This is a genomic window from Tamlana crocina (assembly GCA_040429635.1).
Classification (GTDB): domain Bacteria; phylum Bacteroidota; class Bacteroidia; order Flavobacteriales; family Flavobacteriaceae; genus Flavisericum; species Flavisericum crocinum.
Genome location: CP158972.1, coordinates 1 through 57,671, shown reverse-complemented (window position 1 = coordinate 57,671; position 57,671 = coordinate 1). Strand labels below are relative to the sequence as shown.

Here is a 57,671-nt window from a genome sequence, read left to right as displayed (position 1 = left end):
CATCCCACATTTGGGCCGGCCGTAATTGGGCGGTTGTTGGAAAGCTTTGGGCTTAAAGTGGCTATTGTGCCGCAGCCTAATGTGAACGATAATCTTCAGGATTTTGTTAAGTTGGGCAAGCCCCGACTGTTTTTTGGGGTTACGGGAGGTTGCATGGATCCCATGATCAGTAACTATAACGCCAATAAAAAACGTCGAGATAAAGATGCTTACACGCCCAACGGCGATATTGGTTTCCGTCCCGATTATGCATCAACCGTTTACAGTAAAATCTTAAAGGAAAAATGGCCAGATACCCCTGTTTTAATTGGCGGGATTGAAGGCTCGTTACGACGGGTTACGCACTACGATTATTGGAGCGACCAACTGATGCCAACCATTTTGGAAACCTCGAAAGCCGATATGTTGGTGTACGGCATGGGCGAACAACCACTTCGTGAAATTGTGCGCTTGCTCGAAAAAGGGGTGCCTTTTGAAAGTATAAACACTGTAAACCAAACGGCGGTACTTTTAAATGATGAAGCCGATATTCCGAAGAACAAAAATTGGGAAGATGTAGAAATTGCTTCACACGAAACCTGTTTAAAAGATAAAAAGGCCTATGCCTCAAACTTTAAGGTAATTGAGCAGGAATCCAATAAATTGGCGGCGCGACGCATTTTTCAGAAAGTAGGGAATAAGATGTTGATGATTAATCCGCCATATCCAACCATGACCGAAGAGGAAATCGATGCCTCTTTCGATTTGCCGTACACGCGTTTGCCGCACCCAAAATACAATAAACGAGGCCCTATCCCGGCCTTCGAAATGATTAAATTTTCCATCAACATCCATCGCGGGTGTTTTGGCGGTTGCAGTTTTTGTACCATTTCGGCGCACCAAGGCAAATTTATCGCATCGCGTAGCAAAGAATCCATTTTAAAGGAAGTCGATACGGTGGCTAATATGCCCGATTTCAAAGGGTATTTATCTGATATTGGTGGCCCAAGTGCGAATATGTATAAAATGAAAGGAAAAATACAATCAATTTGCGACAAGTGTGTCGCACCGAGTTGTATTTCACCAGTTATATGTAGCAATTTAGATACTTCGCACAAACCGCTAACAGAATTATATCAGGCCGTTGATAGCCATCCGAAAGTAAAAAAATCATTTATCGGAAGCGGAATACGCCACGATATGTTGGTGCCGGAATTCAATAAAAATGCCGACCCTAAAGAGTTAGACGATTATACCGAAGAGGTGATGACCAAACACGTGTCGGGCAGGTTAAAAGTAGCGCCCGAACACACCAGTGATCCTGTTTTAAAATTGATGCGGAAACCATCGTTCAGTTATTTCCATAAGTTTAAAGACCGTTTCGATAAAATCAACAACAAGCATAAGTTGAAGCTTCAGTTGATTCCGTATTTTATTTCCAACCACCCGGCTTGCGAAGCTGAAGATATGGCCAATCTTGCTGCCGAAACCAAAGATATGGGCTTCCAATTGGAGCAAGTACAAGGCTTTACGCCAACACCCATGACTGTGGCTACGGTAATTTATTATAGTGGATACCACCCGTACACGCTTCAAAAAGTAAATACGCCGAAAACCCGAAAGGAGAAGGACGAACAGCATCGATTTTTCTTTTGGTACAAAGACGAAAACAAAGCGTGGATTAAAAAAACACTGAACAAACTTGGACGGCAGGATTTGCTTAAAAAACTTCTTCCAGAAAACGATAATTGGCGTAAAAATAAACCGGGTAAACCCAAGCATACTTTTGACGATGCCGTGCCTTTTAACCAAAGGAAAAACAAGATTCAATACAAGAAAAGAAATAAACGAAAGTAAAAAGGGGTTTTAAGGAATTATAATCTACGGACGTCATTGCAGGAATGGCAAATTACAAACTATACTTTACAGCCAAAATAAAATTACGTCCTGCCGCAGCAATACCCGAAGAATAGGTTTTATACCGCTGATCGGTAATATTTTCCAAACTGGCCGTAATGGTAGTTGAGGATGCCAATTGATATTGCGCCCTAAAGTTTAAGGTGTACCACGACGGACTGTACGGATTACCGTTGCCATCGAGCGCATAGATGTAATCCTTTTCGGTTTCTGATGGTGCCATTTCGTTATAGGCCAAATCGCCATTGTAATTGGCAAATAAATCCATTTTCAGTCTACCGAATCGTCCAACCAAATGGGTGTTCCCAAAAGCAGGCGCTACGTGCCTAACGGGCACTTCAATATTTCCTGCGGTTTCTGTTCCGCCAATAATATTGTACTGCGATGCCAAATGCACGTTGTTCGAAAAATTCATTTTCAATCCCACTTCAAAACCATGAATCCACGCTTTTGATGCATTTTGAATGGCCTGTACATCGCTCAATTCGCCATCATAAACCATTTCGGTTTCACCGTTCAAACTGAAATCGCGACGCACCAAAGCATTATCCAAATAGGTGTAGTAGGTGCTTAAATCGAGTAATAACTTATTGTTAAAATTCAACTTCAAACCCAATTCGCCGCCGTAAGCATATTCGGGTTTCAGACTATTATTGGGTACCACCACCGACCCTGGCTCAGAATCGAACACCTTCCCGACATCATCAATGTTGGGCGCTCTAAACGCCGATGAGGCATTTAATCGCCATTGCAATATATTACTTGGCGACCAACTGATGCCGGCAGTTCCGGTAAGTGCAGAAGATTCGTTTTTTGATGAATCAAAAGGAAGGTTCAAATAAGCGTTGTTTTCCGTAAAATCAGCTTCAGAAATCACATGGTTGAACCGCAGCCCCGATTGCAACACAAATTTGGGATTGGGCTTGTATTTAATACTGGAATAAACGGCTGCCGATTGCCAACTGGCCCCATTGGGGTATCTGGAAACCGTGGGGATGATGGTATTCGTTGAGATGTTTTCTTCTTCTCCTTCAGACCAAACTTTGTTGAAAACATATTCCACACCATAAAACATTTCGGTTTTAAGGCTAAGCCTTTTTTCAAAATCTAAATTGAAGGAATAGGCATCAACAGCTTCTTCGCGAACATTACGGGCTGAAGATTGAAAATCGCGGTCCATTCGGCTTTCCTGAAAATTTTGGTAGGCCAAGGTGGCTTTTATTTTATCGTACAAATTTGAACTGCTGCTCAACTTGGTAATCTGCAAGTTGGACATGAGCCAGTTTTGCGGACCGTAATTCCATTCGGCCGAACGTAAAGTGCCACTTCGGTATCGAATCAATCGGTCGTAACGCGGAAAATGGGATGTGGTGCTATAAAACAACCCCAAATCGAAACTTAAATTTTCATAGGGTTGATAGCTTACTTTTTGCATCAGGTTAAGTTGATTGTAGCCTGAAAACCTCTGCACCAAAGGGTTGCTGTTTGTTACAACCTGATCGCCTTCGTTAGTAGTCGAAACAAATTCTGGTCTTAAATACTCGTTTGGGCCGTGGCTTCCCATCCTTAAATCACCAAAATCGGAATAAGTGGCACTGGTAACAAAAGCCCATTTTTTGTAGCTGAGATTAAAATCGAAATGCCCCGTTTTTTCATCGTTTGCCGAGCTGTATCGCACCACAGCATTCGACTGAAACAATAAAGAATCCGACAAACTTAACTTTGGCTTTTGGCTGTAAAACCCCATAACGCCGCCAATGGCGTCGCTGCCGTAAATCACTGAACCGGCACCAAGCGTTACTTCGGTATGTTCAATGGAAAAGGGGTCTATGGAAATGATATTCTGCAAATTTCCACCGCGAAATATCGCGTTGTTCATCCGAACACCATCCACCGTAATGAGCAAACGATTGGTTGAAAACCCGCGTATCATGGGGCTTCCGCCACCCAACTGACTTTTCTGAATATATACCTGCCCCGTATTACCTAATAGATCGGCGCTGGTTTGTGGGTTGGCAAATTGGATGTCGCTCAACGTTTCGGTATTTATTTTCTGTGGAATATCCCTTTTACTCTGTTCGAACTTTGAAGCTGAAATCACTATTTCTCTCAAACCTTGCGTATTCGAAACTAAATATATCCGGTTGGTTTTATCGATATCCTTTTTGGTGAGCATTTTTAAAAGGTGCGACAAATGCTTAAAATAAATCACTTCGTTTTCTGAAAAAATATTGATATCGGCTTCCCCTCGGAAATTAGTTACGACACTTTTCGACTTATCGATATTGTAAATGGCTACTCCCAAAACGGGTTCGTTGGTATCACTGTTCAGGACTTTTATATTTTGGGCATAGCATGATAATGAAACCAGTAAAAAGAAAAGAAATGTAAATTTAAAATTCATGTTCAACTGAAAACTTGGTTCAATATCTGTAGGGATTTTGGCGATCTAAAACTACCTAAATGCAACTCATAATACAATAAAATCTTGCCCAAAAAAGACTGCCTTTGTTTGGCGTTGATTTTTATATCTGATAATGCATCAAATGTTGTGCCCAAGAGGGTTTTTAGCAAAGTTAAATCCTCTCCGTAAATACTGTGCTTGCCACTGGGCTTTAACTCGAACTCGCCTTCCAACAAATTAAAATATTGAAACTCAATGTTAGTTAAGTCTGGGTAAAACCCTAAATATTTGGTAAGCTTCACTAAAAACAATAAATGAAAATTGGAATATTCGGCCTGAGAGTCTAGCCACAACAGTGTATTTTCCAAATAATGGTACAGATTTTCGTTTTGTTCTTCTTCCTGCAACGTACTGGCCAGCACTTCGGAAAGAAACATAACAATAGCGCTTTTTAACACATGGGTATGCAAACTGGAGTAAATACAGTGTGGTTTTGTCTCTTTTATGGATTGCAAACCCCTATTGTTTTTATATGTCGTTACAATTTGTAATTGTGATAACAACTGAAAATAGGCCGCTTTGGAGTTTCCTTTTTTGCTCTTTAAAACACCTCGGAGCAAAAAACTCATCACCCCCAACTTTTGGGTATAACATTTAACGATAAGATCGTTGTCTTTATACCTTAATTTAGAGAGTACAATAGCGTTTGTGGTTACCAACATTAGCGCACCACCATTAGTTTTAAGACTTTGGTTTCAAAGGTATCCAAATCGGAAAGCATGACCAAATAGACCCCAGAGGCCACCAAATTGTTGGCTAGGTTTTTTCCGTTCCAATAAGCCGTTCCGCCATCAATTTCCAAATTGAAACCTTCATAGCGTTGATTGGTTCTAGATTGGGCTTCGGCGACTAAATTACCTTCAATATCAGTAATTTTAATGTTTACATTTTCTGAAATGTCTTTTATTTTCACTTTGTCTTCCACCATATCGAAACCGGGCCTAACGGGATTGGGATAAACATAGGCGCTTTCCAGATCTTCGGTAGTTGAAGAACTTCCCGATTGAAACGACACCAAGCCTCTGGTAGTAGCGATGTACACCATACCGTTATTTTCATCTAAGGCGATATCGCGAACACTATTTGATGGCATCGGTGAGTTTTCTTTTGTAAAATGAAAAATGGTGTTTTGTCCGTTGGGCGAAAACAAATACACCCCGGAATCTACAGTGCCAATCCATTTATTATTAGCGCCATCCACTTTTATATCGGTAATATATTGCTGGAACAGCAGCTCTTTGGCCACGCCATCTTCTTCAATAATGATTTCATCCACCTCTGCCGAATCATCGTCAAAAAAGTTTGAGGTATTGTACAATACACGAATACCTTTTTCCGTGCCAATCCATAGCTGATTTCTATTATCAAGCGCTAGTGCAGTAACAAAAGTAGTGGGCATATTTTCGTCTTCTCTATAAATGGCTTTTATCCCATTTGTTCCATAATTTTCATTGAAGGCCAAAACACCATAGCTATAGCCTGCAGCCATCCATTTTGTGTTATTATTGTCGATTAGTATATCGGCAAAACCATTATTATCAAAAGCTTTAGGAATTATTTCTTTTAAAGGATATGACCGCCATTGGTTGTTTGAGGGGTTGTAAGATTTTAGTTGATTTTCTATCAGTCCATTAGTCAACCATAATAAACCATTGTTATCAAAGGTCGAGGCTCCTACCCGAACATCTATGTGGTTCGGGTCGTTAGGCAAAACCAAAGATTCCAAACCACTGTTTGATTCATTATACAGTACGGTAGGCACATCCTCATTAACCTCCAACAACCCACTAAAAAAAGAACTTATAAACACTTGATTGTTATCCAAAGGGTTTACGGCAATACTATTTAAACATTTGGCTTCTAAAACTTCAGAATACCTATTATTTATCCATCCTCCGTTTTTTAAATGACTAAAACCACGGTTATTCAACGGATAGGGATTGTAATACAAATCGTATTCGCCGTAGGTAACCCACAGTCCGTTGGGTTCAATTTGTAAGGAAAACGGGATATTTAACAACGGCCCATCTGGATGAACTTCTTCAATAGTATCTGGGTTTGCAACGGGCACTTTAAGTATTCCAAAATCGGTTGTACCAATGTAAACATAACCTTCACCAAGCATGGCGCCCGTGTAATTGGTTTCGAAAGATTCGTTGACGGGGATTTCTGCCTGTACACTAAACCCAGAATCATAAACAAAAACCCTATTTGTTGTAGCAACCAGCAAATTCTCGTTCGCAGCTCTTAAATCTCTAGGTACAGCAGAATAAGCTGCCACCTCTGTAATGGCTCCTTGTGAAACTTGATACATTCGGTTATTGGTTCTTGTGGCATACAAATTTTCCTGAAAAGCTTCAACCGCATACCAACTTCCTGAAGTAACCAATTGCCAATTTTGAAAATCAATTAAATTAGCACTATCTACCAAAGCCCGCCTAATACCGTTGCCATCAATACATGATGCATAAACATAATTGCCCAAAATAGCGGTTTGACTCACCTGCACTTGTGCGCCTCCGTCGCCAATAAAATAAGTGTCTCCAAATTCCAAACGCTCTAAATCGAAAACAGAAACACCAAAATTGGTTGAAACATATATTTTGTTTTGATACGCATTGAAATGGTTGATTTTTTTATTTTGGGCCGGAATCGTGGCTTTTTCAATAATATCGACAACCGACAAAACATTATCATCATTATCAAAAACAATTTCAATGAGTCCGTTTTCATAGCCAACCACCAATAATTGATAATCTTCACTGTAATAAATAGTTGAGATGGTTTCGCCCGAAAGCCCGTTAATAGTTGTTATTTCTTCTATCTCGTTGGTATTTGCATCTAAGCTGAAAATCGCATTGGTTGATGCCGCATAAACTTTATTGCCGCCATACGACAAATCTTTAATTTCGTTAAACGAAAAATGACCTTGCCAAAGCGCCGAAAAATCTTGGCAAAACGATAGCAGCGGTAAGGCTATTATAGCAAAAAACAATATTCTTTTAACCATGAGGACTTTTGAAAACTCAAATATATTTATAACTAACGAGTTTTGCTTCAAAATCATATATTTATAACAAAAAAGCTTCCCTTAAGGAAGCTTTCATTGGTTTAATTTAGTTTAGTTGGTTTTGCTTTACACAATACCTTGGGCTAGCATGGCATCGGCCACTTTTACAAATCCGGCTATGTTAGCACCTCTAACGTAATCTACATAGCCATCTTCGTCTTTACCGTATTCCAGGCATGATTTATGGATGTCGGACATAATATCTTTCAACTTATTGTCTACCTCTTCGCGGGTCCATTTATACCTTAGAGAGTTTTGGGTCATTTCCAACCCAGAGGTGGCTACACCACCCGCATTTGAGGCCTTACCGGGCGCAAACAGTATTTTAGCTTTATGGAAAGCCGCAATGGCACCTTTGGTTGAAGGCATATTAGCACCTTCACTCACACAAATACATCCGTTTTTCAACAAAGTTTCTGCATCATTTTTATCGAGTTCGTTTTGGGTTGCACAGGGTAATGCCACATCGCACTTTACGCCCCAAGGCGTCTTCCCTTCGTGGTATTCGGCATTAGGATATTTGTCTAAATACTCACTAATGCGCCCTCTTTTTTCATTTTTTAAATGCATAACGAATTTGAGTTTATCTTCATCGATGCCTTCGGAATCATAAATATAACCCCCTGAATCTGAAAGCGTCAATACGGTTCCGCCCAACTGAAGCACCTTTTCGGCTGCATACTGCGCCACATTACCAGAACCAGACACCACAACTTTTTTTCCTTCGAAATTATCATTTTTGGTCTCCAACATTTTTTGGGCAAAATACACCGTACCGTAGCCCGTGGCCTCTGGACGGATTAACGAACCGCCCCACGACATACCTTTTCCCGTAAGTACTCCCGTAAACTCATTGTTCAATTTTTTATACATCCCGAACAAAAAGCCAATCTCTCTGGCGCCTACGCCAATATCGCCGGCAGGAATATCGGTATTGGGGCCAATGTGCCTAAAAAGTTCACTCATAAAGGCATGGCAAAACCTCATAATCTCATTGTCACTTTTTCCTTTGGGGTCGAAATCGCTTCCGCCTTTCCCACCGCCCATAGGCAGCGTAGTCAAACTGTTTTTAAATACCTGCTCGAAAGCCAAAAATTTCAAAATACTAGCATTTACAGAAGGATGGAACCTTAAACCGCCTTTATATGGCCCTATGGCCGAATTCATTTGAATCCTGTACCCACGATTTACTTGAATTTCGCCATCATCATCAACCCAACACACCCTAAAGGAAATCAACCGCTCTGGCTCAACCATTCTTAGCAGAATGTTTTTGCCATAATATATATCGTGCTTTACTATGTAAGGTATTACCGTTTCGGCAACCTCTTCTACTGCTTGTAAAAATTCGGGCTCATGGCCATTTCTCTTTTTTACGAGTTCCAAAAATTCGTCAACACTTTGTTTCATATATTCTAAATGATATAAAAATTTAATAAAACGTAATTTATTTAAGCAAATATACGTTTTATTCAAAAAAAATGCATTATTTTTTAGAATTTCACAATAAATATTTTTAGGAATTTTCGCGTTATCTATTAATGTTTGTTTCTTTAACTTCTTTTTTTATATTTGTCTGTAGTAACGCCCTCTATAAAAATTAATCCTCTTTATGCTTAACTTAAAATATTTGGCTTGTGGGTTACTATTCTTTGTAAGTTTTCAAACCGTTTTTGCACAATTAGGCTTTTCTCACGAATTAGGTGTTATTGCTGGACCTTTACAATTTAGGTCTGACTTTGGAGTTAGCGACAACTCTGAAACAAACTTTGGAAATTCGGGCTTTGGAGTGGGTGTCGTCCATTACTTAAACTTTGCTTACCGGGCCGATTGTAATTGCTACACTACCGACACCTATTTTAACGACCATTTTAAGTTGAGAAACGAACTCTCGTACAACAAAACCAATCTGGAACATATAGGAAGATGGGTAGACCCCAGTAAAACTAGTGTTGAAGCTCAGCAATTAAGAGGGCACAAAGGCATTGCTGAAAATTTAGACATTGGTACGCAATTGGAATTTTTCCCTTTAAGCATCCGTTCATTCCAAGCCTTTGGATATCGATTTGCACCTTTTGCCAGTTTAGGGGTACATTATACTTATTTTACTCCAGAAGTTAGTACCACCTATGCCAATCCAGACCCTACAGCGGTTGGCGACGTTACCGACCCCAGTAATTTTTATTCAGCCTGGGAGCCCGGTTCGGTGGATGCATCGCCGGGCAGTACATTTTCTGTTGTAACGGGTGCGGGTGTTCGCTATAAATTGGACAGGCTTTCGGATTTAATGCTCGATTTCAGATTTCAATACTACTTTAGCGATTGGGTTGACGGCCTTAATCATCAACTGGAAAGCAATAAGCATAACGATTGGCTAGTTTGGGTTAACATTGGCTACATTTATTATTTAGATTAACCAATGCACGGCATTTCCCTAATATTTGTCCGCTATTGAATTAGCATAATTTTAATATTCCATTTAAACACAATTGTTACCTTTATAGTATAGAACTCGTTTAAACTTTTTCAATTGGCTAAAAAAATTGTCCTTTTTCACCCACTTTTTGCCTTTTTTTCTTTCCGTAGCGATGCTATGCAACTCAAAAAAAGCCTTCAATTGGGCAAAAAACGTCTAATTTCCGCTTCAATCCAAAAAGCTTAAACGAGTTCATAAACAAATCTTTTTATGCTTCAAAAACAACGCTACTTTTATATTCTTATTTTTCTACTCGTTTTATCCTGTAACAAAGAAGTAAAAACAAGCTTTTCAGAAATCAATATCACTACCGAAAACAACACTATTGTTGAAGTTAACATTCCTGAAGCCAAAGGTAAAAAAACTATAACTGAGCAGATAAATTCTGAAATTAGAAAAACCATAACCACGGCATTGCACATTGGTGACCCTGATGATGTACCTTCCATTTCAATTGAAGAAAGTATAAAACGCTTCAATGAGGAATATCAAGGTTTTAAACGTGATTTCCCTGAAACCGAATTACCTTGGGAAGCACAAATAGACGGTGAAGTGGTTTACCAAACACCCGAAATTATTTGTGCGGCCATTACCACTTACACCAATACGGGCGGTGCGCATGGGCTATCAAATATTTCCTTTTTAAATTTTAACGCCACTACCGGAAACAGAATCAGTAACGAAAAATTAATTACTGATCTTGAAGCGTTCAAAAAAATGGCAAAACCGTATTTTGATAAAGCCATAGCCGAAAAAGAGCATGCTATTTTCGATACGGAAGCATTCCAATTACCAGCCAATATCGGTTACACCGAAGACGGACTTGTATTGCTTTATAATACTTATGAAATTGCCCCTTATTCCACTGGAATTATTGAATTCAAAATTCCCTATGAAGAAGCCGAACCTTTTTTAGCGTTTAACCACCTTTAAAAGTGCCAACACATAACCATAGTGGATACCTTCGTGCGTTAATATAAATTGCAAGGCTTCGTCAATATTATTTAACGTGTTGCCCGTTGTAGATACCGTATAAGCATTATAATTGCTAAACGCTCCGTTTTTGTAGTCTTGTTCGGTTTGCTTTACAGTAGAGGACAGCAAACCTTTAATTTCATCGACCTCAGCTTGGCTAACATCGCCTTCTGGCTTGGTGTCTTTTCGGTATTTATTAATTAAATCCGCCGAAATTGATGGTTCCAAACCCGACAGCTTATAAGCCAGTAACTGTTCAGTCACTACAATATGCCCAATGTTCCAAATAATATTATTGTTGAAACCTGCAGGTATTTTGTTTAAGTCTTCTAAAGTATTGGCTTCAATTATTTTTGTAAAAATCTGGCGTGTATTGTGTAAAACCTGAAATGTAAAATCCATCTTAATTTAAATTTTTCGATAAATATAGTTTTAATTTGTTTTTATAAACATAACATGCCATGAAAAAAGTATACTACCTAAAAACCTGCAACACCTGCACACGCATTATCAAAGAGTTGAATTTGCCTTCAGACTTCATCTTACAAGATATAAAAGGCGAAGAAATAACGGCAAAACAGTTGGAAGAGATGCAAACATTGGCCGGAAGCTACGAAAAGCTATTCAGTAAACGCGCTAAACTTTACAAAGAAATGGACTTGAAAAACCAAGATCTTACCGAGCGTGATTTTAAAAATTACATTTTGCAACACTACACGTTTTTGAGCCGCCCGGTAATAATTGTAAACGACCAAATTTTTATTGGAAGTTCCAAAAAAACGGTTGAAGCCGTTAAAGTAACTATCGCCAGCCTATAGTGATTCCGTAGTTTTCCAATATTTTGATATAAGGCAACAATTAAATGTTTTACGTTAAATTAAACCGTTCATTTTGCGTAATTTAGTGATAATCAAGTTTAACACTAAAAAAAATAAATACTATGAACAATAACGGAAGTACATTTTTAGGAATTGTTGCCGGCACCGCATTAGGAGCCGCATTGGGAATTTTATTCGCACCAGACAAGGGCAGTAAAACCAGACAACGAATCGCTGATGAGGCACAAGCCACAAAGGATAAGTTAGCTGAAAAAGCCGACGCCCTAAAAGAGCAAATTGCCAGCACGGCTAGCAGCAAAAAGCGAGATATCAATGAAGAAATTGAATCTATCGTTTCAGATGCTAGTTATAAAGCCGAAGACGTTATTACCGCTTTGGAAAGTAAACTTAAAGCCCTAAAGGAAAAGAACAAAAGACTGCAGAAAACATCGTAATACATGAGTTTACTAGATTCAGTTAGCGAAACAAATGCCCATGCCACAAAAGTTGGCGAAAAGTACCTAAAGACTTCTTACGAGTACTACAAGCTTAAAATTTTTGAGCAATTAACCATCTCCATTGGCATGGTCATGAAAATCATTCTAATAGGTGGGTTTACGCTTATTGGAGTGAGTTTTCTTGCCGTGGCATTGGCACTATCTATTGGCGAGGCGCTCAACAATACAGCTTTGGGTTTTGTTTCGGTTGGATTACTGTTTTTTATCCTTTCGGTAATCTTGTTCCAATTGCGAAAGCACCTCAACAATTTTATCATTAAAAAGCTATCAAAAAAATTCTTTAATTGATTATGAAAATTTATCGAGATTCGGAAAGCATAGAGCGCGATTTAAAGATTTTAAATCTTGAAAGGCAAATTGCTTGGGAAGAAATGAAAAACATAAAAGAGGAATACAAAGATAGCTTGAAGCCTTTAAACTGGATTCAGTCAGGTCTCAAATTGATGGGCAAGTACGGTGGTTTTATGCTATTGAAAAAATTAATGAAATAGAAAAATTAGCAATGTATTAAACAAAAATCCCAACCAGTACTGGTTGGGATTTTTTCATTCATTGAGCTAAAATGAAAACTGTAATTTATAGTTTTACAAAACGCTTAACACCGTGGTTTTCGGTTTTTAAAATATAAACACCCGATGTTAAATCTGAAACCGGAATAGCAGTTTCATTGGTAAACCTTTTTACTTCCTGTCCGTTTATATTAAAAATAGCACCAGATAGGCTTTTGTTGAATTTTAACTGTGAATTCACCACAGGGTTGGGGTAAATTTTAAAATTGTTTTCGGCCACTTCTTGGCTTACGCTTAAAGCTTCATTACCAATTTCAATAATTCCTAAAGAACCACTAACCTCATAACCCACCAAAAGTAAATTTTTGGAATTGGGGCTATCGGCTGCTGGCACAAATTTTATGATTTCAGGAGCCACATCGCCAGAAACTCTATTGTGCTTGTAATAAGTGATAAACTCTACATCTTTTGGGTCGGTAATATCGAACATTAAGATAGCGCTTTGTCTTTCCAACCCAATAAACGCATAAGTGGTCCCTTCAATTTCGGCTACGGCAACAGCTTCGGGCTCGCCACCCTTATCGTCAGATCGGTCATCAAACTCTTCTTCGTCTTCGTTAAACAGTGTTGGTTCTTCAGAAGCAATTTTTTGTCCGAATTGGTCGCCACTATCAAACACAATGTTTCCGTATTGATCAAAAATTGAGAACGATCTTCCGCCGTACGAATAAATTTGCTCGTAAGTACCATCGTTATCGTAATCGCCATTGGCAATGGTGGTTTTTAACCTTCCCAGGTTTTCATTTTCTTGAAGTGATGCAGCATTAGGATAATAGGCTGGATTCAGTGTTAAATCCTTTACGCGCACTTCTTCAGAATAACCATCGTAGTCTCTCGAGTCGCCCTCGTTGGCCGTTACTATATAATTTATTCCGCCAACAGCGTACGAAGTAATAGCATCTGGCATAAACATGCCCAAAGTTGGATGTTGTTTTATATCGATGGCGTCATCTTTGTTCGAAGCATCAAAACCATAATCGTTTGCAAAAGAAATGATACCCAAAACGCTGTTGTCAGTTATTCCTGCACCAGCCAAACCAAAATCGTTATCGTTAATTACTGCAATTTCGTTGTTTGGCAATAACGCGATGCCTTCGGCCTTATCGGAGGATACATAACCGATTGACGGCAAATTAACCACTTTGTTTTTGTGTACGGGAAAAATGTTTTGAGCAGCTATTTCGTCAGCACTCATTTCTTCCAATTCCTTTCCGCCGGAAAGCGATACATTAAGAATATTTGTAGCCTGATTGATGTCGATTTCAAAAACATACTTTTTTCCATAATCGGCATCTGGGCCTTCAGAATCTCTTTCTATCACCAAGAATTTTCCATTTCCGGTATAAACGGCGTCACCAATTTTATCCACTCTTGAAGAAGCATAACCTGCATCTTTGTTTCTTTCCAAAAGGTAAACGTATTCCTCAACAGGCACACCGGTATCGGCATTGATTCCTAAAATCCTGATGACATCCGAATTGTTTCTAACCGCATTCGATGGGTTTTCAATGGGCGATTGTATAAACGCGTAAACCACGTGGTTGGCTTCATTGTAAGCAATAGCCTCAAAACCTCTATTGGCTCTTCTTTTGGAATACACCTCGGGTAAAGTTTCAGCCCCGTAAGTACCTTCGGTTTGTGGTGTGTCGCCTAATAACGATGTGCCTGTTGGTACGTATCGTTCAACTAATGTGCCATTGGCTTGAAATTTATAAATGGCCGGTCTGTACTCATCGCACATCCAGAAATAACCATCTTTGTCAATAAGAATACCTTCAAAATCCCCACCGTAGGCATCGTAAGGTAGCGCATGGTATTCTTCTGAATCGGCCCCTACATAATCAACATTGGCGTAATCTGTAGACGCATCGGTATAGGTTACGGGCACTTCATCAAATCCGGGAATATTTCCCTTTCCAGTAATGGGCGTAGTGCCGTCTTGTCTGGTCAATAAAATTTGCTCGTTCAAAGTAATATCGCCAGTAGTTTTGTTTAAGGTGAATTTGGCAATTCTTCCTTGGTAGTTTGGCAATTTAAAAGGGCGTAAATTTTGTGTCGTTGCCGGTGTTACAGCACTTTTGCTTGTAGTAGCATCATTCGGGCCTCTATCGGGAACAGCGTAAAACACATATTCATTAGCCGTTGAGTTTGCTGCATCGTAAAACAAACCAGAAAAACCGCCCAACATTACAGTAGGCTGGCCTCCATCGTAAACTGGCGTTCCTAAAGTTGGCCAATTTTCTTCCAATTCGTTAACAATGTAACTGCTAACGGTTGGCGTGCCTAAAAGGTGGTTTTTATAACCTAAAGGCAAAATATCTAAAATTGCATTGGTTGTTAAATCCAATACCAACAAAGCATTATTTTCTTGGCAGCTTACAAAGGCTTTAGTACCATCTTCGGTAACGGTAATGTATTCTGGCTCTAAATCTTGTGAAACACTAGCGGTTCCATTATTTCCGAAAATACGAATGCCTTTATTCTTTAACGATTCCTTTTTATCATCGTAATTATTAAAATTGATATGTGATGCAGTTGCCGAAGCTATTCCAGAAGTTAAATCGATAACGGTAATTGAACCTTCTGGGTCTACGGTATAATCATCTGAAGGCTCTCCTTCGTTGGCCACCAAAAGCTTAGAGCAATCTGGTGTAAAGGTTAGCATATCGGGCAAAGCTCCCGCTGTAATTTGCTTGATGAAATTCCCATCCAAATCAAAAAAAACTACCACACCAGGATTTTGCTTTACAGCAGCCTCAACGGCTACGGCTACAAGGTCTTCATGCACGGCAATTGAGTTGGGCCCAGCTCCATAAGTAGATAAATCTACCGATTTCACCAAAACAGGACTGGTTGGCGTGCTGATATCTACAATAGTAAACGTATTTGTAGATGAGTTGGTGAAAAACGCATGCTTGTTAATAGCATCATAGGCTACGGTTTCAGCCGAACCCTCTTCATTGGTCTGGTAAGAAGCCAAGTGCTGCAAAGGGCTCTGAGCCAAACCAGTTGTTGTAATCGCCAGCGCCAATAGGCCAGCCAAAAAAGTAATTTTTTTCATTTTATTTATGTTGGATTAATTGTCCAGTAAATAAAAGTATTACAACACGTTAGGCTATTAACTCAGTTTTATTTTAATATGAAATAATGGGAATAAACTTTAAAAAATTGCAATCTAAAGTTTAATAACATTAAGAAAATGTAAACATCGTCTATCCGATGTTTATTAAAACAAAAAAGTCTTTACATTTTATTGTAAAGACTTCTTGAAAATTTGTTGGCCTACTAGGGCTCGAACCTAGACTCTTCTGGACCAAAACCAGACGTGTTGCCAGTTACACCATAGGCCAATGCCATTTGAGGGTGCAAATTTAGTACAAAGTTTTATTTGTACAAGTATTTTTTGAAAAAAATATTCGTTAGAATCTGTTTAGGAATTTGTGATTGGAATTGTTATGGACTATTTTTGATGAAGTTCGAGGCGGAATTTTTAAGCATAGCCGTAGCTACGGTTAAAAATTGTAACGAAGAAACGCGCAAAAAGAGGCGTAAGAAAACAGTTGACAAATTCCTAAACAGGTTCTAAAACTTAACGTTTACTTAAAAACATTTGCGGTAACGTATTTATTGTTAAATTCGCCTTGCAAATAAACAAGGATATTCATGGCACATTTCAACTTTAAAAAATGGAACACGCTTTTAGGTTGGTTCTCTTTTTTAATAGCTCTTATCACATATAGTTTAACGGTTGAACCTACGGTAAGTTTTTGGGATGCCGGCGAATACATTTTAACCTCCGCAAAATTGCAAGTGGGCCACCCGCCAGGAGCACCGCTATTTCAAATGTTGGGGGCTTTTTTTTCCATTTTCACCTTCGGAAATACCGAATTGGTGGGCTGGATGATGAACATGATGAGTGCCGTTGCCAGTGCTTTTACCATACTGTTTATGTTTTGGACCATCACCCTACTTCTTAAAAAAATAGTGGTTGGCAAAAACGAGATGTCACAAAACAAAGCCATGGCTATTTTAGGCAGTGGTTTAGTTGGGAGTTTGGCATTTACCTTTACCGATTCCTTTTGGTTTAATGCCGTTGAAACCGAAGTATATGCCATGGCCACATTAATTATGGCCGTTCTGTTTTGGCTCGGATTGCGTTGGGAACAAGATATGGATAAACCCCGAGGCAACCGCTGGCTTATTTTAATAGCCTTTATCATTGGGCTGTCGTTTGGTGTTCACTTTATGGGATTACTTACCATTCCTGCTATCGGACTCATTTATTACTTCAAAAATTATAAAACCATAACGGTTAAAAACTTCATTATTGCCAACGCTGTTTCGGTGGGTATTTTATTGTTCGTTTTTAAACTGTTGGCTCCCAACATCCTTAAAATTTTTAGTGCTACCGAAATCTTTTTTGTAAACACCATTGGCCTTCCTTTTAATTCGGGCTCCATTATCGCTGGTATTTTATTGGTGCTTTTAATCAATTACGGACTACGATTAACCCGCAAAAAAGGTTATGTGCACCTCAACACGGCCATTTTGTGTATTGCCTTTATTATTGTTGGGTTTTCATCGTGGCTTATGCTGCCCATCCGTGCCAATGCCAATGTGGTTATTAATGAAAATAACCCTTCTAGTGCCAGAGAACTTTTGGCGTATTACAACTTGGAGCAGTACCCCGAAACGCACTTGTTTTACGGGCCTCAGTTCACCGACCAGTATGCTTATTTAGATGAAAACAATCCGTATATAGACGATAAACCGAAATACGAAAAAGACGAAGAAAAAGGCAAATATGTTGTAGTGAACGACTATAAAAATGCCAAACAAAATTACAATTCCAAGCACGCCTCTATTCTTCCGCGCATGTGGAGCACCGAACACGCTGAAAATTACATGATGTTTTCTGGGTTTCTGGATTTTAAGTTAAAACCAGAATACCAAATGGAAAACCAGTTGCGTACAGCGGTTAATAACTTTAGAAAGGATGTTAACCAGGGCAACATTGATTATGAAGATTACCATAATTTTTTAAAGCAATTTAAAGAGTATATTGATATTGAAAAACCCTCGTTGGCCAGCAATATCCGTTATTTATTCGAATACCAATTGGGCTACATGTACTGGCGTTATTTTATGTGGAATTTTGCTGGGCGCCAAGACGATATTCAAGGCAGGTACGATAACCATGGCAACTGGATTTCTGGCATAAAACCACTGGACGAATGGCATTTGGGACTATCGCAAGACAACCTTCCTAGCGATGTAAAAAACAACAAGGCTCGAAACACCTATTATTTACTTCCCCTTATTTTAGGGTTGCTCGGCTTTTTCTTTTTATTCAACAAAGACAAAAAACTGTTTTGGGTGATGTTGGTATTTTTCCTGTTTACGGGCATCGCCATTCAGGTTTACACCAATGTTCGTCCGTTTGAACCTCGCGAACGCGATTACTCGGTAGTGGGCTCTTTTTATGTATTTGCTCTTTGGGTCGGGTTTGGGGTTTACGGCCTTTACGACACTTTAAAAAATTATATTCCAAAAAAACTGGCAGCTCCAATAATTACAGTGGTTTGCTTGATTTTGGTTCCGGGTATTTTGGTAGCCAATAACTGGGATGACCATGACCGATCGGATAAATATACCGCTAGATCGATGGCTCATAAATACCTCGATTCGTGTGCTGAAAACGCCATTTTGTTTACCATTGGCGACAACGACACCTTTGCATTATGGTACGCCCAAGAAATTGAAGGCTACCGTACCGACGTTAGGGTAGTGAACACCAGCTTGTTCCAAACCGATTGGTACATCGACCAAATGAAACGCAAAGCTTACGAAAGCGACCCGATTCCGTCGCAGCTTACTCACGATTTATACAAGTATGGTACTAACGATTATATTGTAATCCAACAGGTTATTCAGGATACCTTGCCTGTAAAACAATTTTTGGATTTTGTGGGCAGCGACAACCCAAAAACAAAGTACAAATTTGTATTGCAGCAACGCGGTATCGATATTTCGCAAGTGCGTTCTCAAGACCTTAATGCCACGTATTTGCCAACTCCGCATTTGCGTATTCCGGTAAATAAAGAAAACGTATTGAACTCGGGTATTGTTAAGCCTGAAAATGCGAATGACATTGTACCATATATCGATATTACCATAAAAGGTGGAGCGCTTTACAAAAACCGCTTACTCATGCTAGATATTGTTGCCAATAACGAATGGAAACGCCCCATTTATTTTACCGGCGGAAGTTTTGGTGATGACGATTATATCTGGATGAAGGACTATTTACAGCTCGACGGACTGTGCTACAAACTAGTCCCTATAAAAACACCTGTTGATCGCGCCAATCCGTTTGATATGGGACGCGTGGACAGCGATTTAATGTATGAAAAAGTAAAGCAATGGGATTGGGGCAACAGTGGCAGTCCAGATATTTACCACGACCCTGAAACCCGCAAAAACTCCATAACGTACCGAGGTAATTTAGCCCGATTGATTCAGCAGTTGATTAACGAACGTAAATTTGACAAAGCCGAAGAAATTGCAGATATCGCCATGGAAAACATGCCTGTGGAATATTTTGGATTTTACACTTTGCTGGAGCCTTACATTAAGGCTTATTATGAAGTGGGCAACAAAGAGAAAGCCCGAACACTGTTCAAACAAGTAGCTCAAAAATATCAGGAAAACCTATCGTATTATAGCAGCCTTAAAACCAAAAATCAAGAGCGTTTGTTTGAAGAAATCTATACAGACATCAGCCGATATAAAGCGTTGATAGATGTATTGATTCAACATGACGCCGAGTTTGCTGAAGAAGAAGGCAATATCTTTAATAATTATTTAAGGTCTTTCAAACATTTTTACGGTGGTGATGAGCCAGAACCACAAAATAGGGATTTACCTGTTGATAGCGGTTTACCTATAGAAACAGATAGCGCAAGTTAATTTCAGACTATGGATTTTATCCCCATAAAAACGCCTCGGGTCGCCAAAAAAATGTTCCCGAATTACGTTTGGGATATTCCAACAAATGAAAAGGTTATCTATTTAACTTTTGATGATGGCCCAACACCCGAAATTACGAATTGGACTTTGGCAACGTTAAAACAATACCAAGCTAAAGCGACGTTTTTCTGTATTGGCAATAATATTGAAAAGCATCCCGATATTTTTCAAAATATCATTAAAGAAGGTCATGCTGTTGGCAACCACACCCATAACCATATTAAGGGCTGGAAAACCAAAACCTGGGACTATTTAGAGAATATTAAGCAATGTGAAAAAGTATTCAAAGCGCAAGCCCCTCAATCGTCAATCGTCAATCGCCAATCGTTAACAACGAATCTGTTCCGGCCACCATACGGGCAAATTACTCTGAAACAAGGCAAAAATCTAATTGAAAGCGGTTATAAAATCATCATGTGGGATGTGCTTTCCTTCGATTGGGATAAAAACATTTCACCTGAAACCTGTTTAAAAAATGTAACCACTAAAGCTGTAGAAGGGAGTATTATTGTGTTTCACGATAGTGTAAAAGCTTCAAAAAACATGCAATATACCTTACCAAAAGTATTGGATTACTTTAGTGGAAAAGGCTTTGTATTTAAGAGTTTGGGAATTTAAAGATACTCCTGGACAATGGTAATTAACGTAGCGGCATCCTGCTCACCACTTTGGCGCCATTTCATCTCGCCATTTTTGTAGATAATTAGGGTTGGCAAGGTTTTAACACGCAAAGCTTCGGCCAGCTCCCGGTTTTTTTCAACCTCTATTTTTATAACTTTGGCTTTATCGCCCAAAGCTGCTGCAACATCTCTTAGGGCCAGATGCATCTCGCTTGTTTTTTCGTCCAATTCAGAATGAAAATCGAACAAAACTGGAATATTAACATCAATAAGTTCACCGAATTTAGACATACACTGTGGTTTATTAATCAAATGCATTTTTACAAACCTACATAAATTTGATGTACTTTAATAACATCATTTAGTAGAGTAACCGTTGTATTTATAAAAATAGAAAAATTTAAGATAAATATAGCATTTCTGGGCAATTATGCTTGGCTTAGACCTTTTTTCAACTCAATAACCGTTATTTCTGGCCAAATACCAACACGCCCTGGATAGCCTAAATATCCAAAACCACGGTTTACATTTATGTATTGCCCCATTTCTTTATAAATGCCCGCCCAATATTTGTAGCGCCATTTGGCCGGGCTCCATTTTACCCATCCCGGAATTTCGATACCAAACTGCATGCCGTGAGTGTGCCCACTTAAGGTTAAATGATAGTGCATATTATCTTTTATCACCTCATCTTCCCAATGCGAAGGGTCGTGACTCAGCAATATTTTAAAATCGTTGGTATCAATATTTTGTGTGGCTTTTTTTAGATCGCCCGCCTTTTTAAATCCGCCGCGCCCCCAATTTTCAACACCCACAATAGCTATTTTTTGTCCGTTTCGTTCAACATATTGGCTTTCATTCAACAAAAGATTGAAACCCATATCTTTTTGCAACTGCTTTAAATCGTCTAAATTTTGAGCCTTTGCTTCCTTTGATGGCCAATTTACATAATCGCCATAATCGTGGTTACCCAAAACCGAAAACACACCATCCTTAGCTTTTAAGGTTCCAAACAAATCCTTCCAAGGCAACATTTCAGAAGATTTATTGTTCACCATATCGCCCGTAAAAAATAAGGCATCTACATTTTGTTCGTTAATCAAATTGATACCGTATTCTATTTTTTTTCGATTGTCAAAACTCCCGGAATGTATATCGCTTATTTGGGCAATTCGGTAGCCGTCAAAAGCATCTGGCAAATCTTCAAAATTCAGGGTATAGTTCAGCACCCGAAATCGATACTTTCCTTTATACATACCGTATAACAACGAAGCAAACGGAATGGCTGCAGCACCCAATGCAATTTGACTGATGAATTTTCTTCGTGAAGGCATATAAAAACCCTCTTTTTTGGTTACCAATTTCTCGTAAAGTCCGTAAATAACCCTAACGATATCTTCTCCCAAAAGCAAAGGTATCAGCACCAATCCCAGAGATATAAACGCCAATAAAAACCCAAAGGCATAACTTTTGGCCGGATTGAGCACCCTACCTTCGGAATACACCGTAAACTGGACAATAAAATTACCTGCAATAATCACCGCCATGGCGATAAACAGGTACTGCAACCAAACGCTTTTGGTGATGGTTTTAATAGCCTGAAACCCGTAAAATACGATAAAGGCATAAAAGAGAATGAATAATATCCAACGTAGCATGGGTGCTTTTTTAATCAAAGATAAGGCTATTGGCCATGAATAGGGAATCCTTGATTTTATTTAACTAATTGTTAAGATTTTTAAGCATAGCCCTTTATAAATACACTAAACTATAAATGCCATTTTCAACATAACTTTTCGTAGTTTTGGTTTTCTATCAAAACACAATCCATGTCAGCACAAAAACGTCTTTTTTTGGTCGATGCCTATGCATTAATTTTCCGTGGCTATTATGCTTTTATAAAAAATCCGCGAATCAATTCGAAAGGTATCGATACCTCGGCCATTATGGGATTTATGAATTCGCTTTTGGATGTAATTAAGCGCGAGCGCCCCGACCATTTGGCGGTGTGTTTTGATAAAGGCGGAAGTGCCGACCGTGTGGAAATGTTCGAAGAATACAAGGCTAACCGAGACGAAACCCCCGAAGCCATTAAAGTGGCCGTACCCTACATTCAGGAGATTTTAAAAGCCATGCACATTCCCATTATGGTGAAAGAAGGTTTTGAGGCCGACGACGTTATTGGCACCCTCTCCAAACAAGCCGAAAAACAGGGCTACCAAACCTTTATGGTAACGCCCGATAAGGATTTTGCCCAATTGGTTTCTGAAAATATTTTTATGTATCGCCCCAAATCGTTTGGGGGAGGCTACGAAACTTGGGGCATTGCCGAAGTGCAGAAAAAATTTGAGGTGGAACGCCCCGAACAAGTGATTGACTTTTTGGGTATGATGGGCGACTCTTCCGATAATATCCCAGGGTTGCCGGGTGTTGGTGAAAAAACGGCCAAAAAATTCATTAAGGCTTATGGAAGTATGGAAGGTTTGTTCGAAAACCTCCACGAGCTAAAAGGTAAAATGAAAGAAAAAGTAGAAGCCAACCAAGAATTAGGACTACTATCGAAAAAATTGGCTCGCATCATGCTGGATGTTCCTGTGGAATTCGACGAAAAAGATTTTGAAATGTGCGACCCCGATGTTGAGGCCGTAAAAAACATTTTTCAGGAGTTGGAATTTAGAAGGCTTACCGAAAATTTTCTAAAAACCTTTGCTCCCGAAGAAGATTTAGCTTCTAATGTAACTGATGTCACTTCGAGCGGAGTCGAGAAGTCTCCTTCATCTTCAAAACAAGTTTCCCCTTCGGGGAAAATGTCCGCAGGACAAAAGGGGACTGCGGGGGCTGGTCAGTTTTCGCTTTTTGGTAATGACGGCGAGGCTAAAACTTCAGAAGCTACTTCCGAATACGCTCGTAAAACTGCCGAAACCACCTCACATTTCTACCAAAGTGTAGCATCAGGCATGGCCACAAAACTGTTCATTAAAAATTTAATGAACCAAACCTCGGTTTGTTTTGATACCGAAACCACGAGCATTGACCCCTTGCAGGCCGAACTGGTGGGCATTGCTTTTTCGTGGGAAACAGGCAAAGGCTTTTATGTGCCATTCTCCGAAAACAGGGATGAAGCCCAAGAATTGATTGAGCAATTGCGTCCGTTTTTTGAGAGCGAAAACATCGAAAAAATCGGTCAGAATTTAAAATACGACATCAAGGTTTTGGCAAAATATAACATCGAAGTAAAAGGCAAACTATTCGACACCATGTTGGCTCATTACCTCATCAACCCCGATATGCGCCACAATATGGATGTGCTGGCCGAAACCTATTTGAACTACACGCCCATTTCCATTGAAACCCTTATTGGAAAAAAAGGTAAAAATCAGCTATCGATGCGCGAGGTGCCTTTGGAACAACAAACCGAATATGCCGTTGAGGATGCCGATATCACCCTTCAGCTCAAAGAACATTTTCAAAATGAATTGGGCGAGGCCAATACGCAAACCTTGTTTGATGATATTGAAATTCCGTTGCTGCGCGTCTTGGCCGCTATGGAATTGGAGGGCATCAATTTAGATAAAGACTTTTTAAACTCCCTTTCGGAGCAATTGAATAACGACATTGCCAGTCTTGAAAAAAGCATTTATGAAGCTGCTGGTGAAGAATTCAACATTGCTTCCCCAAAGCAGTTAGGCATCATTTTGTTTGAAAAAATGAAATTGGTGGATAAACCAAAAAAAACAAAAACAGGACAATACGCCACATCCGAGGATATTTTAAGCTACTTGGCCAAAGACCACGACATCATTCAGCAAATTTTGGATTTCAGGGGGCTTTCAAAATTAAAGAGCACCTACGTGGACGCACTCCCTTTGCAGGTAGATCCATCAACGGGACGCGTACACACTGACTACATGCAAACGGTTGCCGCTACGGGACGTTTAAGTAGCAACAACCCCAACTTACAGAACATCCCCATCCGTACCGAACGTGGCCGACAAGTGCGGAAAGCCTTTGTGCCAAGAAATGAAGATTATATTCTGTTGGCTGCCGATTATAGCCAGATTGAACTTCGCATCATAGCCGCTTTAAGTGAAGAAGAAACCATGATTGAGGCTTTCAAAAACGGCGAAGATATTCATGCTTCCACAGCTTCAAAAGTGTTTAATGTGCCTATTGCCGAAGTAACGCGCGAGCAGCGTAGCAATGCCAAAACGGTAAACTTCGGAATTATTTATGGGGTTTCCGCTTTCGGTCTAAGCAACCAAACGGATTTATCGCGAAGCGAGGCCAAAGAATTAATCGACACCTATTACGAAACCTATCCTAAACTTAAAAAATACATCAGCACCCAAGTGGATTTTGCCCGCGATAATGGTTATGTGCAAACGGTTTTGGGCCGTCGTAGGTATTTAAAGGACATCAATTCCAGAAACGCCGTGGTGCGCGGTGCTGCCGAACGCAACGCCGTAAATGCCCCCATTCAAGGGAGTGCTGCCGATATTATTAAACTGGCCATGATTGCTATTCACCAAAAATTGAATGAAGGCGATTTTAAAACTAAAATGTTACTGCAAGTACATGACGAATTGGTTTTTGATGTTTACAAACCCGAACTCGACACCATTAAAAGCCTAGTAAAGACCGAAATGGAAAACGCCTATAAACTTGCTGTTCCGTTGGATGTTGATTTAGGGACTGGTAATGATTGGTTGGAGGCGCATTAGGTTTTAACATTCCTATCCGTCCAGGGGACACTACTCAGACTTGAAAAATCAATTGCCTTAAAAATTCTATTGTTTGAAATATTTACAGAAAAAATATTCGCAAACAAGCTAAAATGTCCCCTAGAGGGGACTACAGGGGTGTCAGTAAAAAATGAGAAACAAAATAATTCCATACAACCCAAAGTTAAAACTACTAGCAAGGCAGTTAAGAAAAAATAGCACCTTACCAGAAGTGTTATTATGGCAAAAGATTAAACAACGTGCGTTTGGTGTTCAGTTTCATCGACAAGTTCCTATGTTAAACTACATTGCCGATTTTTATTGCCACGAAATCGGCTTGGCCATAGAAATTGATGGAAAAAGTCATGACCATTCCTTTTTGTATGATGCAAAACGACAAGCCGAATTAGAAGCCTATGGTGTAAAGTTTTTAAGGTTTACCAACGACGAGGTCAAAAATAATATGTTTAGTGTTCTGTTGGTTATTGAAGAAACCGTAAAAGAATTGACTGAAAAACACCCCTAAAGTCCCCTCAAGGGACACCACTCATAACCTAAAAGCGTCAGATACGAAACCATAGGAATCCTTATTTTAAAAGCAAGGTGTAGTTAGAACACACAGCAATTGCCCCTTAAGGGGAGCCACAGAGATGTGGAGTTGTTAATCTACTACCAACCCACTTAAAAACGCTCTAATTGGCAAACTACAGGTTTAAAAACATTCATCGAGTTATTTAATCCTTACAGTTCTGAGGAGTAACGTGAGAATTAGTTGTGTTTAATAAAACAAGACCTAATAGATTTTTAAAATCTATCAGGTCTTGAAAAGTTTACTTTTTTATCGCCTTTTTGCTAATAACCGTGCCATTGGAAAGCACAACCTTAGCCACAAACACTGTACTGTTTAAGTTAGATAGGTTAAACACTTCGCTATCGTTTTGACCGTTAAATTGGTAAAGCTGGCGACCAAACAAATCGAACAACGATACGGTTTTAATACCTAATCCGTTGGGAGCGGTAAACTGTACGTTGTCGTTTTCAAGTTCTACGATTTTTAATTGGCTTGGGTTTACCAAAGCATTGGCGGTTGAAAGCGCGTCGGCTTTAAATACAATTTCAAAACGGTTATTGAATTCGCCCGTTTCGGAAGTAAAGGTATAATCGCAAACCGTTAAGTCGTGTACTTTATTCAATAAGTTGTCTTTTACAAACACCGAATGGCTGTTTAAAAAGTCGCCCTCCATTTTTGCAATCGATAGGGTGTAAAGTGTGGCTACGTTGATTTTGGTTTTAAAACCAAGTTGGATGGTTTCATCTTCGTTAATGCTATTTATCTCTTTTCCTTGAATAACGTATTTTGTTGCATCATCATCCATCAAAGAATAAAATACCGTTGAGAGGTCTGGTGTAAGTAACTTTGGTGCATCGTACATGAGTCCATCGTTTTCATTGGAGGCATGGTCAACATAACCAACCAATATTTGATTAAACACGCCGTTATCCGAAGTTAGGTTTACCCACAACCTGTTTTCTAAAGGGTTTCGGGCATTGGTTCTTTTCGATTTATTGCCTCCTTTGAAAAATTGAGTGTTACTTGTTCCATTCGCTATTCGCATGGCGTTGGTAAATGTTGCCGTTCCTGGCGTTATGGCAGGAATGAAAAAACCTTGAGCAGAGGCCACGTAACCTGTCGGTATTTCGGAAGCTACACCACCTGCTACACCACCTGTTCCAACTGTAAAAGTTGCATAATCGTTATTGCTAAAGTTTAATTCTTGGTTTCCGGGGTTTGATCTATCCGGAGGGGTAGACTGCGACCAAAAATAGGCCACACCTTCAAGTACCGAAGAATTTGCAGCATGGAAGGCCACAAAATCAATAGCTGATGGGTAAGGGTTGCCAATAAAATTCCATTTTATACCGGGGTTGAGTGGGTCTAAATCAATGTTTACATCAATATCTCTAGTATTAAATTCGCCTTCAAAAGTGGCTGTTCCAGTTCCTCCAGGAAAGTGAAATCTCGGTTCTGTTGACGCATAGCCGACTCCGGGAATCATTGTTGTTCCACCCAAAGCATAGTCCCAGTCGTTATTATTGTCGTCAATATCATCGCCGTTGCCATCGTTAAAATTAGCTGCGTTAAACCAAAAACGACGGTCGCCATCAACATTCGGGAATGCGTCAGCAATGGTTTCATTAGTTACTGGTGAGCTCCAATACGTATAATAGTACCAAGCGGCTTTTGGAGGTGTTTGCTTTATCACTCTTCCAAGCCCTGTGCCTAATAGGTTGAACGTACCGTTGCTGTCGTTTTGAACAAAGTTACCAGAGCTTTCAACATTGATAAAGCTTGCATCGTCAACAGTAACATCGTTTTCAACTTCAATATATGTGCCGTTGTTAACGGTAAGGGTCGCACCAGAATCTACGGTTAAAGAGCATGCTTGAAAACTACCATCAACGCCTGTGTTATAGGGAGCGGATATTGTAACTTCAGTTGTTAAATCTGGAGTGCCGACCCAAGATCCATTCCATGTTGCAGTAGATAAACATGTTGCGGGGGCGTCGCAGGTATAAGAACAACCGCCAAGAGTAGGTCGGTTAACTGCCGAATTAGAATTGGTTTGATACCAATTGGTAGCATTTACAGTGGCAACGGCTTCTAAAATTAATGTTTGGTTGCTTGTAACTGTACATTGGTAGTTACTGTTGTCAAAATTACCCAAATTAACGGCATTTACTCCTTCAGTTAAGCCTGCTGGAACAGCGCTGTCATTAGTTCCTGTTACATCAGTCCAACCGACATCATTTCCAAAATGAACAGCAAACAAAAAAACGGGGGATTCAGTCGTTCCTTGAAAAGCTATTATTTGATCTCCTGCACTAGCAAGATTAAAACCCGTGTCAGAAACTTCTAAAGCAGCCCCACTTGTCGCTGAATGAGTATTTGAACCGGTATCAGTAATAATTATTTCTGTACCGCACGATAAATCAGTTGTGGCGGTCCAATTGACAATTCCTTCTCCAATTCTTCCATTGGAACTATTGTAATTTCTAAATCCGCCTGTCGCAAACCAACCGCAATCTGTGAAATGAATTTCAGTTCCAGCAAGTATGTCGGTAAGTAATACAAAAGAAAATTCATCCGGGTTGTCTGCTATAACACCTGTTATAGCAATATCGCCTTCAGCTAAAGTGGTCTGCCCCCCCACAAAATTAAAAGTAAATAGGGCAACAAGAATAAGAGTAATGTTTTTCATAACCGTTAAGTTTAAAATCTTTATTTAGGCAAAGCCTTATACGATAGATTTGGTTTTATATATGTTGTTTTTTGTTCAATACAATTGTTATTTTTGGCTTGTTATGCAAACCAAAAAAACATATACGGTACAGGAAGCTACCCAAAAAATGGAGCACTACTGCGCGTACCAAGAACGCTGCCATCAAGAAGTGCGGCAAAAACTGGTGGCCATGCACATGATACCCGAAGCCATCGATGTGATTGTGGTCCATTTGTTAGAGCATAACTATCTTAACGAGTCGCGTTACGCCAAAACATTTGTAAGCGGTAAGTTTAGAATTAAGAAATGGGGGCGCGGCCGAATGGCTTATGTGCTTAAGCAAAAGGGCCTAAGCAAAATTAATATAAATGAGGCACTTGCAGAAATTTCGGATGCGGAGTACATCGAGGTTTTCCATGGTTTAGCCGAAAAAAAAGCCAATTCCATAAAAGAGAGCAACGTTTTTAAGAAACGCAAAAAATTAATCGATTATCTGTTGTATAGAGGCTGGGAATCGCATTTGGTGTATGAAAAAGCTTCTGAATTGATTCAGTAGTGTTTTATGCCCATAAAAAAAGCGGATAAAACCAATGGGCTATCCGCTTTCAATAATTTTGAATGTAATTTCTTATAGATTAAAAACCGTACCCAAATTAATGCTAAACTGGTTGTGCAATTTTTCGGGAGCTGTTAGGTTTTCGGTTTTATATTTGGCCAATGGCACGTTAAGTTCGGTATAAATACCAAAACCATCTGTAAAAAAGTAACGCGCACCAAGGTGTCCGCCAAAGTTTTTAAGGCCGAGGCTTAAACCGGGGTACACATCAAAGTTTTCATCTACATTTATCACATTGCCCAAGTTGGCGTTAAAACGGGCACGTACATCAAAACGGTTATCGAAATCGGCGTTTAAATCGTCATCTGCATTGTTTTTTAGGTTTTCATGGATGCCCAAAAGGTAGGTGGACGATATACCGACAGAAATATTTTCGCCAATACCAAAATCGTAACTTATGTTAAGGCCTGTGCCATTGTTTTGAAAGTTGGCGCCCACTTGAAATTTATTGTCGTTTGCACCGGTAAAGGCTTGTGAGTTAACTAATGAAACGCTTAATACTGCGATTAAAAAAATGAATCTTTTCATGTATCCTAATTTAAAATTTGAGTGGGCAAATATATGCAAGTTTTATATAAACGACGTACAAAAACTACATGTTGTATATTTTGAAAATAGAATTTGGTTCAACCGTTAGTTCGAGTGATTTTGAGATTATTGAAATCAAAATATATTTTGATTGAAGATACCTAAGCGGAGCTTAAAAAAATCGTTCCCTATAGTTATAGGGAGAGAACTTTTTTTTAGATAAAAATTCTTTTTCTCGATAGCTCTACTGAGCGGAGCCGAAGTGCAAATTTCACTCCTTCCTTCGTGAAATTCACTCGAAATGACGAATTTCAAGGTCATGCCAAAGGGTTAAAAACTACAAATTCTTATGGGTGTTTTTTATGGCCTGTTCGTTTTTCCAGTCAATCCATTTTTGCTTTTTAATGCGTCGCATCAGGTTGTCGTAGTTGCGCATAATTAATATGTTGTAAATGGCCTGACCGAAGTTTTTTGGGTTTCGGGCAATGGCGCGCAGGCTCATGGAAAAACCGGGGGTGATGTAGCGCATGTAATGCCAATAGCCTTCGGGCATGTACAAAATCTCGCCATGGTTCAGTTCGGTTTGGTAGCCTTTGGCTTTTTTGAGCATGGGCCACTTTTCAAAATCGGGATTGTTAAAATCGATATCCTCTCGGGTAATGAGCGAATGCGGAATTTTATACAGGTACTTATTCTGCTTTTGGTCGAACAGAATGATTTGTTTTTTGCCTTCAAAATGAAAATGGAAAATATTGGCCAAATCAATATCATAGTGCATAAAAGTGTAAGAATCCCGTCCGCCGAAAAAGAGCATAGGGATGCCTTTCATAAGCCGCAGCCCAAAGTCTGGAAACGAAAAATCGTTTTGTAACTGCGGAATTTCCTTTAGGGCATTCCATAAAAAGATGCGGAATTTTGTGGGCTCGCGTTTCAGCAAATCGATGTAATCGGCCAGTTTCATTTTGGCGTGCGGTTCGTTAAAACCATCGCGGTAATCTACAGGCCTATCGTCGTAAAGCGGAATGGTAATGTCGCCGCCAATTTGTTTGATGTAGTCTAAGTTCCATTTGGAATAAGCTGGCCAGTCTTCAATAAAACGCTCGATAACCACAGGTTTCTGCGGATTAAAGTAGTGTTTTAAAAAATCCGATTTGGTAATGGTTTTTACCCTCGGAATGTCCTGTAAGTTTAATGCCAATGCTTAAAAATTTAGTGCGCCAAAGTTAAGAAAACGTTACGTGATTTGAAATAGTATAACGTTACAGGTTTTATAAGGACAGTTATTCCGAGCGTAGCGTGGGAATCTTTTACTCTTTAGTTCAAATGAAAAGATTACTTTTCCCGTCCCTCGTAATTGACGTGCGTTTTTTGTGTGGGCGTTTCTTATATAACGTCATTACAATTACGATCGCAGCAACCTGTGTTGGGCCTTGTTAAAGTATGGTAGTCTGTTTGACTTTAGAACTATTTCAACAAATACTACTTTGTAGCTTTAGCTTTCGCCTTTGCTGCCTCGTTGCGCTCAATGGTATGTTCTGGCCTGCTCCATTTTGGTTTTTCACCCAAAGCTTCGTATTGCGAATCTTGAGCTTCAACCGTTTGTGGCTGTACTTTTTTGGTAAATGGCTTTTGTGGGTTTAAGCCCAGCAGTTTGAACATTTCCATGTCTTCATTTACATCGGGGTTGGGGGTGGTCAGTAATTTATCGCCTGCAAAAATAGAATTCGCTCCGGCAAAGAAACACATGGCTTGGCCTTCGCGTGTCATTTGCGTACGCCCAGCACTTAAACGTACTTGGGTTTCGGGCATCACGATACGGGTGGTAGCTACCATACGCACCATGTCCCAAATGGAAACGGGCTCTTGGTCTTCCAACGGCGTGCCGTCAACAGCGACTAGAGCATTGATAGGGACAGATTCTGGTTGCGGATTCAATGTGGAAAGCGCCACGAGCATGCCCGAACGGTCTTCCACTTTTTCACCCATGCCAATAATACCACCGCTACAAACAGTAACATTGGTTTTACGAACGTTATCGATGGTTTCTAAACGGTCTTCAAAACCGCGAGTAGAAATTACTTCTTTGTAATATTCTTCCGAAGAATCCAGATTATGGTTGTAGGCATACAAACCGGCCTCGGCCAAACGTTTTGCTTGGTTTTCGGTAATCATACCCAAGGTGCAGCACACTTCCATATCCAGTTTGTTGATGGTGCGAACCATTTCCAAAACCTGGTCGAATTCTTCGCCATCCTTTACGTTTCGCCAAGCGGCACCCATACAAACCCTTGAGCTTCCGCTGGATTTGGCGCGTAATGCCTGTGCTTTTACCTGCTGAACGCTCATTAAATCGTTGCCTTCAATATCGGTGTGGTAACGAGCGGCTTGCGGACAATACCCACAATCTTCTGGGCAGCCTCCTGTTTTTATAGAGAGTAGCGTGCTTACTTGTACCGTGTTAGGGTCGTGGTGCAAACGGTGTATGGTAGCCGCTTCGTAAAGCAACTCCATTAACGGTTTGTTGTAAATATCCAGAATTTCTTGTTGGGTCCAATTGTGTCTTGTCTCGCTCATAAATCTGCTCGTTAGTTGTGGCCAAAAATACTAATTATATGTTTATGCTACGGCTTTTTGCTCAATAATATGCTCACGGCATTCCCCCCAAACCCAACAGCATTTACTAAAACCGTTCTAATTTGTTTGGGGTGTTTTTGGTTTTCTAAATACGGAATGCCAATAAATTCTTGGTGTTGCAACATCATTACGGCCAGTTCGATGCTTAATGCGCCCGATGCCCCGAAGGTATGCCCGATTTTCCATTTGTTTGATGTTACTGCAGGCATGTGGTTGTTAAAAACGGCTTCTATGGCCTTATATTCCGAAGTGTCGCCTTTAATGGTACCCGGGGCGTGCATCACTACTACATCAATGTCTTCGGGGTTTTTATCGCCCAATGCCATTTTCATCGATTTCTGAAAACATTTTGCGTCGCTCGAAATGGAAATATTGTGTTTTAAAATTTCGGTGGCATAGCCATAGCCCGTAATTAATGCCAAGGCGTTGCTTTGTTCACCTTCTTCCAAACAAGCCATGGAAGCGCCTTCGCCCAAAACCATGGTGTTTTTGGTTTTGTTGAAGTCTAATGCCCGGCAGGGGTAGAGGTTAATGTTACCTTGAGCGGAGTCGAAAGGTCTCGACTTCGCTCGACCTGACAAATCATATTTAGAATAAATTTTCAGAGCCTGCATCTGCGCAATGGTAAATGGAGTTAGCGGCGCTTCACTGCCGCCCACCAAAAATTTATTGCACATGCCCGAATTAATCCATGCAATGCCATTAAGTAAGCTGTGCAATGCTGTGGAACAAGTGATGGAATGGCTAATTTCGGGGCCTTCGGTTTGCAAATCGTGACCTACCCACGACGAAATATTGCCCAAAGTTGTGGTGGGCGAACTTAAAGTTTCGGCTTTGTTATTTTTTAAAAAAGACTCGTGATAGTTTTCAAAAAGGGCTGTGGCACCGCGAGACGAACCGATATTGATTCCAAAATTATCCGAGGGTTTCCAGTTCGCCTGTTTTACCGCTTCTCGTGAGGCGTACATGGCAAAAAGGACGGTGTCGTCCAACGATTTGTATTTGGAATCCGATTCTCTCAATATTTCAATGTCCGCTTTGGCTTCCTTTGGAATTTCGGCCACAACAACGTCTTTGCCTAATACCGATTTTTTAGTCAAGTAATGGTTTTCGTTTTTGTAACTTTTCCAAGCTTCCGCAGAAGATTTTCCTAATGGAGAAATGGATGAAATGGCCGTTATGGAGATTGGTTTTTGCATAGTTTTGTCATGCTGTCCAGACGGTTTTCTGGACTGATTCGGAATCTCAAAAATTTGGTGAGCGAATCCTGTTTATATTTTAGCCTGCAAATTTACACTATTGATAAAGATTCTTCGATAACTCGGTACACTTTTTCCAATTCATGGTTGGTAATCACATAAGGGGCTTGTATGTAAATGGTATTGCCCAAGGGGCGTAAAAACACGCCGTTGTCCATAAAAAACTTAAAGAGTTTATCGCGGAGGTTACCGTAGCGTTGCATTTCTACATCTAAATCGAGGGCGAAAATGATTCCGGTTTGCCGGATGGATTTCACTTTGGGGTGATTTTTTATTCGGTTTCAAAGTTTTCGTGTGATGCCGTAATTTCTTTTATTCTACCTTGAATGTTTTCGGTTTGCAATAATTCAATACTTGCCAAGGCTGCGGTACATGCCAAAGGGTTGGCCGAGTAGGTATGCCCATGGAACAGCCCTTTGGCAATATTGTCGCTATAAAAAGCATCATAGATTTTTTGTGAGCATGTGGTAAGTGCCATGGGCAGCAATCCGCCAGTTAGTGCTTTGCTTAAACACATCACATCGGGTGGCGTTTCCATGTACAGCGAAGCGAAATGTTTCCCGGTTTTGCCGAAGCCTGTCATCACTTCGTCGGCAACGGTAATGATGTTATGGTCTGTGCAGAAATTTAAAATTTGGTTCAGTCCTTCGGTATTGTGCATTTTCATGGCTGCGGCACCTTGTACCAAGGGTTCGTAAACAAAACCGGCCACTTGGTGTGTTGATGCCAAATTTCGTAAAGTGTTTAATATGTCATCGTGATTTTTTCCATTGGGCACGGGAATGCGTTCCACTTTTAAAAAGAAGTCCTCAAAAGGCCCGTTGTATACAGAAAGTCCCGAAACGCTCATAGCACCAAAGGTGTCGCCGTGGAAACCGTCTTCAAAAGCGATTAAAGTATTCTTTTTATTGCCGTTGTTAAAATGATATTGCAGAGCCATTTTAATGCCAATTTCTACAGACGTGGAGCCGTTATCGCTAAAAAAAATTTTGTTTTGGTTTTTGGGCAGAATGTTTATGAGGGCTTCGCTGAGTTCTATAGCAGGTTTGTGGGTGAATCCGCTAAAAACCACTTGGTCCAATTGCTGCATTTGTTCGGACACCCGATGGGTAATGTATTCATTGCAGTGCCCGTACATACAGGTGTACCATGAGGCGATGGCATCGATATATTTATTGCCGTTTTCGTCGGTCAATGTGCAACCTTTAGCCTTAGTAATAGCCAAAGCTTCAGGGTGCAATTTGTGTTGCGTTAACGGATGCCAGAGGTGTTTTTTGTCGCGTTCTTGTAAATTCATATTTTTTATTTCTGCGAAGGCAGGAATCTTTTAATTGTTAATCTTTTTTGTGGATTCCTTCCCGACAGCTACAGCTTCTCCCTAAATCGTTCCGCATATTCCTTTATCACATTTTGGTCAAAATAGGGTTCTTCTTCAATCCTTCCGATAATAGGAATATTGGTCATTTTTTCGATGATGGATTCGGTGGTTTTGTGTTCGTTTCCACTGAAAATAATGGACACATCAAAGCCTTTTTCCTTTAATAAATTGACCGTTAAAAGCGTATGGTTGATGCTGCCCAAATAGTGGCGCGATACCACGATGACTTTAAAATCGGGTTGGATAATATTTAAAATGGTTTCTTTGTCGTTCAATGGAACCAGTAAGCCACCTGCGCCTTCTATGACCAAATGATTTTTGGTTTTAGGCGCATTTATATTTTTTAAGTCTATGGTAATGCCATCAATTTCGGCTGCGGCATGCGGACTCATAGGCGTGTTAAGGGCATAGGTATTGGGGTGAAATTGTGATTTTTTATTGGAAACCAAACGCTCCACTTTATGGGTGTCGCTATGGTCTAAATCGCCAGCCTGTATGGGTTTCCAATAATCGGCTTCCAAGGCTTCGGTAACGATGGCCGAAGCTACGGTTTTGCCCACCTCGGTTGATATTCCTGTTATAAAGTATGTTTTATTTTTCATTGAATTTTTTTAAGAGGCTACGAATGCACGAATCTATTTTGTAGTTATTGGAAAATGATTCGTGAATTAGTGGTAAAAATCATTTTAAATCGAATTCCGTGTTACAATTTTCGCATTTGTACTTGTGCCTGGTGTAAAAAGGCAACGATGAAAATAATACACCAAAAATAAAAGCAAAAAAGGACTTGGCATCTTTTATGGTTGAAAAGAGCTCAATGTTTTCGCTGTTACAATTAGGGCATTGTATGGTGTTGCCATCATCGTCAACCGAATATTTTTTAATGGACGCCAAAATATGTTGGGCTTCCAAGGCTTGTCGCGATAACACTTTAAGTTTAACGCCGCCAATGGCGTTGCTCACCAGTGGGTCGGTGTCGATGGTGAAATTATCCTGCATAAACACCTGAATGCCTTCGGCCTCCAGCCGGCCTTTTACAATTTGGGCTTCGGTGGAGTATTGAAATCGGGCTATGGTTTTAAATGTATCGCTCATTGATGCTTAATGTGTTGCGTCATGCTGAACCACAAAAATAGAAAGTCGCTGTAAAACTTCCGAAATTTCCTTTTTAGAATTGTAACTGTGTAAACAAAACCGCAACCGTTCCTGCCCCTTGGGTACGGTAGGTGATAAAATAGGCTTTACATCAAAACCGCTTTTTTGGATTTGTTGGGCGATGTGTTTCACCGTTTCGTTTCCCGGAATGATGCAACAATGTATGGCAGAATGACTTTCGATAAAGCTGTTGTTAAGGTTGTTTTTAACCATTTCAGATTTAAAAAACGCAATATTATCTTGTAGCTTATTTATACTTTCGGTTTTGGATAATTCGTTGTAAGCCGATTGAATGGTCGCTAAACTATGTGGGGGCAAGGCTGTGGTATAAATAAAGGAGCGCGAAAAATTCACCAAAAATGCTTTTAGACTATTGCTGCCCAAAATGGCGGCGCCGTGGCAGCCCATGGCTTTTCCAAAAGTGACGATGCGAGCGAAAATATCGTGTTCAAGTTGTAACTGTTGTATTAATCCAGTGCCGTTTTTACCAAAAACGCCAATGGCATGGGCCTCGTCAACCACCAAGTAAGCGTTGTGCTTTTTGCATAATTCTGAAAGCCCAACGAGGTTTGGGGTGTCGCCATCCATGGAGAATACCGATTCGGTAACGATGTAAATGTTATGGTGCGATTCTGAAACAACCTTTTGACTCCGCTCAAGGTGAGAAGGTTCAGAATGACGAAGAATTAGTTTTTCCAAATCCTCCAAATCATTATGTTTAAACTTGTAACCTTTGGCGTTGCTCATCGATATGCCATCGCGAATGGAAGCATGGATTAGTACATCATATATAATAACATCGCCACGTTGCGGTACGCTTGAAAAAAAGCCAATATTGGCGTCGTAGCCTGAATTGAAAATCAAAGCCGATGCGCTGTTGTGGAATTGGTAAAGTAGGCTTTCAACCACATCGTAAAGTTGGTGGTTTCCGGAAAGCAAGCGCGACCCCGTGGCTCCGTTTTGTTTTATGTGGTTTTTAATTAAAAACTGGTGGGCATTATTGAAAATCGTTTCGTTTTTTGAAAACCCCAAATAATCGTTTGATGAAAAATCCACTAAACCAGACGGCGTTCCCAATTCTCGAAAAGCGTTGTTTTCTTTGCGATTTTCTAATTTTTGCACAAGTTTTTTAGGAAATTCCATAGAGCAAATGTATGCAAAATTTGTACTTTTGGTTCTATTCAAAACAGATATACCATGAAAATATACGCCGTTCTTTTACTTTCCATTCTATCGTACGCGCGGGTTTTGCCCAAAACAATTACATTGTAAAAACCGAAGACGGTAGGCGTGTATTGTTGAAAGCTGATTACACTTGGGAATATATTGATTTGGAGGCTCCGAAACAGGCTGAAGAAGTACTTGTTGAGGCTGGGCTCGAAGAGGATGGCTGTAATGTGCCGGCAGATTTTGAAGAACCAAAATTGAATGGTAAGGTTCAAAATCAACTAAAAAAAGGCCGAGCCACTATTGATGATGTAAAAAAGAAAGTGGCCAAAGATTACAATTGTACCGTTGATGAGGTGATTTTGTTGTGGGCATCCGAACGTAAATCGAACGGAAAATATACGTTTTGCGCCAACGGTACCAAAGTAACTTACAAGCGCAATGGCTTTGTTATTATTGAAAACGGGAAGCTATTTTAAAGTTAGAAACCATTTTCATTATGATTCTAATAGATTTACAATTCACAAAAGCAAACAAATAACGTTATGGTGCAGCTGCATACAATAGACTATGTACTAATAGTTCTGTTTTTTTCAATTACATTATTTATTGGATTTTGGGTGTCAAAAAAATCGGGAGAAAATTCATCCGAATATTTTCTGTCAGGACGCTCCATGCCTTGGTGGCTTTTGGGACTCTCTATGGTGGCCACCACATTTTCTACCGATACGCCAAACCTTGTTACTGATATAGTAAGAACCAACGGAGTTTCCGGAAACTGGGTATGGTGGGCTTTTTTGCTTACCGGTTTGCTTACGGTTTTTGTTTATGCCAAGTTATGGCGTAAATCGGAAGTGAGTACCGATATCGAGTTTTATGAGTTGCGCTATGGCGGAAAACCAGCCCGTTTTTTGCGCGGTTTCCGTGCAGTGTATTTGGGAGTGGTGTTCAATGTTTTGGCGATGTCGGCCGTAACTCTAGCAGCTATTAAAATAGGAGGTATTATGTTGGGGTTGGAACCTTGGCAAACTGTTATTATAGCTGGTTTGGTAACGGTTGTTTTTAGTGCCATAGGAGGTTTTAAAGGTGTGGTGTATACCGATTTTTTACTCTTTTTTGTGGCGATGACAGGCTCAGTTGGTGCGGCATATTACTTGGTTAATCTTCCGGAGGTGGGTGGTATGGCTGCCTTAATTGAAAATAATCAAGTAACTGATAAACTCTCGTTGCTCCCAGATTTTAACGATACAAATTCGCTTATTGTTTTGTTGATTATCCCTTTGGCAGTGCAATGGTGGAGTGCATGGTATCCTGGAGCAGAGCCCGGCGGTGGTGGGTATATTGCCCAGCGAATGCTTGCCGCAAAAGACGAAAATCATGCTATTGGGGCTACTTTCTTTTTTAATATTATGCACTACGCCTTACGTCCTTGGCCATGGATTATTGTGGCTTTGGCTTCATTAGTGGTGTATCCCGATGTGGCCAGTATCCAACAAGCATTTCCAAATGTTACTGAAAGTAAATTGGGGCATGATTTGGCCTATTCTGCTATGCTTACCAAATTACCAGCAGGTTTATTGGGGGTGGTTTTGGCATCGTTGGCAGCAGCTTACATGTCAACCATTTCTACACATTTAAATTGGGGGTCTTCATATATTGTTAACGATTTTTATATTCAGCAGATTAATAAAAATGCTACCGAAAAACAGAAGGTTGCTGTAGGTAAAATTTCAACAGTAATTTTAATGGTTTGCAGTGCATTGCTGGCGTTGGTACTTCAGAATGCATTACAGTTGTTCGATATTATTTTGATGTTTGGAGCTGGAACAGGACTCATTTTTATATTACGCTGGTTTTGGTGGCGCATCAATGCGTGGAGCGAAATAGCAGCTATGTTTTCATCGGGTATTATTTCAATCTTATTGAATTTTACAACCTTGGGAACATACTTTTTTGGAGAAGAGAGTAGTGTGTTTCCAACTTGGGCCAAATTTCCATCAATAGTATTGGTAACAACCATTTTGTGGTTGGTCGTTACCTTTTTAACCCAACCGGAAAGTAAGGACGTGCTACAGTTGTTTTTAATAAAATACAGCCTGGTGGGCCAGGATGGAAAAAAGTGGTTGATGAAGCTGCAACTGAAAACATTACCATAGTAACAACTAAAGAAGGCTGGAGTGTGCCTTCGGGCATTCTAGCTATGCTCTTTGGGTGTGCGCTTATTTATAGTTGCTTGTTCGCTACAGGATATTGGATTTATGGTGAGTTTAATCTTGCTGTAATATTTACCGGTACAGCTCTAATTTCTGCGGTATTATTGATTAAAGTCTGGAAAGAAGTAAAAAGTACAGTTCTGTAATTTGCTGCAGAATCCTTGTCTGGTTTTGTTAAGTAAATTGAAAATCAATCCTTTTAAAAAGAAGGATTGATTTTTAACACATACCCCATTTTTTTTAACGTTAAACTAATCGAAAAGACGTAAATTTACATATGTTTGCTTTAGTAGATTGTAATAACTTTTATGCCTCATGCGAGCGGGTGTTCAACCCGAATTTGCAGGGGAAGCCCGTTGCTATTTTAAGCAACGATGGCTGTGTTATTTCGCGAAGCGATGAAGCCAAAGCATTGGGGTTGCCCATGGGGGCGCCTATTTTTAAATGGGAAGGCTTTTGCAAGGCCAACAACATTCAGGTGTTTTCTTCCAATTATCCGTTGTACGGCGATATGAGTAGCAGGGTAATGAAAATCTTGGAACAGTTTACGCCCGATGTTGAAGTGTATAGCATCGATGAGGCTTTTCTTCAATTTAAAGGATTCCATAATTACAATTTTAACGAGTATGCCACCCAAATCAGGAGTCGGATTTTAAAATGGACGGGTATTCCAACCTGTGTAGGTATCGCACCAACCAAAGCTTTGAGCAAAGTGGCCAATAGGATAGCGCGTAAATTTCCGAAGCAAACCAAAGGCATTTATGTGATAGATTCTGAAGAAAAGCGTATTAAAGCTCTAAAGTGGATTAAGATTGAAGATGTTTGGGGCATTGGCCGAAGATTGAGCAAAAGGCTTCAGGCTAAAGGTTGTAAAACGGCTTACGATTTTACGCAATTGCCAGATGAATGGGTTCGGAAAACCTTTTCAATAACCGAGTGGAAATTGAAAAAAGATCTAGAAGGCAATTCGAAAATAATTTTGGACGAGCCCCAAAACAAACGGGCCATAGCCACCACCAGAAGTTTTGAATATACATATTCGGATATCGATAATATAAAAGAGCGCATTTCTACCTTTGCCACCGCTTGCGCCGAAAAATTGAGGCAGCAAGGTTCCAGTTGCCACATGATTATTGTGATGTTGAGCAGCGATAGGCATAAAAAAGATTTGCCACAACATCGAACAAGTAAAAGTATTAGCTTATCTTACCCAACCAGTTCTTCTTTGATTATAAGCCAGTGTGCGGTTGATGCCGTAACAGCTATTTTTAAGGAAGGCATTAAGTACAAACGGGCGGGTGTAATCGTTACGGGTTTGGTGCCGACCAATAACCATCAGTTACAGTTATTCGATAAGGAAAACCCCAAGCACCAACCCTTAATGCAGTCTATTGATTTTTTAAACTCAAAATACAAAAGCCATAAAATAAAATTGGGCAACCAAGACTTAAAGCGTACATGGAAAATGCGCCAAGAGCGATTGTCGCCGCGGTACACCACAAACATTAACGATATTATTTTAGTAAGATGATAGCACACAGATCTGGAAGTTTAACGTTTTTTACCCCGCAAACCATTGATGGTGCTGCGGCACATTTTTTTGATGCTGGAATTTCGGCAGGGTTTCCTTCGCCGGCTGAAGATTTTAAAGAGCAGCGTTTGTCTTTGGACGAAGAGTTGGTTAAAAATAAAGAAGCGACCTTTTATGCCCGTGTAAGTGGCCAATCGATGATTGGGGCAGGGCTAGAGGATAACGATCTTTTGGTAATTGATAGAAGTTTGGAGCCTTCAAACAATAAAATAGCCGTTTGCTTTTTGGATGGCGAATTTACAGTAAAGCGTTTGCGTGTTTCGGGAGGCGAGGTGTGGTTGCAGCCCGAAAATCCTGATTATCCTATCATTAAAATTACGGAAGACAATAATTTTTTAATTTGGGGCATTGTAACCAATGTGATAAAAAAGGTTTGAAAATACGGCTTAACGGCATAAAAAAACGCGAAACCTAAGTTTCGCGTTTTTATTTATGTTGTGTAATGAAATTTAGTCTGCTAAAACAATCACTTTGTTGTCTTTCATTTCAACAGTTCCGGAATTGATTTTCAATAGGGTTGTATTGTTCTCTCCTTTTGAAAAGTTGTCCTCAACATCGGCGTTTAAGGTCACTGCTCCAGAAATTTTAATAAAGCCTTCCTTTAAAGAAGAAACAATAGCTGCGTGGTTGTTCAACATTTGAAACTCACCATTTACACCTGGTACGGCTACGGCGTCTACTTCGCCGCTAAATAGTGTAGCTTCTGGTGATACGATTTCTAAATACATATTTCTTAGTCTTTAGTTTGTGGTCTTTAGTTTGTAGTCACCGAAAAACTGCGACTGAAAACTGTCAACTAATTTTACGCCTCAGCTAACATTTTTTCGCCAGCTTCAATAGCTTCCTCGATAGTACCTTTAAGGTTGAAAGCTGCTTCTGGAAGGTGATCTAATTCACCGTCCATAATCATGTTAAAGCCTTTAATGGTTTCTTTAATATCAACCAATACTCCTGGAATACCTGTAAACTGCTCAGCTACGTGGAATGGTTGAGACAAGAAACGTTGTACACGACGTGCACGACCTACGGCTAATTTATCTTCTTCTGATAATTCTTCCATACCAAGGATGGCGATAATATCTTGTAGTTCTTTATAACGTTGCAATAACTCTTTTACACGTTGTGCGCAATCGTAGTGCTCTTTTCCTAAAATTTCTTTAGTCAAGATACGAGAAGTAGAATCCAATGGGTCTACTGCAGGGTAAATACCAAGCTCGGCAATTTTACGAGATAATACTGTTGTGGCATCTAAGTGGGCAAAGGTTGTTGCAGGCGCTGGATCCGTTAAATCATCCGCAGGTACGTAAACCGCTTGTACAGATGTAATCGATCCTTTTTTAGTTGAAGTAATACGCTCTTGCATCGCACCCATTTCTGTTGCCAAAGTTGGTTGGTAACCTACCGCAGAAGGCATACGACCTAAAAGTGCAGATACCTCTGAACCTGCTTGTGTAAAACGGAAGATGTTATCAACGAAGAAAAGTACATCTTTTCCTTGTCCGTCGCCAGCACCATCACGGAAATACTCAGCAATAGTCAATCCAGAAAGCGCCACACGAGCACGTGCTCCAGGAGGTTCGTTCATCTGTCCGAATACGAAAGTCGCTTTCGATTCTTTCATTTTAGATTTATCTACTTTCGATAAATCCCATCCGCCTTCTTCCATAGAGTGCATAAAATCTTCACCGTAACGGATAATTCCAGATTCCAACATCTCTCTTAAAAGGTCATTTCCTTCACGAGTTCTTTCACCTACACCGGCAAAAACCGATAAACCACCGTGACCTTTAGCAATATTGTTGATCAACTCCTGGATCAATACTGTTTTACCTACACCAGCACCACCAAATAATCCAATTTTACCACCTTTTGCGTAAGGCTCAATCAAGTCGATTACTTTAATACCGGTAAATAAAACTTCAGTAGAAGTTGATAATTCATCAAACGCAGGAGCTTGACGGTGGATAGGCAAACCAGCTTCACCAGCTTTTGGTAAATCACCTAATCCGTCAATAGCATCACCAATCACATTAAATAAACGTCCGTAAACAGCATCGCCGATAGGCATTTGTATTGGGGCTCCAGTAGCAATAACTTCTGCGCCTCTGCTTAAACCATCAGACGAATCCATTGCGATAGTTCGAACGGTATCTTCTCCAATATGGGATTGTACTTCTAATACTAAAATAGAGCCATCAGGTCTTTTAATTTCTAATGAATCGTAAATTTTTGGAAGTTCAGAACCCGCACCGAATTCAACATCGATAACCGGACCTACTATTTGTGCAACTTTACCTGTAACTTTAGACATTACTTATTTGTTTAATATTATGCGATTTAATTGTGTGAAAACTGTTTTGGTTTTCGGCTGCAAAGATATACCTTTTAATTTAAAATAAAAGTTGTTTTTCTAGGTTTTTTGGAATAAAAAAACACCCTCATTTCGAGGGTATTATATAAATGTTTATCTGCTTTTATTTATTGCAATGTTGGCGAGTAGTTGGTAGGGTAGTTACCAATGTCTACCAAGTTGCCCGAAGCCTCAAAGTTAGAGGAGTAAGTGGCATCAATAGCTTTCATAAATTCGTTGGCTATTAAAGCATTGCCTCTCGCAGTGGGGTGAATACCATCTAAAGAAAACGCGCCGCCAAACACCAAACTGGAATTTAAAGTGAAACTATTACTGGAAATGCCTCCGTTTGCTAATTGGTTAAGCAAGGCATTGGCATCAACAAAGGCCAAACCTGCTTGTGTTGCTGTGGCTTTAATGGTGGCATTAAAAGCATCGATGGCTGTTTTGATTTCAGCTTGCTCGCTAGGAATCAATACCCATTTGTCGGCCAAAGGAACAGCAACACCATTAACGGTTAAAGAGTTTCCGGGAACGGCTTCCGTACCAATAAACGATGATGCGGTAAGCACCAATAAATCATCGGCCGTAGCTTGACGGATTTTTGGAAGCGCCGCAAAGGCAGGGTTAATAGCACCAAGATCGGTTAAGCTTTCATCTTCAATAACAACAGCGTTGCCCGCACCCGCTGAAAAATTAATCATTCTTAAATTGGCTTCTTCTTCGGTAAATAAACCGGTGCCTGCAAGAGCAGCTAGTGCCGCTTGGATACCACCGTTATATTCGGCGTAAGCTTGATTCACGGCGGTGGCCGTTGATGCATCTAGCGGAATGGGGTTGTGTGGGACGGTTGTAAAATGCGGGATATCGGTTACATAAGGTATGTTTGCCACAACACCTTGCGCGCCTTGCGAGATTAATGTGGTTACCAGCGCCCCGTAAGTTTGGCTGAATCCAACGCCTGGAGGACCATCTACGGGAGTGATGGGGTTTGAACCATCTCCACCAGAAGTTGCATAACCCAGTACATCGTTATTGCCAATCCAAAGGGTGAAGAAGGTTGGCGATTGGGCCATGGCATCTCCCAGAATAGTGGCATTGGGAGCCGAAGCCATTCTTACAAAATAAGGGTTTGCAGTGGCTGGTGTAGTTTGTAAGCCAGCAGGATTTCCGTAGCCATCAAATAACAAATGGAAACTTTTTGCGCCTGGCACGCCCATATTATTGAAAGGACCAGTTGGGTTTGAAGTGAGATCGGTGGTCACCGTTACTGGTCCAACTACACTTTCTAACGGAACGGGGCCGGCACCACCAAAAACCAGTCTCGGGTTAAAACCGGGTAATCTGTTACCGCCAAAGGCAATGCCACCAAAATTATCTTCCATTAGCGGTAATGAAAAATCACCTCCACCTGCTAAAGCAAATTTTTGTGACAGTATATTAGGAGTAGCGTTTTCTTGTGCAGCCTTAAAAAGGGCATTGTCTGTAAACCCTGCAGTTAAAGAGTTTCCTACGGCTACGTAAGTTGAGAAATCTGCCGATCCGGCGGTGAGTTCCGGAAGCGGTTCTTCCATAACGGTATTGCTGTCATCGTCCTCACAGGAATAAAAAGCAATAAATAAAGTAGAAAGGAATATATATTTTAACGTTTTCATGTTTTGCAATGTTTTAATTTTTACAGGTTGTTGATGGTCCAAGACAAGTAGTAAATCGATCCGATGTTTCCGGTACCGAAAGCCGTGGCGTATTCATTGTTCAACAAGTTTGAAGCACCAATTTTAAAAGAAGATTTGATGCTGGGCACTGTATAATTCAATTGGGCGTCAACTACGTGATAGGAGTCAATCTCGCCGTCCCCAAAAGACGATTGCCACAAGTAGTTATCGCTCCATCTCCAAGCTAGGTTAAATCCGAAGTTTTTAAATAGTTCTGTATTTCCAAAGGAAGCTTTTACCTTGTGTTCAGGTGTGTTGAAGCTGGGGCGGAAATTAGGGTTGGCCTTTTTATCGAAATCGAAATTAGCGTAGGTATAGTTAGCACCAAGATCGAAATTGCCAAATACTTTTGTGTTTACTGCAACGGCACCACCGTATGAGTTTACTTCAGTGCTTGAATTGGTGTAGGTTTGGTATCTTACAAAATCATCGTTTTGGAGGGCGGCAAGAATGAACTGAGTATCTTGGTTTAAACCCGCCACTGAAGCCGGGTTGGCAGGGTCGTAACCTGTTAAATCGAAGTTTGCAACATTACCGTAGTATGGAGCGGCCACGGTTTCGTTCGCTATAAAATCTTGATAAGTGTTATAATACGCACTTAAATCGATGGTAACATTTTTTAATTTTCCGCGGTAACCCACTTCGAAAGAGGTTACTTGCTCCGGTTTTACATAGCTTGAGTTTCCAATATATTCACTTCCGTTGCTAGATGGGTTGTGTGTTGCCAAACCTGCTGCCACGGTCGAGGATAGAGAGTTATTGTAGGCCGCAGTACCCGATTGAGAAATGGAAGATGGTTGCCCCAAATTGTTTTGGGCAAATTGACTCACCTCATATGGCCGTACAAAACGGTCGCCATTATCATTGGCGCCACCAATCAATACGCCCAATCCGGTAACTAACCCGATGTACAAATCTTGGGTGTTTGGATTTCTAAAACCAGTTTGGACCGAAGCCCTAACGTTATGGTTTTCGTCTTCGCCTAAAGTATAGCCTGCCGATAAACGCGGCGAAAAGAATCCGTCGAACAGTTCCGATTTATCGTAGCGAATCGAGCCTGTTAACTTTAAGCGTTCCATAACTGTTTTTTGAATTTGGGTATAAACGCCAACTTCCGAATAGTTAATGGGACCTTGAGCGTCGGTATATATGGTTCCGAAGGAGTTTAACTTGTATCTTCTGTACGAACCGCCTACCTGTATTTCGGCCCAATCGATTAAGTGGCTGAAGTTATAGTTGGCATCCGAATGGTAAATTTTGGAATTATCCTGAAATTTTGAACCCGTTAAAAAGTTGGTGTCGCTTATAACGGCATCAAACGCATTTTGATATTCGGGAGTACCTGGAATAAAGCGTCCCGTTTCGGCGGTTTGGCGGGCAATGGCATGAGCCTCTTCGTTAGTGGCACCGCCCAAAGTCGATTGAATGTAAGCGCCTGTGTATTCACCAAACCAAACATCGTGGGGTTTCCATTTGGCTAATAAATTAGGGCCTGCTACGTCCAGTACATAAGAGTCTCCAGCTTTATCAGAAGTGATGTAGCCACGTAGGAAGAAATTATCATTTCTAACTTCCAATTTGTGCTGCTGCATGGAAAAGTTGTCAATCATATAACGTTGAGCACCTTGGTAAATGGTAGATCCTCGGCCAACTTTCCCCACATATTGAATTTCGAAATCGTTGGCCCATGGGCGGTAATAAAGTCCCCAATCAGCTTTTACACTTTCGGCTTTATAATCGGTCATATATTGTTCTTCGTACCCCGTTCTACTTACATCTACCGAGGGAACTAGGTTTTCGGATCCAGCTGGTGCTCTTCCCAGCTCGACCAACCTTAAAGCCACATCGTGTATGTTGATGGAAAAATCATCACCATAAACATTTACACCGTTGTAGTTTATGTTTGTCTCTCTGGTGCCTCCCGCTAAATTTTTATCGTCCAAATCATTGGCCATCCAATCGGTTCCTCTTAAATATCCAAAATTCACTTTAGCAGCAAACTTGTCACTGAATTTATATGCGGCACGCATGCCTACATCGGTGTACGGATTGGTGCCTGCTGCCTCTTGGGAGGTAACACCTCGCTTTATGGAAACGCTGATTCCCGGAAAATCGAAAGGGTTTTTACTTTGCATGAATAAAATACCGTTAAAGGCATTTGCCCCGTATAATGCCGAAGCTGCACCCGGAAGCAGTTCTATGTTTTGTACGTCGGTGTCAATCATCCCCACTAAGTTTCCTAACGGAAAGTTCAGGGCTGGTGCCGAGTTATCCATACCATCAACCAATTGCATAAAACGGTTGTTCCCGAAGGCGGCAAAGCCGCGGGTGTTAATTGATTTAAAGGTTAGACTGTTGGTGTTGATGTCAACCCCTTTTAAATTTTCTAGCCCGCCATAAAAGTCTGGAGAAGCCGTAGTTTTTAATGCTTTTAGTCCGAATCTTTCAACCGTAACGGGCGATTCAAAAATACGTTCAGGTGTTCGTGAAGCCGAAATAACCACTTCATCTAGGGAGGTACCTTCTTTAAGGGTAAAGGTTAAGTTTTGATTGTTGGCAGTAACTTCTTTAGTATCTGTTTCAAAACCTACGCTACTGGCCTGTACTTTGAAGGGTGGGGCCTGGCTATAGGTTAAAGTAAAGTTGCCATCAAAATCGGTAACCGTTCCGGTGGTAGTTCCAACAACAATAACATTGGCACCGGGAATAGGCTGCCGCTATCGTCTACCACAGAACCCGAAAAGGTTGTTTGTGAGTATAAAAAGCCGCCAAAAAGGAACAATAAAAAGGGGAGAATTGTTTTCATTTAGTGTAATTTAGGTTAAGGATTTTCGTATAAAAATAAAGATAATAATATTTTTGTGCTTTTAAAAATATAAAAAATTATGCATGCATAATATATTTTTAACAAAAATCAGCTATGATTTTTATTAATTTGATTAAATAGAAGTGCTTAAAATGAAAAAGGCGCAGTTTAATTAAACTGCGCCTTAGCTACTTTTTTGTATTTGGAAAATTATTCCACAGTTACCGATTTTGCTAAATTTCGGGGTTGGTCAACATTTTTACCCAGCATCACAGCAATATGGTATGATAGTAATTGTAACGGAATGGTTGTTAAAAGCGGAGAAAGTGATTCAAGACTTTCTGGCACTTCAATAACGTGGTCTGCCAATTGTCTTACCTGCACATCACCTTCGGTTACAATACCAATAATTTTACCTTTTCTGGATTTTATTTCCTGGATATTGCTTACTACTTTTTCGTAATGCCCTTTTTTGGTAGCGATTACAATAACGGGCATGTTTTCGTCAATTAAGGCGATGGGCCCGTGTTTCATTTCGGCTGCAGGGTAACCTTCAGCATGTATATACGAAATTTCTTTTAGTTTTAACGCGCCTTCCAAAGCTACAGGGAAATTAAATCCACGACCTAAATAAAGCATGTTTTTGGCATCTTTATAAATATTGGCTATGTTTTTTATTAAATCGTCCGACTTCAAAGCTTGTTCTACTTTTCCAGGAATCATTTCCAATTCCAATAAATGCTGACGGAAATCGGAACTGCTAATAGTACCTTTTGCTCTTGAAAGTCTTAAGGCGATTAAAGTTAACACTGTAATTTGGGTAGTGAATGCTTTGGTTGAAGCCACCCCAATTTCTGGTCCGGCGTGGGTGTATGCACCTGCATGCGACTCACGAGCGATAGATGATCCCACAACGTTACAAACGCCAAATACAAACGCCCCTTTAGATTTGGCCAATTTGATCGCAGCCAAGGTGTCGGCTGTTTCTCCCGATTGGGAAATGGCTATAAGCACATCGTTTTCGGTAATTACAGGGTTTCTATATCTAAATTCAGAAGCATATTCTACTTCAACCGGTATTCTGGCTAAATCTTCAAAAATATATTCGGCTACCAAACCGGCGTGCCAAGAGGTACCACAGGCCACTATAATAATACGATTGGCATTAAGGAATTTTTTCATGTTGTCCTCGATGCCTGCCATTTTAATAATAGCCTCATTTCGCAACAATCGTCCACGGTAAGTATCCTGAATAGCTTTGGGCTGTTCATGGATTTCTTTAAGCATAAAATGTTCGTAACCGCCTTTTTCAATTTGCTCTAAATTGATTTGTAGTTCTTGAACATAGGTGTCAACTAAAGAATCGTCCTTTATTTTTCTAACTTTTATGCCTTTATGGAAACGGATAACAGCCATTTCTTCGTCTTCCAAATACACCGCGTTTTTAGTGTATTCAATGAAAGGTGATGCGTCACTGGCGATGAAAAATTCATCTTCGTCTTTGCCAATACCAATAGCTAGTGGGCTACCGAGCTTGGCAACAACCACTTCTTCGGGTTTGTTTTTGTCGAATACCGCGATGGCATAAGCGCCAATCACTTGGTTTAAGGCGATTTGAACGGCTTTACCAAGTTTAACCCCTTCTGTTTTTTTTACGTATTCAATGAGATTGATTAAAACTTCGGTATCGGTATCTGATTTAAAGGTGTAGCCGCGAGACGTTAACTCTTGTTTTAGCGAATCGTAATTTTCAATAATACCGTTGTGGATAATCACCAACTCTCCAGAGTTTGAAACGTGGGGGTGTGAATTCACATCGTTAGGTACACCATGTGTAGCCCATCGTGTATGGCCAATGCCCACACAACCGTGGGTAGTTATTTCAGCTTCAGATTTTTTTTCTAAATCGGCAACTTTACCTTTGGTTTTTGAAACTTTTAAGTCTGTACCGTCAAAAAGTGCAATTCCAGCACTGTCGTATCCTCTGTATTCCAGTCTTTTAAGGCCCTCAATAATGATTGGGTAAGCGTCCCTTGTGCCTAAGTATCCTACAATTCCACACATAGTTTTTTTGTTTTAGTTTTGGGGTTAATAAATTCAAAACAAATATGTTAAATAAAAACTTATAACAGTTATTTATTATGTGAATTTGCCGTTTTATACGACAAAATTCACTTTTGCATTCCGAAGAAAGACTTTTGCACTAAAAGCTTAGATAAACGGTGGAGGTTATTTAGGCTCTGTGTAAAATATTTTCAACTTTAAACGCTTCTTTTCGGTAGCTGATTGGTTGCCGTGTAATACGGTGCCTCTTGGACTTATTATTGCTGCCGCTGGCACATTGCTAACCTCATCCGTCGGGTTTAAAATTTTAGCATTGTTGATGTAGTTGACGTTGTTAGACAACACCAAACCTATTTTTGTACTGGTTGAATCGCGTATCAAAATATTCTTTAAATGCTCGGTAAGTCTTATTTTGAATTTCCCGGTTATGGTATCTCTTTGGCTTAAACTTATAATTTTTGAATTGAATGCACTTGCTGAAGATTCTACAGGGTCAAGATTATAATCCACTGTGGGCAAACTGTTTTTAATATCGTAAGCGTAAAGGCGGTCGTATTTGTGGTATTCAGTGCCATAAGGCCCTGTTACCGCATTAATGGAGTCTTCATAAACTTCTAAAAAGGCATCGTTAACTAATTTTTTAAGCGGATAATTGCCGTTTACTTTTTCGGCATAATCACCATTTTCATCAAGCTCTCTATAAGTTCTTTTAAAGCAATCGAATGCCGTTCTCATGGTAATGGTGCCATCTTCATCTTCGCATTCAACCATTCCACTGAACAGATCAACAACAGCCATAGAGCCTTCAGTACCTTTAAGGTAAAGTGCGGCATCGCCTTCGGTAGCATTGCCATCTTCCAAAGGTTGGTCAAAGTTATTAATAAACGTATTTAAAATATTACCCGAAAAATTAAGGGTGTAAGTAGATTGTAATCGTGAATCTGCCGCACCATAAGTATAATGTATGGTGATATTGGCATTGGCTAAATTGAGTAATACCATTTGCCCATCGTTATTAATGGCTTCTGCTTTTAGGTAAAGGCCTCTAAAATAGTTTTTAAAGTCGCCAGGATTATCTAAAACAACATCACCTTCTTTATCAAGAATGGTGTTTTTCCAGAATAATTTAGCTTCATCTGATTCCAATTTAACATGGAAGGCAGGCGCAGAGCGTGTCGTATCGGTAGCTGTGCCAATAAAATTGGGCTTTGCACTTGGTAAAAAGTTGTTTGTTTGGTAGATGGTATCGACAACATGCTCATCAAAATTGATGGTGTTACCTTGGGGTGTTAGTATAGAATTTTCTGTGCTGCTACTGGCATTAGAGTAGTAATTCTGGGTTGAAGTTGAACCACCACTGGGGTCATATTCCAATAGAAAATAATTGTTTTGGTAAATAGACAGTTTTATTTTGGCTTCGGTATTTCCAAAAACAGAATCCAATCGGTAAATAGAGTTGCCATCTGTATCGGCATCAACAACTGTACTATAATACGGAATATTTATAGCAACAGAATCTATCACCGGGGTTTCTCCAAAATTAGGGCTGTAACTCGACGGTGTTACCTGTGCAACAATGCTTGCCGTGGTTGTGCCGTAAGCAGGATCGTAAAAAAAACCGAGCAAGTTTGATGCCAGTCTGTTAATGCGTAGCCCTTCCAGTTTTTTATTATAAGCTGCAATGGGCAGGGAATCCACTTTTGTATTGAAATTTGAATTTCCTTCACCCAACACATCACTCTCTAAAGTGCTAAAATCTTTATCGCAAGCAATAAAAGAGGTCACGGCAAAAATGATGAAAAAGGAAAATTTAAGGGCTTTAACAGATTTTTTCATATAGGTAAGTAAATGAATTAACTAGCTTAAAACGGCTTCGTTGAAAAAGCTGGTGTAGGCATCGCCAAATTCATCTTTGCTTTTGTATTCTAGAATAGGTTTTTCGGAAGCTTTGATGTATTCTTCCAAGTCGTCTGGGATATTTTCAGACCCAACAATCAACGCATCCGAATAATCAACGGCAACTTTCATTAAATTGTTGTATGATGGTTCTTCCAAAGTTTTAATGGCGCCTTCATCAATATTATCGAACTTAATTTTGTTGGCCATATCTTTATTCAACGTATTGTCAAAGCTTTGATTGTACACCGAAGTAACAATTTTGCTTTCGTTGAACAAAGGTTCATCTTTATAATATTCTTTAAGGTACAGCGGAAGCAACGAAGCCAACCAGCCGTGAACGTGAATAATATCGGGCGACCAGTTTAATTTTTTAACCGTTTCAATAACGCCTTTTGCGAAGAAAATAGCACGCTCGTCGTTATCGGGGAACAAATTGCCTTCTTCGTCGGTCAAAGTGGCCTTACGCTTGAAATATTCGTCGTTATCAATAAAATATACCTGAATGCGTTCTTTCGGGATCGAAGCTACCTTGATAATAAGTGGCATATCCAAATCGTTTACCACTAAATTGATTCCTGATAACCTAATCACCTCATGCAATTGGTGTCTGCGCTCGTTGATGTTGCCGTAACGTGGCATAAAAATTCTTATTTGTCCACCCTGTTGGTTAACCATACGAGGGGCTTCAAATGACATGGATGAAATTTCGGTTTCTGGTAAATAGGGTACAACTTCAGATGATACATATAATATCCTCTTATCTTTCATATGCTTTGTTTTGTATACTTTAATATAGCCTCAATAAAAAAAGCCGTTAATCTGTTTTTCGGTTGAAATTTTAAGAGCAATGCTTCAAGAAAAGCAGTGCTACTCGTTGTATTTCAAAATAAAAAACACGCAAAAGTACAAAAATTTATGCAAATTGCCTGTAAAATCTTAAGTTTGCACGCGTTAATTTTTTATTAAACCGTGGAGATTTATTCAAAAAGACAACAAATAGCAGAGGCTATTGAAGGACTAAAAGCCAAAAAGCAATCTGTTGGTTTGGTACCCACTATGGGCGCTTTGCACGAAGGGCATTTACAATTGGTTAAAAAGGCCCTGAATGATAACGATACAGTGGTGGTAAGTATTTTTGTAAACCCCACGCAGTTTAATAACCCCACCGATTTGGAGAAATATCCGCGAACCCTTGACAACGATGTAATGTTGTTGAAAGGTTTGAGTGATACCCGGATTTTGGTTTATGCGCCAACGGTTCAAGACATGTATGGCGATAACCCCGTTTCTGAACAGTTTGATTTTGATGGATTGGAATATGAAATGGAAGGGAAATTCCGCCAAGGGCATTTTGATGGTGTGGGTACTATTGTTAAACGTTTTTTTGAAATAGTAAAACCGCACAATGCCTATTTTGGTGAAAAGGATTTTCAGCAGCTTCAAATTATAAAAAAGCTGGTTGAAAAGCATGATATCCCTGTAAATATTGTGGGGTGTAAAATACAGCGCGAATCAGACGGATTGGCTATGAGCTCGCGCAATACACGACTAAAACCTGAGTATAGAAAAGTAGCATCTTTTATTTACGATACCATAAAAACTGCCAAAATGCACTTTGGCACAAAAAGTGCAAGAGAAATAACGGAATGGGTTGAAAATCAGTTTTCTGAACACGATTTATTGAAATTGGAATATTTCATTATTTCGGAAGTAGAAACCTTAAAACCGGTTAAACGAAAGATGGACAATAAAGACTATAGAGCATTTATTGCCGTATATGCTGACGATATTCGATTAATTGACAATATCGCATTAAATTAATTATCTTTGCCGCATGCAAATTCACGTAGTAAAATCTAAGATTCACAGAGTTAAGTGTACTGGCGCCGAGCTCAATTACATAGGAAGTATAACCATTGACGAAGACTTGATGGATGCCGCCAATATTATACAGGGCGAAAAAGTTCAGATTGTAAATAACGATAACGGCGAACGCTTGGAAACGTATTGTATTCCCGGCCCAAGAAATAGTGGTGAGATTACCTTAAATGGTGCTGCCGCCCGAAAGGTTTCGGTGGGCGATACCCTAATTTTAATCACTTATGCCGTAATGGATATCGAGGAGGCTAAAACATTTAAGCCTTCGCTGGTGTTTCCAGATGAAGCCACTAATTTATTAAAGTAAGCTTTTGGCTGCCAAAATAAAAAGATCATTAAAAATTTTACTCCCACTTTTGCTGGGAGTTTTTTTGGTCTGGTATTCACTGTCAAAAGTATCGTTAAGCGAGCTTTTAGTGTATGCCAAAAATGCCGATTACACTTATATTATTTTGGGCATGTTTTTGGGGTTTTTAAGCCATTTGTCTAGGGCTTACCGCTGGCGTTTTCAGTTAGAGCCTATGGGCTATAACATTAAGTTTGGTAATAGTGTTATGGCTGTTTTTGCTACTTATTTAATAAATTATACGATTCCCCGAGCGGGTGAAGTGGCTCGGGCATCCATCATTACAAATTATGAAGGCGTACCGTTCGAAAAAGGTTTCGGAACCATTGTGGCCGAGCGTATTGCCGATATGCTGGTGATGCTGGCCATTATGGCCATAACCTTGTTTTTACAGTTCGATTTTATTTATAGCTTTTTGGTAGAGCGATTCAATCCGGTAAAAATAGCCGTAGCCATGGGCGTTGGGGTTTTGCTCATGCTGTTCTTTTTTAAACTTCTGAAAAAAAGCAAGTCGAAACTGGCCGAAAAAATCAAAAACTTTGTAAACGGGTTGATTGAGGGGGCTTTGAGTATTTTCAAAATGAAAAAGAAATGGCCTTTTATTTTCCATACGTTATTTATTTGGGGCATGTATGTGCTCATGTTTTATGTTACTTCTTTTGCTATGGAAGAGTTGCACGGCATCAGTTTTGGGGCTATTTTAATCGGTTTTATTTCAGCCAGTTTTAGTATAGCTGCGACCAATGGTGGAATTGGCTCGTACCCCTTGGCCATTTATGCGGCGTTTTCGCTGTTTTCAATTCCTGAGCAACCCAGCATTGCTTTCGGTTGGATTATGTGGGCCTCACAAACCCTGATGATTATTATTTTCGGGGGGCTGTCACTGCTGTATTTGCCCATTTTTAACCGAAAAAAGCAAGTTGATAGCTAGGCTTTATTTTATTACCTTGCCTCGATAAAACTCAAATCTGTTCAAAAAAATGAAAAAATCGGTCATTTTTATATTGTTGCTGTGCGCTTCTTTTAGCATCAATGCCCAAGTGAAATACGAAACGTTTCAGTCTTCAAAATTAGGAGAAGAACGCCAAATAAAAATACAATTGCCGCGTGGCTATAATTCCAACGATGATAAAGCCTATCCCATATTTGTAGTGCTGGATGGCGATTATATGTTTGAAGCCGTGGCTGGAAACGTTGATTATTTTTCGTATTGGGAAGACATGCCCGAAGCCATTGTGGTTGGTGTAAATCAATACGGCAAGCGCTTCGACGATACTTTGTATTCCGAACAAAATTCGTTGCCCATTGAAACCGGTGCTGCTTTTTTTGAATTTATTGGCATGGAATTGATGCCGTATCTGGAAAAGAATTTTAGGGTGGGCAATTTTAAAATCGCTGTAGGGCATGGGGAAACGGCCAATTTCATCAATTATTATTTGTTGAAGCCCAATGCGCTGTTTCAGGCTTATGTGGTGGTGAGTCCGCAATTGGCACCCAATATGCTGGATTATATCCCCGATGTGTTGGGCAAAACGCCAACAAAAACTTTTTATTATTTGGCGAATACCAAAAATAATTCCGAATCCATTCTACAAATGACGCAGGCTTTGGATTCCGATATTTCAGCTTTGGAAAATGAAAATTTGGTGTACCGTTTCGACAGTTTTGAAAATCCATCGCACTATTCGGTGCCAACGCATGCTATACCTAGCGCCATTGAAGGCATCTTTAAAGTGTTTCAACCCATTTCCAAAAAGGAATACAAAGAAGTGATTTTAGAGTTGGAAGATTCCCCCGTGCTTTATCTTCAGAACAAATACCAAACGATTAAAGAATTGTTCGGAATTGAAAAGCCTATTTTAATCAACGATTTTAAGGCTGTCGCTGCGGCTATTGAAAAAAACGAGCGTTTCGAGTATTATGAAGAATTGGGTAAAATGGCCAGAAAAGCGTACCCAGAAACCTTGTTGGGCGGTTATTATTTAGGTCGTTTTTACGAAGAAGGTGGCGAGCCCAAAAAGGCGATGCGCACCTATCAATCGGCTTACACTTTAGAAGAAATAGGCGGAATTACCAAAGATGAGGTGTTGGAGCGCGCCGATTTAATAAAACAAGATTTCGGCTTTTAAAATATCTGTATTCAATTTCAATAAAAACTATGGCCAAGGTAAAAACGACTTTCTTTTGTCAAAACTGCGGTACGCAATATTCTAAATGGCAGGGGCAATGCAATGCCTGTAAAGAGTGGAATACCATTGTGGAAGAACTGGTTGAAAAACCGAGTCAATCGGATTGGAAGTCGCCAACATCAAGCGTAAAACGAAAAGCCGTTCCGTTAAAAATTAATGAAATTGATGTGTCGAGCGAACCCAGGCTAAATACGTTCGATGCCGAATTTAACCGTGTGCTTGGTGGTGGTATTGTGCCCGGTTCCTTAACGCTTTTGGGCGGTGAACCCGGAATTGGTAAAAGTACACTGTCGCTTCAGGTGTCGTTAAAACTACCTTATAAAACCCTTTATGTTTCGGGCGAGGAAAGCCAAAAGCAAATTAAAATGCGTGCCGAACGCATCAACCCAGATAACAACAATTGTTACATTTTAACCGAAACGAAAACACAAAACATATTCAAGCAAATTGAAGCTTTAGAGCCCGAAATTGTTATTGTTGATTCCATTCAAACACTTCATAGCGATTATATCGAATCGTCTTCAGGAAGCATCTCTCAAATTAAGGAATGCACCACCGAGTTGATAAAATTTGCCAAAGAAACCGCTACGCCTGTGTTGTTAATTGGGCATATTACCAAAGATGGCCATATTGCCGGACCTAAAATTTTAGAGCACATGGTCGATACCGTTTTGCAATTCGAAGGGGACCGTAATCATGTGTTCCGAATTTTAAGAGCCCATAAAAACCGATTTGGATCTACCAACGAATTGGGCATTTACGAAATGCAGGGTTCGGGCTTGCGTGAGGTAAGTAATCCTTCAGAAATATTGATTTCAAAAAAGAAGAAGAACTTTCGGGTAATGCCATTGCTGCGACTTTAGAAGGCATGCGTCCACTCAAAACATTACCGGAGGAATTACGGTTGATGATCCCGCTATCGATTTGGCGGTGGTGGCCTCTATACTTTCCTCAAATGAGGATGTATCTCTTCCAAGCGACTTTTGTTTTGCGGCCGAAGTAGGGCTATCGGGAGAAATTCGTCCTGTTCAACGTGTAGAACAGCGCATTTTAGAAGCCCAAAAACTGGGGTTCTCAACCATTTTCGTGTCCAAATACAATAAAATTTCTCTTAAAAATACCAACATAAAAATCCAATTAATTTCAAAAATTGAAGACTTGGTAGACTTTATTGTTTAATTAAGTTTGGGTTAAAGTATTGTTTATCAGTGTTTTAAATGTTGGTTTTTAGATTGTTTTATGTTGATTATTTTGCATTTCAACGAATTAATTAAACACTTTATCGAAAAAAAAGTTGTATTTTTTCTAGATTATTCACGCTTTTATTGGTAATATTGTATCGATTATTGCATTGAAAACTAAAATATTGGTTTAATGTGGCGATTGCTTTCCCTCGAGTTGTCCCAAATTAATTAATTTTTTTTTTGCGCCCCAACGCAAACTAAC

43 protein-coding genes, 1 tRNA gene and 3 pseudogenes (1 of these 47 running past the window's edge) are annotated in these 57,671 nt (G+C 39.9%); 21 read left to right on the top strand and 26 right to left on the bottom strand.

Going from position 1 to position 57,671, the window contains the following annotated elements; all coding sequences use genetic code 11:
• A protein-coding gene (locus tag ABI125_00235) for a YgiQ family radical SAM protein (protein XCF06306.1) crosses the window boundary here: on the top strand, positions 1-1,836 show its 3' portion. Its footprint begins 111 nt before the window's first position; 1,836 of the gene's 1,947 nt are visible here — the last part of the coding sequence; its start codon lies beyond the left edge, outside the window; its stop codon occupies positions 1,834-1,836.
• Between the two features lie 52 nt (positions 1,837-1,888).
• On the opposite strand, the gene ABI125_00230 is transcribed toward ABI125_00235, so the two are convergent.
• From ABI125_00230 to gdhA, 4 genes are all read right to left on the bottom strand, one after another.
• On the bottom strand, positions 1,889-4,300 hold the full coding sequence (locus ABI125_00230; GenBank protein ID XCF06305.1) for a TonB-dependent receptor: 2,412 nt from the start codon (positions 4,298-4,300) through the stop codon (positions 1,889-1,891).
• A gap of 2 nt (positions 4,301-4,302) precedes the next feature.
• Positions 4,303-5,022 (bottom strand): DNA repair protein RecO, encoded by a 720-nt coding sequence (gene recO, locus ABI125_00225; protein XCF06304.1) that lies wholly within the window; start codon positions 5,020-5,022, stop codon positions 4,303-4,305.
• A complete protein-coding gene (locus ABI125_00220; protein XCF06303.1) occupies positions 5,022-7,370 on the bottom strand; it encodes a two-component regulator propeller domain-containing protein in 2,349 nt (782 codons plus the stop codon). The genes recO and ABI125_00220 overlap by 1 nt, the downstream gene beginning before the upstream one ends.
• Positions 7,371-7,496: 126 nt before the next feature.
• The gene (gene gdhA, locus ABI125_00215; GenBank protein ID XCF06302.1) at positions 7,497-8,840 is read right to left on the bottom strand and encodes an NADP-specific glutamate dehydrogenase; all 1,344 of its coding nucleotides are present in this window, start codon (positions 8,838-8,840) and stop codon (positions 7,497-7,499) included.
• 202 nt (positions 8,841-9,042) lie between these two features.
• Here gdhA and ABI125_00210 point away from each other — a divergent pair, with 202 nt between their 5' ends.
• Together ABI125_00210 and ABI125_00205 are read left to right on the top strand one after the other, a co-directional pair.
• A complete protein-coding gene (locus tag ABI125_00210; protein XCF06301.1) occupies positions 9,043-9,846 on the top strand; it encodes a glutamate dehydrogenase in 804 nt (267 codons plus the stop codon).
• A 270-nt stretch (positions 9,847-10,116) separates the two neighbouring features.
• Positions 10,117-10,839, top strand: a complete 723-nt coding sequence (locus ABI125_00205; GenBank protein ID XCF06300.1) for a DUF3298 domain-containing protein — start codon at positions 10,117-10,119, stop codon at positions 10,837-10,839.
• Here the strand turns inward: ABI125_00205 and ABI125_00200 are convergent.
• Positions 10,819-11,283, bottom strand: a complete 465-nt coding sequence (locus tag ABI125_00200) for a DinB family protein (protein ID XCF06299.1) — start codon at positions 11,281-11,283, stop codon at positions 10,819-10,821. The two genes, ABI125_00205 and ABI125_00200, sit on opposite strands and share 21 nt — an antisense overlap.
• A gap of 59 nt (positions 11,284-11,342) precedes the next feature.
• Between ABI125_00200 and ABI125_00195 the strand changes: the two genes are divergently transcribed.
• From ABI125_00195 to ABI125_00180, 4 genes are all read left to right on the top strand, one after another.
• Positions 11,343-11,699: an ArsC/Spx/MgsR family protein gene (locus tag ABI125_00195; GenBank protein ID XCF06298.1), complete on the top strand. Its 357-nt coding sequence runs from the start codon at positions 11,343-11,345 to the stop codon at positions 11,697-11,699.
• A 122-nt stretch (positions 11,700-11,821) separates the two neighbouring features.
• Complete coding sequence (locus tag ABI125_00190; GenBank protein XCF06297.1) at positions 11,822-12,154, top strand: YtxH domain-containing protein; 333 nt, start codon at positions 11,822-11,824, stop codon at positions 12,152-12,154.
• A 3-nt stretch (positions 12,155-12,157) separates the two neighbouring features.
• Positions 12,158-12,505 carry a hypothetical protein gene (locus tag ABI125_00185; GenBank protein XCF06296.1) on the top strand — a complete coding sequence of 116 codons (348 nt, stop codon included), beginning with the start codon at positions 12,158-12,160 and terminating at the stop codon, positions 12,503-12,505.
• Positions 12,506-12,507: 2 nt separating this feature from the next.
• Positions 12,508-12,708, top strand: a complete 201-nt coding sequence (locus tag ABI125_00180) for a DUF6327 family protein (GenBank protein XCF06295.1) — start codon at positions 12,508-12,510, stop codon at positions 12,706-12,708.
• An 85-nt stretch (positions 12,709-12,793) separates the two neighbouring features.
• Here ABI125_00180 and ABI125_00175 read toward each other — a convergent pair whose 3' ends face one another.
• Both ABI125_00175 and ABI125_00170 read right to left on the bottom strand, forming a co-directional pair.
• Positions 12,794-15,847, bottom strand: a complete 3,054-nt coding sequence (locus tag ABI125_00175) for an esterase-like activity of phytase family protein (GenBank protein XCF06294.1) — start codon at positions 15,845-15,847, stop codon at positions 12,794-12,796.
• Positions 15,848-16,063: 216 nt separating this feature from the next.
• Positions 16,064-16,136: transfer RNA gene (locus tag ABI125_00170), tRNA-Gln, on the bottom strand.
• A gap of 313 nt (positions 16,137-16,449) precedes the next feature.
• Between ABI125_00170 and ABI125_00165 the strand changes: the two genes are divergently transcribed.
• Complete coding sequence (locus ABI125_00165; protein ID XCF06293.1) at positions 16,450-19,755, top strand: DUF2723 domain-containing protein; 3,306 nt, start codon at positions 16,450-16,452, stop codon at positions 19,753-19,755.
• 51 nt (positions 19,756-19,806) lie between these two features.
• Positions 19,807-20,433 carry a polysaccharide deacetylase family protein gene (locus ABI125_00160; GenBank protein ID XCF06292.1) on the top strand — a complete coding sequence of 209 codons (627 nt, stop codon included), beginning with the start codon at positions 19,807-19,809 and terminating at the stop codon, positions 20,431-20,433.
• On the opposite strand, the gene ABI125_00155 is transcribed toward ABI125_00160, so the two are convergent.
• Positions 20,430-20,726, bottom strand: a complete 297-nt coding sequence (locus ABI125_00155) for a thioredoxin family protein (protein XCF06291.1) — start codon at positions 20,724-20,726, stop codon at positions 20,430-20,432. The genes ABI125_00160 and ABI125_00155 overlap by 4 nt on opposite strands.
• A 137-nt stretch (positions 20,727-20,863) precedes the next feature.
• Complete coding sequence (locus ABI125_00150; GenBank protein XCF06290.1) at positions 20,864-22,093, bottom strand: metallophosphoesterase; 1,230 nt, start codon at positions 22,091-22,093, stop codon at positions 20,864-20,866.
• A 171-nt stretch (positions 22,094-22,264) separates the two neighbouring features.
• On the opposite strand from ABI125_00150, the gene polA reads away from it, so the two are divergent.
• Together polA and ABI125_00140 are read left to right on the top strand one after the other, a co-directional pair.
• The gene (polA, locus tag ABI125_00145; protein XCF06289.1) at positions 22,265-25,156 is read left to right on the top strand and encodes a DNA polymerase I; all 2,892 of its coding nucleotides are present in this window, start codon (positions 22,265-22,267) and stop codon (positions 25,154-25,156) included.
• 151 nt (positions 25,157-25,307) lie between these two features.
• On the top strand, positions 25,308-25,682 hold the full coding sequence (locus tag ABI125_00140; GenBank protein XCF06288.1) for an endonuclease domain-containing protein: 375 nt from the start codon (positions 25,308-25,310) through the stop codon (positions 25,680-25,682).
• A 304-nt stretch (positions 25,683-25,986) separates the two neighbouring features.
• On the opposite strand, the gene ABI125_00135 is transcribed toward ABI125_00140, so the two are convergent.
• Positions 25,987-28,416: a hypothetical protein gene (locus tag ABI125_00135; protein ID XCF06287.1), complete on the bottom strand. Its 2,430-nt coding sequence runs from the start codon at positions 28,414-28,416 to the stop codon at positions 25,987-25,989.
• Between the two features lie 103 nt (positions 28,417-28,519).
• On the opposite strand from ABI125_00135, the gene ABI125_00130 reads away from it, so the two are divergent.
• Positions 28,520-28,993: a regulatory protein RecX gene (locus ABI125_00130; GenBank protein XCF06286.1), complete on the top strand. Its 474-nt coding sequence runs from the start codon at positions 28,520-28,522 to the stop codon at positions 28,991-28,993.
• A 72-nt stretch (positions 28,994-29,065) separates the two neighbouring features.
• On the opposite strand, the gene ABI125_00125 is transcribed toward ABI125_00130, so the two are convergent.
• The 8 genes and pseudogenes from ABI125_00125 to ABI125_00090 form a co-directional block, all read right to left on the bottom strand.
• A complete protein-coding gene (locus tag ABI125_00125) occupies positions 29,066-29,581 on the bottom strand; it encodes a DUF6646 family protein (protein ID XCF06285.1) in 516 nt (171 codons plus the stop codon).
• Positions 29,582-29,918: 337 nt separating this feature from the next.
• On the bottom strand, positions 29,919-30,779 hold the full coding sequence (locus ABI125_00120) for a cupin-like domain-containing protein (protein ID XCF06284.1): 861 nt from the start codon (positions 30,777-30,779) through the stop codon (positions 29,919-29,921).
• Between the two features lie 281 nt (positions 30,780-31,060).
• Positions 31,061-32,155, bottom strand: coding sequence for a biotin synthase BioB (gene bioB, locus ABI125_00115; GenBank protein XCF06283.1), 1,095 nt, complete (start codon positions 32,153-32,155; stop codon positions 31,061-31,063).
• 47 nt (positions 32,156-32,202) lie between these two features.
• A complete protein-coding gene (locus ABI125_00110; GenBank protein ID XCF06282.1) occupies positions 32,203-33,414 on the bottom strand; it encodes a beta-ketoacyl synthase N-terminal-like domain-containing protein in 1,212 nt (403 codons plus the stop codon).
• Positions 33,415-33,506: 92 nt separating this feature from the next.
• Positions 33,507-34,771: pseudogene (gene bioA / locus ABI125_00105) on the bottom strand (adenosylmethionine--8-amino-7-oxononanoate transaminase).
• A gap of 68 nt (positions 34,772-34,839) precedes the next feature.
• A complete protein-coding gene (gene bioD, locus ABI125_00100) occupies positions 34,840-35,454 on the bottom strand; it encodes a dethiobiotin synthase (GenBank protein ID XCF06281.1) in 615 nt (204 codons plus the stop codon).
• A gap of 79 nt (positions 35,455-35,533) precedes the next feature.
• Complete coding sequence (locus ABI125_00095) at positions 35,534-35,947, bottom strand: DUF2007 domain-containing protein (GenBank protein ID XCF06280.1); 414 nt, start codon at positions 35,945-35,947, stop codon at positions 35,534-35,536.
• A gap of 6 nt (positions 35,948-35,953) precedes the next feature.
• Positions 35,954-37,150, bottom strand: a complete 1,197-nt coding sequence (locus tag ABI125_00090; protein ID XCF06279.1) for a pyridoxal phosphate-dependent aminotransferase family protein — start codon at positions 37,148-37,150, stop codon at positions 35,954-35,956.
• An 11-nt stretch (positions 37,151-37,161) separates the two neighbouring features.
• Between ABI125_00090 and ABI125_00085 the strand changes: the two genes are divergently transcribed.
• From ABI125_00085 to umuD, 4 genes and pseudogenes are all read left to right on the top strand, one after another.
• Positions 37,162-37,653: a DUF3157 family protein gene (locus ABI125_00085; protein XCF06278.1), complete on the top strand. Its 492-nt coding sequence runs from the start codon at positions 37,162-37,164 to the stop codon at positions 37,651-37,653.
• A gap of 66 nt (positions 37,654-37,719) precedes the next feature.
• Positions 37,720-39,533 (top strand): annotated as a pseudogene (locus ABI125_00080) (sodium:solute symporter family protein).
• Positions 39,534-39,664: 131 nt separating this feature from the next.
• On the top strand, positions 39,665-40,918 hold the full coding sequence (locus ABI125_00075; protein ID XCF06277.1) for a Y-family DNA polymerase: 1,254 nt from the start codon (positions 39,665-39,667) through the stop codon (positions 40,916-40,918).
• Positions 40,915-41,355, top strand: coding sequence for a translesion error-prone DNA polymerase V autoproteolytic subunit (gene umuD, locus ABI125_00070; protein XCF06276.1), 441 nt, complete (start codon positions 40,915-40,917; stop codon positions 41,353-41,355). Before ABI125_00075 ends, umuD begins: the two co-directional genes overlap by 4 nt.
• A 72-nt stretch (positions 41,356-41,427) precedes the next feature.
• Here umuD and ABI125_00065 read toward each other — a convergent pair whose 3' ends face one another.
• The 8 genes from ABI125_00065 to ABI125_00030 form a co-directional block, all read right to left on the bottom strand.
• The gene (locus ABI125_00065) at positions 41,428-41,706 is read right to left on the bottom strand and encodes a F0F1 ATP synthase subunit epsilon (GenBank protein ID XCF06275.1); all 279 of its coding nucleotides are present in this window, start codon (positions 41,704-41,706) and stop codon (positions 41,428-41,430) included.
• A gap of 74 nt (positions 41,707-41,780) precedes the next feature.
• Complete coding sequence (gene atpD, locus ABI125_00060; protein XCF06274.1) at positions 41,781-43,289, bottom strand: F0F1 ATP synthase subunit beta; 1,509 nt, start codon at positions 43,287-43,289, stop codon at positions 41,781-41,783.
• 167 nt (positions 43,290-43,456) lie between these two features.
• The gene (locus ABI125_00055; protein ID XCF06273.1) at positions 43,457-44,983 is read right to left on the bottom strand and encodes a G-D-S-L family lipolytic protein; all 1,527 of its coding nucleotides are present in this window, start codon (positions 44,981-44,983) and stop codon (positions 43,457-43,459) included.
• A gap of 20 nt (positions 44,984-45,003) precedes the next feature.
• The gene (locus ABI125_00050; GenBank protein XCF07922.1) at positions 45,004-47,733 is read right to left on the bottom strand and encodes a TonB-dependent receptor; all 2,730 of its coding nucleotides are present in this window, start codon (positions 47,731-47,733) and stop codon (positions 45,004-45,006) included.
• Positions 47,676-47,849: a hypothetical protein gene (locus ABI125_00045; protein ID XCF06272.1), complete on the bottom strand. Its 174-nt coding sequence runs from the start codon at positions 47,847-47,849 to the stop codon at positions 47,676-47,678. Before ABI125_00045 ends, ABI125_00050 begins: the two co-directional genes overlap by 58 nt.
• A 210-nt stretch (positions 47,850-48,059) precedes the next feature.
• Entirely contained in the window at positions 48,060-49,913 is a 1,854-nt protein-coding gene (gene glmS, locus ABI125_00040) for a glutamine--fructose-6-phosphate transaminase (isomerizing) (GenBank protein XCF06271.1), read from the bottom strand.
• A 165-nt stretch (positions 49,914-50,078) separates the two neighbouring features.
• Positions 50,079-51,749: a DUF4270 domain-containing protein gene (locus ABI125_00035; GenBank protein ID XCF06270.1), complete on the bottom strand. Its 1,671-nt coding sequence runs from the start codon at positions 51,747-51,749 to the stop codon at positions 50,079-50,081.
• Between the two features lie 21 nt (positions 51,750-51,770).
• Positions 51,771-52,580 carry a glycogen/starch synthase gene (locus ABI125_00030; protein XCF06269.1) on the bottom strand — a complete coding sequence of 270 codons (810 nt, stop codon included), beginning with the start codon at positions 52,578-52,580 and terminating at the stop codon, positions 51,771-51,773.
• A 201-nt stretch (positions 52,581-52,781) separates the two neighbouring features.
• Between ABI125_00030 and panC the strand changes: the two genes are divergently transcribed.
• The 5 genes and pseudogenes from panC (at position 52,782) to radA (ending at position 57,404) form a co-directional block, all read left to right on the top strand.
• A complete protein-coding gene (panC, locus tag ABI125_00025; GenBank protein ID XCF06268.1) occupies positions 52,782-53,633 on the top strand; it encodes a pantoate--beta-alanine ligase in 852 nt (283 codons plus the stop codon).
• 13 nt (positions 53,634-53,646) lie between these two features.
• Positions 53,647-53,997 carry an aspartate 1-decarboxylase gene (gene panD / locus ABI125_00020; GenBank protein ID XCF06267.1) on the top strand — a complete coding sequence of 117 codons (351 nt, stop codon included), beginning with the start codon at positions 53,647-53,649 and terminating at the stop codon, positions 53,995-53,997.
• A 52-nt stretch (positions 53,998-54,049) separates the two neighbouring features.
• The gene (locus ABI125_00015) at positions 54,050-54,967 is read left to right on the top strand and encodes a lysylphosphatidylglycerol synthase transmembrane domain-containing protein (GenBank protein ID XCF07921.1); all 918 of its coding nucleotides are present in this window, start codon (positions 54,050-54,052) and stop codon (positions 54,965-54,967) included.
• Positions 54,968-55,016: 49 nt separating this feature from the next.
• Positions 55,017-56,165 carry an alpha/beta hydrolase-fold protein gene (locus tag ABI125_00010; protein XCF06266.1) on the top strand — a complete coding sequence of 383 codons (1,149 nt, stop codon included), beginning with the start codon at positions 55,017-55,019 and terminating at the stop codon, positions 56,163-56,165.
• A gap of 29 nt (positions 56,166-56,194) precedes the next feature.
• A pseudogene (gene radA / locus ABI125_00005) lies at positions 56,195-57,404 on the top strand (DNA repair protein RadA).
• Positions 57,405-57,671: the final 267 nt, after the last annotated feature.

What these genes read in the sequence shown, in the direction of transcription:
- ABI125_00230 (XCF06305.1), bottom strand. Translation starts at nt 4,300, where the DNA reads ATGAATTTTAAATTTACATTTCTTTTCTTTTTACTGGTTTCATTATCA.
- recO (XCF06304.1), bottom strand. Translation starts at nt 5,022, where the DNA reads ATGTTGGTAACCACAAACGCTATTGTACTCTCTAAATTAAGGTATAAA.
- ABI125_00220 (XCF06303.1), bottom strand. Translation starts at nt 7,370, where the DNA reads ATGGTTAAAAGAATATTGTTTTTTGCTATAATAGCCTTACCGCTGCTA.
- gdhA (XCF06302.1), bottom strand. Translation starts at nt 8,840, where the DNA reads ATGAAACAAAGTGTTGACGAATTTTTGGAACTCGTAAAAAAGAGAAAT.
- ABI125_00210 (XCF06301.1), top strand. Translation starts at nt 9,043, where the DNA reads ATGCTTAACTTAAAATATTTGGCTTGTGGGTTACTATTCTTTGTAAGT.
- ABI125_00205 (XCF06300.1), top strand. Translation starts at nt 10,117, where the DNA reads ATGCTTCAAAAACAACGCTACTTTTATATTCTTATTTTTCTACTCGTT.
- ABI125_00200 (XCF06299.1), bottom strand. Translation starts at nt 11,283, where the DNA reads ATGGATTTTACATTTCAGGTTTTACACAATACACGCCAGATTTTTACA.
- ABI125_00195 (XCF06298.1), top strand. Translation starts at nt 11,343, where the DNA reads ATGAAAAAAGTATACTACCTAAAAACCTGCAACACCTGCACACGCATT.
- ABI125_00190 (XCF06297.1), top strand. Translation starts at nt 11,822, where the DNA reads ATGAACAATAACGGAAGTACATTTTTAGGAATTGTTGCCGGCACCGCA.
- ABI125_00185 (XCF06296.1), top strand. Translation starts at nt 12,158, where the DNA reads ATGAGTTTACTAGATTCAGTTAGCGAAACAAATGCCCATGCCACAAAA.
- ABI125_00180 (XCF06295.1), top strand. Translation starts at nt 12,508, where the DNA reads ATGAAAATTTATCGAGATTCGGAAAGCATAGAGCGCGATTTAAAGATT.
- ABI125_00175 (XCF06294.1), bottom strand. Translation starts at nt 15,847, where the DNA reads ATGAAAAAAATTACTTTTTTGGCTGGCCTATTGGCGCTGGCGATTACA.
- ABI125_00165 (XCF06293.1), top strand. Translation starts at nt 16,450, where the DNA reads ATGGCACATTTCAACTTTAAAAAATGGAACACGCTTTTAGGTTGGTTC.
- ABI125_00160 (XCF06292.1), top strand. Translation starts at nt 19,807, where the DNA reads ATGTTCCCGAATTACGTTTGGGATATTCCAACAAATGAAAAGGTTATC.
- ABI125_00155 (XCF06291.1), bottom strand. Translation starts at nt 20,726, where the DNA reads ATGTCTAAATTCGGTGAACTTATTGATGTTAATATTCCAGTTTTGTTC.
- ABI125_00150 (XCF06290.1), bottom strand. Translation starts at nt 22,093, where the DNA reads ATGCTACGTTGGATATTATTCATTCTCTTTTATGCCTTTATCGTATTT.
- polA (XCF06289.1), top strand. Translation starts at nt 22,265, where the DNA reads ATGTCAGCACAAAAACGTCTTTTTTTGGTCGATGCCTATGCATTAATT.
- ABI125_00140 (XCF06288.1), top strand. Translation starts at nt 25,308, where the DNA reads ATGAGAAACAAAATAATTCCATACAACCCAAAGTTAAAACTACTAGCA.
- ABI125_00135 (XCF06287.1), bottom strand. Translation starts at nt 28,416, where the DNA reads ATGAAAAACATTACTCTTATTCTTGTTGCCCTATTTACTTTTAATTTT.
- ABI125_00130 (XCF06286.1), top strand. Translation starts at nt 28,520, where the DNA reads ATGCAAACCAAAAAAACATATACGGTACAGGAAGCTACCCAAAAAATG.
- ABI125_00125 (XCF06285.1), bottom strand. Translation starts at nt 29,581, where the DNA reads ATGAAAAGATTCATTTTTTTAATCGCAGTATTAAGCGTTTCATTAGTT.
- bioB (XCF06283.1), bottom strand. Translation starts at nt 32,155, where the DNA reads ATGAGCGAGACAAGACACAATTGGACCCAACAAGAAATTCTGGATATT.
- ABI125_00110 (XCF06282.1), bottom strand. Translation starts at nt 33,414, where the DNA reads ATGCAAAAACCAATCTCCATAACGGCCATTTCATCCATTTCTCCATTA.
- bioD (XCF06281.1), bottom strand. Translation starts at nt 35,454, where the DNA reads ATGAAAAATAAAACATACTTTATAACAGGAATATCAACCGAGGTGGGC.
- ABI125_00095 (XCF06280.1), bottom strand. Translation starts at nt 35,947, where the DNA reads ATGAGCGATACATTTAAAACCATAGCCCGATTTCAATACTCCACCGAA.
- ABI125_00090 (XCF06279.1), bottom strand. Translation starts at nt 37,150, where the DNA reads ATGGAATTTCCTAAAAAACTTGTGCAAAAATTAGAAAATCGCAAAGAA.
- ABI125_00085 (XCF06278.1), top strand. Translation starts at nt 37,162, where the DNA reads ATGCAAAATTTGTACTTTTGGTTCTATTCAAAACAGATATACCATGAA.
- ABI125_00075 (XCF06277.1), top strand. Translation starts at nt 39,665, where the DNA reads ATGTTTGCTTTAGTAGATTGTAATAACTTTTATGCCTCATGCGAGCGG.
- umuD (XCF06276.1), top strand. Translation starts at nt 40,915, where the DNA reads ATGATAGCACACAGATCTGGAAGTTTAACGTTTTTTACCCCGCAAACC.
- ABI125_00065 (XCF06275.1), bottom strand. Translation starts at nt 41,706, where the DNA reads ATGTATTTAGAAATCGTATCACCAGAAGCTACACTATTTAGCGGCGAA.
- atpD (XCF06274.1), bottom strand. Translation starts at nt 43,289, where the DNA reads ATGTCTAAAGTTACAGGTAAAGTTGCACAAATAGTAGGTCCGGTTATC.
- ABI125_00055 (XCF06273.1), bottom strand. Translation starts at nt 44,983, where the DNA reads ATGAAAACGTTAAAATATATATTCCTTTCTACTTTATTTATTGCTTTT.
- ABI125_00045 (XCF06272.1), bottom strand. Translation starts at nt 47,849, where the DNA reads ATGAAAACAATTCTCCCCTTTTTATTGTTCCTTTTTGGCGGCTTTTTA.
- glmS (XCF06271.1), bottom strand. Translation starts at nt 49,913, where the DNA reads ATGTGTGGAATTGTAGGATACTTAGGCACAAGGGACGCTTACCCAATC.
- ABI125_00035 (XCF06270.1), bottom strand. Translation starts at nt 51,749, where the DNA reads ATGAAAAAATCTGTTAAAGCCCTTAAATTTTCCTTTTTCATCATTTTT.
- ABI125_00030 (XCF06269.1), bottom strand. Translation starts at nt 52,580, where the DNA reads ATGAAAGATAAGAGGATATTATATGTATCATCTGAAGTTGTACCCTAT.
- panD (XCF06267.1), top strand. Translation starts at nt 53,647, where the DNA reads ATGCAAATTCACGTAGTAAAATCTAAGATTCACAGAGTTAAGTGTACT.
- ABI125_00010 (XCF06266.1), top strand. Translation starts at nt 55,017, where the DNA reads ATGAAAAAATCGGTCATTTTTATATTGTTGCTGTGCGCTTCTTTTAGC.